Below are 56,143 nucleotides of genomic sequence, written 5' to 3'. Positions count from 1 at the left end.
CCGATGGAGTAGTCGGCGCCGGAGACGGTCTGGATGACGCCGGAGGTGCCCTGCGCGCCCTCGCCGCCGTACTCGGTCGGCCAGACCTCGATGGCGCCCGCGTCCCACACGTCCGGGGAGACGGCGGTGAGGTAGTCGGTGAAGTTCTCGGTGGTGCCCGACTCGTCGGAGCGGTGCACGGCGTTGATCCGCTCGGACGGCAGGTCGGCGTCCGGGTTGTCGGCGGCGATGGCCTCGTCGTCCCACTGGGTGATCTGGCCGGCCATGATGCCCGCGAGGGTGTCGGGCGAGAGGTTCAGCTCGTCCACGCCGGGGACGTTGAAGACGATCGCGATCGGCGAGACGTAGGAGGGCACCTCGATGGCGGTGCCGCCGCACTGCTCGTTGGCGGCGGAGAGCTCGCCCTCGTCGTCGGTGAGGTAGGCGTCCGAGCCGGCGAAGGGGTACGCGCCGGCGATGAAGGACTCGCGGCCACCGCCCGAGCCGACCGGGTCGTAGTTGACCGTCACGTCGGGGTAGGTCGCGTTGAAGCCCACGGCCCAGGCGCCCATGGCGGCCTGCTGGGTCGAGGCGCCGCCGCCGCTGAGGTCGCCGGAGAGGCTGGTGTCCGCGTCGGCGGACGCGCCGCCGGTCTCCTCGTTGCTGGCACCGCAGGCGGTGAGGGCGAGAGCGAGGGCGGCCACACCGGGAACGATGGCGCGACGGAGAGTGGTCTTCACTTCAGGTGCTCCTGAGAAGTCAGTGGGGTTGCTGCGTTGCGACGGCGACGCTAGGGACCGGAAGTGACGCGTCACGGGGCGCTGGGTGAACGAGCAGTGAACCGACGTGGGCGATCCGGCGACCTCGGTGCGAAGGTGTGCGGGCCGGCAGGTGAACACGCCCGGGTCGGCCTTGACGCTCGCGCCTACCGGGTCTAGGTGACCCGGCTCACAGGCGCGGGGAACGGCCTGCTCAGCCGTGCAGCCGGTGCAGCTCGACGTCGCGCACGTCGTCGCCGCGCAGGTGCGCGACGAGCATCTCGCCGGGATCGAGGCGGACCGACTCCAGACCCATCCCCTCCAGCACCCACGGCAGGACGGGGCGGTGCGAGCAGATCAGGGTGGGCCGCCGTCGTCCGGAGGCCTCCGAGGCGGCGTTGGCGGCGAGGTCGCGCACGCCCTGGGCGGTGCCGCCCTCCTCGCTCAGCTCCCCCGTGCGGGCCACCGCGAGGCCGAGGCCCTGGGCGTAGGGCGCGACCGTCTGCAGGCAGCGCGTCGACGTCGAGGACAGCACCCGCTCGATGCCGTAGGCGGCCAGCAGCGGGGCCAGGCCGCGGGCCTGCGTCAGTCCGACGTCGGAGAGGGGGCGCACGCGGTCGTCGCGGCGCCACTCGCTGCGGGCGGTGGCCACGCCGTGGCGCAGGACGACGACGGGCGTGGTGCGCTTGCGCGACGGGATCGCCGTGACCAGCAGCCGGCGGTCGCGCTCGTAGGTGAGCAGGCCGACCGCCTCGCGGCGCGGCACCCACCGCACCCGGTCGATCTCGTTGCCGCGGTGGTAGCCGGCCACGCCGGCGTCGCTGTCGTCCCCGGCGACCCGGGCGTGCCAGTAGTGGACCCGCTTGCGCCCTGCCGCCACCGGGTAGGTCTGGTCGGCGAGCCGGGCGCCGAGGTGGACGGTCAGCCCGGTCTCCTCCTCGACCTCCCGGACGGCGGTCGCCACGGGGTGCTCGCCGGGGTCGACCTTGCCCTTGGGGAACGACCAGTCGTCGTACTTGGGCCGGTGCACGAGCAGCACGTCGCCGCCCTTGCGGAGGACCACGCACCCGGCGGCGGTCGTCTCGGCGGTCGACGCCTGCGTCGCGGCCACCTCGGCACCGGAGAGCGGCGGGCTGAGCTCCATGCCCCGTAGTCTCACACCCCGACGACCACCCGCAAGGAGGCACCCTCGGTGAGCCAGCGACCCGATCCGGGCACGACCAGCACGAGCCCGGACGACGGCAGCGCCACCGAGCCGCAGCGCCGCCGCGGCCTGCGGTCGCTGCCGCCGCCGGTGCTGGCGCTGCTGGTGCTCGCGGTGCTGGTCCTCGTGCTGGTCGGGCTCACCCGCTTCGCCCCGCAGGCCACCTCGCTCCAGCAGGCCGTGGCCGCGACCCCCGCGGACACCCAGCGCTGGTCGTTCACCGACTGGGAGGCCGTCCGCGAGCGCCTGGGCGTGGTCGGCACCGACCCTGCCGACCTGGAGGCCCTGCTCGACGACGGCTACGACGCCGACCTCACCTCCCGCTCCGGCCTGGTCGAGGCCGCGACCCTGCTGGACGAGGTCTACGGCTGGTCGCCGCTCACCGCGGACTGGGAGGTGCTCGCGCAGGGCACGCAAGGCGCCGTCGAGGTGCTGCGAGTGCCCGCGGGCCCGGACGAGGACCTCTACCCCGGCTTCGCCGACGCGCTCTCCGCGGCGGGGTACACCGCCCCCTCCGACCCGACCTCGGGCGTGTGGGCCGGCGGCGACGACGTGGTGGCCGCGCTGGAGTCGAGCACCGGGCTGCAGGGTGCCCCGCAGCTGGCGCACGTGGCGCTGCTGGCCGACGACGACCTCGTGCTGCTCAGCGACAACCGGGCCTACCTCGAGGACGCGGTGGCGGGCATCGGCGAGGGCACCGACGACGCCGGCGTCACCGACGCCCTGGACGCGGTGGACGCGGCGGGCACACCGCTCTCGGTCGCGCTGCTGACCGGCTCCCAGGCGTGCACGGAGCTCTCGATGGCCGAGGCCGACCCGTCCGACGAGGAGGTCGGCGCCTCGCTCATCGCGCAGGCGGGCGACCTGGACCCGCTGGCCGGCTGGGCCATGGCCGCCCTCGACGGCGACGGGGCGGGCGACCCCGAGGCCGGCGCGGACGTGCTGGTCGCCATGGCCTTCGAGAACGAGGACCAGGCCACCGACAACGCCACCACCCGCGCCACCCTGGCCTCGGGCGAGGCCCCCGGCCAGGGCGGCACGTTCCCCGAGCGGTTCTCGGTGGAGGAGACCGCGGTGGACGGCGACGTCGCCACGCTGCGCCTGGACCCCGCCGACGGCCCGTTCCTCTCCGACCTCTCCGAGGGCCCGCTGCTCTTCGCGGCCTGCCGCTGACGCCGAGTCGGCGCTGGGTCAGCGGAAGCGACGCAGCCGCAGGCTGTTGGCCACGACGCAGACGCTCGAGGCGGCCATGGCCGCTCCGGCGATCATCGGGTTGAGCAGCCCCAGGGCGGCCAGCGGGAGCGCGGCCACGTTGTAGCCGAACGCCCAGAAGAGGTTCGCCCGGATCGTGCCGAGGGTGCGACGCGAGAGCCGCACCGCGTCCGCGACGACGGCCAGGTCGCCCCGCACCAGCACCAGGTCGCCGGCCTGCTTGGCCGCGTCCGTGCCGGTGCCCATGGCGATGCCGAGGTCGGCCGTGGCCAGGGCCGCGGCGTCGTTGACGCCGTCCCCGACCATGGCGACGCCGGTGCCGTCGGACTGGAGCCGGCGGACCGCGTCCACCTTCTCCTCGGGCACCACGCCGGCGACGACCTCGTCGATGCCGACCTGGGCGGCCACCCCGCGGGCGGCGGCCTCGTGGTCACCGGTGAGCAGGACGGGCCGCAGCCCGAGCCGCCGCAGCTCGGCGACCGCGTCGGCGGCGCCGTCGCGGACGGTGTCCGCGACCTCGAGCAGGCCGCGGGCCTCCCCGTCCCAGCCGACCAGGACCGCGGTGCGGCCCTGCTCCCGGGAGGCGTCGAGCGCGGTGTGCAGCACCGGCGAGATCGTGAGCCCCTCGCGCTCGAGCAGCTCCGGGCGGCCGACGACGGCGCGCAGGGCGGTGCCGTCGGGCGAGACCACCGTGCCGACGACGCCGTGACCGGGCCGGTCGGCGAAGTCCTCCACGCGGGCGCCGTCGACCGGCCGGTCCTCGGCGATCGCGCGGGCGACCGGGTGGTCGGAGGCCGACTCCAGCGCACCGGCGACCCGGTGCACCTCCACGGCCTCGGCGGAGGCGGCGACCACGCCCACCAGGCTCATGCGACCGGTGGTCAGGGTGCCGGTCTTGTCGAGGGCGACGACCGACACGGCGCGGGCGGCCTCGAGGGCCTCGGGCCCGCGGACGAGGATGCCCAGCTGTGCGCCGCGGCCGGTGCCCGCCACGAGGGCGGTGGGCGTGGCGAGGCCGAGCACGCACGGGCACGCCACGACGAGCACGGCGACGGCCGCGGTGACGGCGCTGCCGAGGTCACCGGTCAGCGCCACCCAGCCCACCAGGGTGGCCAGGGCGATCACCAGGACGACGGGGACGAAGACGCCGGAGATCCGGTCGGCGAGCCGCTGGGCGGCCGCCTTGCCGGTCTGGGCCTCCTCGACCATGCGGGCGAGCTGGGCCAGCCGGGTCTGCTCCCCCACCGCGGTGGCGCGGACGACGAGCCGCCCGCCCACGTTGAGGGTGCCGCCGACGACCTCGTCGCCGGGGCCGGCGTCCACCGGCACGGACTCGCCGGTGATCACCGAGGCGTCGATGGCCGACGCGCCCGACAGCACGACGCCGTCGGTGGGCAGCTGCTGCCCGGGGCGCACGAGCACGACGTCGTCCACGGCCAGCTCGGCCACGGGCACGGTGCGCTCGACGCCGTCCTCGCGGTGCTCCTGGCTCCAGCCCGGCAGGAGGGTCGCCTCGCGGGCGCCCGCCTCCAGCAGGGAGCGGAGCGCGGCGCCGGCCGAGCGACGCGCGCGGCGCTCGAGCCAGCGGCCGGCGAGCAGGAACGTGGTGATGACCGCGGCGGTCTCGAGGTAGAGGTGGCCGCTGTCGGGGCCACTGACCAGCACGGCCACCGACCAGACGGTCGAGGCGGTCACGCCCAGCGACACCAGGGTGTCCATCGTGGTGGCGCCGTGCCGGGCCCCGAGGACGGCGGCCCGGTGGAACGGCCAGGCGCCCCAGGTGACGACGGGCGCGGCCAGCACGAGGGCCACCCACGTCCAGCCGGGGAACTGCAGCGGCATCACCATCGACAGCACGACCAGCGGCACGGTGAGCACCGCGCTGACGACCAGGCGCCGCGCGTACCCGGCGAGCACGGGGTCGCCGTCCTCCGGCTCGGCGTCGGGCTCGGGCACGCTGGCGCCGTAGCCCGCCGCGGAGACGGTGTCGAGCAGCCGCTGGAGGTCGTAGCCGACCGGGGCCGTGACGTGCGCGGTCTCGGTGGCGTAGTTGACGCTGGCGGTGACGCCCTCGAGCTTCGTCAGCTTGCGCTCGATGCGGTGCGCGCACGACGCGCAGGTCATGCCGGTGATGGCGAGGTCGACGTCCTGGCCGGGCGCCTCCTCACCGGCACCCGGGGCGCCCGGGGACGAGGCCTGGGCGGGGGTCGGCGTCGTGGCGCTCATCAGGCGAGCTGGTAGCCGGCCTCGTCCACGGCGGCGCTGACGGCGGCGCGGTCGAGGGGCTGCTCGGAGGTGACGACCAGGCTGCCGTCGTCCAGCGTGACGGCGACGTCGGTGACACCGGGGATCTCGGAGACCTCCTCGGTGACCGAGGAGACGCAGTGCTGGCAGGTCATGCCGGTGACGGTGAAGGTGCTGGTGGTCATGGGTGGTGCCTCCTGCTGGTGTGGTGCTGGTGTGGTCACGGGCCGGGGGTCACGAGCGGACGAGACGCGCGATGGCGTCGACCGCCTCGGCGACCTTCTCCCGACCGGCCTGCTCGTCGGTGCGGGCGGCACCGATGACGCAGTGGTTGATGTGCTCCTCGAGGAGCTTCACCGAGACCGAGTGCAGGGCCTTCGTCATGGCGGAGACCTGCGTGAGGATGTCGATGCAGTACTTGTCCTCCTCGACCATCCGCTGGAGCCCTCGCGCCTGGCCCTCGATCCGGCGCAGCCGCTTGAGGTAGTCGTCCTTGGACTTCAGGTACCCGTGCTGGTGGTCCGGGTCGAGCTCGGGATCGAGCACAGGATCGAGCACCGCGTCGATCGCGGGGTCGCTCACGTCCACCTGCGGCGGGGTCTCGTTCTCGGTCATGCCCATAGGGTACCCCCCTACCCTATCCACGCAAGAGTGCGGGCCGCACGACCGTCAGCACCTCCGGACGCACGCGAGCCCCGGCCGGTGGCCGGGGCTCGTCGTCCGCGCTGGTCTCGGTGGGCCGCGCACGGCTCGTGCAGGCGGTGGGCGTCAGTCCCCGCTCAGCCCGAGCAGCTCGTCGATCACGTCCTGGGGCAGGTGCTCCTCCGACTCGGAGGCAGCAATGATGAGCGAGGTGGTCAGCTCCACCTCGCCGAGCAGGTCTGCGTCCTCGAGGGACACGTCGAACTGGTCCTGCACCCGTGCCTCACTAGCTCCGCTGGTCTCCATCACGCACCAGCCTGCCCCACGACGGCGGCGAGGAAACGTGTTCCCAGCACCCGACTAGTCCGGGGACCGAGGCACTGCCGGCGGGCACCAGGAAAAAGGGACGAGGCCCCGACCCCGCAGGGCCAGGACCTCGTCCTCGTCCGACCCAGGGCCGGACGGAAGTCACACGGGGCGGACGTTCTCCGCCTGCGGGCCCTTGGGGCCCTGGGTGACGTCGAACTCGACCTTCTGGTTCTCGTCCAGGCTCTTGTAGCCCTGGACCTGGATGGCCGAGTAGTGCACGAAGACGTCGTCGCCGCCGTTCTCCTGCGCGATGAAGCCGAAACCCTTCTCGGCGTTGAACCACTTCACGGTGCCCTGAGCCATGTTCGCTCACTTACTCCTGTTGTCGGGGCGTGGAACCGCCACTGCGACGGCCCCGCAACCGATGCGGTGACACGCCGCTCCGACTTGCTCGTCCGGCAGGACTCCGTGCAAGCAGAAACGCCGTTGGATCACAAACTCCGCGGGCGTCGACCTGCTGGAACTTGCACCTGTTGCTGTTTCCGACACTACCGCTCCGAGGTGGGTCGAGGGTGCCGAGATCTCAGTGATCGTGAGTCGCGCAAGTGAAAGGTGTGCAACGGCGTTGTGACATCGGACGCCGCAGGACCCGAGGGCTGCCCGACACGTGTCCATCCATCTGCCTCCGAGAGAACTCACAGGCTATTGATGTTGCAAGCAGATCGTCGACGCTGAAGACTCCGCCCCGAATCCCGCACCCCCGACCGGACGGAGACCGACGTGGAGCTCAGGCAGCTGCGGTACTTCCTCGCCGTCGCCGACCACCTCAGCTTCACCCGCGCCGCCCGGGAGCTGGGCGTGGCGCAGTCCGCCCTGTCCACCCAGGTGGCCCGCCTCGAACGGGAGGTCGGCGCCACCCTCCTGCTGCGCACCTCCCGCTCGGTGCGGCTGACGCAGGCCGGCGAGGCGCTGCGCCTGCGCGCTCGCAGCATCCTGGGACAGGTGGCGGACGCCCGCGAGGAGCTCGCGGAGATGGGCGGAGGACGACGCGGCGTGCTGCGTCTCGGCCTCACCCAGACCGCCTCGCGCACCACGGACGTGCTCGGGATGCTGGGCCGCTTCCACGCAGCCCACCCCGACGTCGAGATCCGCACGGTGGCCGACCCGAGCCCCGTCATGGCCGCCGCCGTGGCCGCCGGCGACCTCGACGCCGCGGTCGTCGGCGGAGGCGGCCCGGGCACGCTGCCAGCCGGGCTGGAGGCACGCGTGCTCCTGGACGAGGAGCAGGTGGCCGTGCTGCCGGCAGCCCACGTGCTGGCCGACGAGGATGCCGTGCCGCTCGCCGCCCTGCTGGCCGCCGGGCCGCTGGTGCGCTTCCACGACTCCTCCCGGGCGCGGGTCGAGGTGGACGCGGCGCTGGCCGCGCACGGCCTGGCGCCGGGCCGCGTGCTGGAGATGGCCCTGCTCGAGGACGTCGTGCGCTGCGTGGCGCACGGGCTGGGCGTGGCGATCGCCCCGCGCTCGACGGTGCGCGACCTCGGCGACGCGGCCGGGCCGGGCGCGGTCGCCACCCGCCCGCTGGCCGACGCGGACCCCCGGCACCGGGTCAGCCTCGTGGTGCACGCCGAGACCGTCACCCCGGTGACGCAGGCGTTCCTCGCCTCGGCGTTCGGGGCAGCGGCGCCCTGACCCCGCCCGGCCTCAGCCCTGCAGCCGCTCCCGCACCCGCGCCAGCAGGGGCTCGGCGGCCTCGTCGAGGAAGCGCTGCTGCGCCTCGTCCCCGATCTGGACGAGGGCGACGTCGGTGAACCCGGCGTCGGCGAAGGCGGTGATGGACGCCGCCAGCCTGTCGAGGTCCGGGCCGCAGGCGATGTTGGCGGCGACGTCGTCGGGGCTGATCAGCTGCGTGGCGCCGGCGAAGCCCTGGGTGGTGGGGAGGTCGGCGTTGACGCTCCAGCCGCCGGCGAACCAGCGGAACTGCTCGTGGGCGCGCTCGATCGCGACCTTCTCGTCGGGGTCCCACGAGATCGGCACCTGGCCGATGGCACGGGCGCCGGACCCGATCGCGGAGACCCCGTCGACGTCGTCCCAGGCCCGCACCAGGTCCGCGTTCGGCTCCGTGGCGATGAGGTCGTCGGCGAGCGGCGCGAACCGTCCGACCGCCTTCGGCCCGCCGGCCGCGACGCCGATGCGCAGCGGGTCCTCCGGGAGGTCCCAGACCCGCGCCGCGTCCACGGCGAAGTGGTCACCGCGGTACGTGAGCAGCTCGCCGTCGGTGAGGCGCCGGATGATGTGGATCGCCTCCTCCAGCATCTCCTGCCGCGTCTCGACCGCCGGCCAGCCCTCGCCGACGACGTGCTCGTTGAGGTTCTCCCCCGAGCCGAGGCCCAGGGTGAAGCGCCCCTGCGACAACAGGCTCATGGTCGCGGCCTTCTGCGCGACGACGGCGGGGTGGTACCGCATCGTCGGGCAGGTCACGTAGGTCATCAGCTCGACCCGCTCGGTCACCTGCGCGACCGCACCGAGGACGGACCAGGCGTAGGGCGCGTGGCCCTGCTCGGTCAGCCACGGGCTGTGGTGGTCGCTGGAGACCTCGAAGTCGAAGCCGGCGCGCTCGGCGTCGCGGGCGTAGCCGACGAGCTGCCGGGGGCCGGACTGCTCGGTCATGAGGGTGTAGCCGATGCGGGTCACGAGGGTCCTCTCGCTGGGGACGGGTCGATGGCTGGACGCCGTCGACGCTAGGTCGGGCCCACGCCGGGTCGTCCCACCCCGACGGCCTCGCCCGGACGGGCTCACCCGGAGGTGCGGCCGTGCGGCGCCGGTCACGGACACCCCGGACGCCCTCGCCCGAACGGGCGATGTCCGGGGATGTCCGAGGGTGCGGCAGGGGGTATCCGTCAGCAGTGGCGTCTTGACATGGTTCCGGCGACGCCCGACCCGACCACCTGACTCACGGAGAGCCATGCCCCCCCCCCTCGACCAGCAGCGCCGGCCCCGCCCGTCTCCACCTCGTGACCCTGGTGGTGGTGGGGGTCGTGCTCGCCGCGCTCCTGGTGCTCTGGCTGCTCTTCGCCTGACCCCGCGCGGGCGGCCCCGCGGCGCAGGCGGATGCGGGCGCGCGGGTGCCCGCTGGTTACCCTGACGCCGTCGGCCTGGCCGACCCCGGGCCCTTAGCTCAGTTGGTAGAGCATCGGACTTTTAATCCGCTGGTCGTCGGTTCGAGACCGACAGGGCCTACTCGGTGGACGCAGGTCCACCCGTCCCGGACGCGGCGGGCCCGGCGCCCCGCGTCCCCGGGCCGTCCGGCCCCCGCCTTCACCGTTCCTGCACCGTCCTTGGCCGGATCTTGTCCGTGCCCGCCTGCACCGGCACGCCCCGGGGCCGATCAACGCCCCGGAGGTGTTGATCCGTGCCCGTGCCGTTCCCGCCCCGCCTCGTGGCGGGGCTCGCCGCCGCCGCGCTCGCGGCGCCCCTCGGCGTGCTCGGCACCGGGCCCAGCAGCGCCGAGCCGGCGAGCGACCCGCTGGCCGCGGTCGCGGCCCGCGCGGGGCTGTCGGTCGCCGCGACCCACGAGGTGCTCGCCGAGGACGAGACCGCGACCGTGCGCGACGGGCGGCTCGTGTACACCGAGCCGGCCGCCCCCGTCGCGGCGCGGACGACCGCCGACGCCACGAGCGCCCGGGTGGCCCCGCTGGAGAGCACGTTCGCCCTGCACAGCAACCCCGGCGCCGCGCTCACGATCCTGCTCGACGTCGACGGCACCACCGCCGCGGAGCAGGTGATCGGCAGCGCGTGGAGCCTCACGGTGCAGGGCGCGCACCCGGCCTGGGACCCGGCCGGTGACGGCCCCGCCTTCTCCGACGCCGAGCTCGCGCGGGTGCAGGAGGTCTGGGCCCGGGTCGCGGAGGACTTCGCGGCCTTCGACGTGGACGTCACCACCGAGGACCCCGGCACCGACGCCCTGGTGCGCACGGACACGGCCGACACCCGCTACGGCACCCGGGTGCTCATCACCCCCAGCGTGGGCGCCTACGCCGAGCTGTGCACGCGCGGCTGCGGCGGCCTGGCCTTCGTCGGCACCTTCGCCGCCACGGGCGGGCGGCACCAGCCCGCCTGGGTCTTCCCGCAGGGCACCGGCGGCAGCGCGAAGTCGGTGGCCGAGGCCGCCTCGCACGAGGCCGGCCACAACCTCGGTCTCACCCACGACGGCGACACCACCTCGTCCTACTCGCGCGGCCAGGGGGTGTGGGCGCCGATCATGGGGGTCGGCTACTACCGCCCCCTCACCCAGTGGAGCCGCGGCGACTACCCCGGTGCGACCAACACCCAGGACGACCTCGCGATCCTCGTCGGCCGCCTCGGGCTGCGGGCGGACGAGGCGCCGTCGCTGCCCGCCGACGCGACGCCCGTCTTCAGCACGGGCGGCCTCACCACGGACGGCCTCACCACGGACGGCGGCGGGGCCGTCGTGGCCGCCGGCGTGATCGGCACCAGCGACGACGTGGACGCCTGGGCGCTCGGCACCTGCGCCGCGGGCGCGCAGGTGCGCGTGGCGGCGCCGAGCGACGGCACCGACCTCGACGTGCGCGCCCGGCTGGTGCGCAGCACCGACCCCGGCTCTCCCCTGGTCACCGCCGCCCCCACCGCCACGGCCGCGCGCGGCGTGGTCGAGGGCCTGGACGCCACCCTGTCCGTGCCCGAGGCCGGCGAGGCCTGGGTGCTGCTGGTCGACGGCGTCGGCGAGGGCTCCTGGAGCGACGGCGGCTACGACGACTACGCCAGCCTCGGCTCCTACGAGGTCTCGGTCACCGGCTGCGGCGACGCGCTGCGCCCGGCCCGACCCGGCCGACCGCGCGTCCGGGTGCGCGCGGACGGCTCCGTCGTGGTCGCCTGGCGCGGCGCGGGCGACACCGGGGCGCCGGTCCTCGCCTACCGCCTGGGCGGCACCGCCGAGCGGACCCGGGCCTCCCCCGACGTCCGCCGTGTCGTGCTCGCGGCCCCGGCGCCCGGCACGCACCGCGTCCGGGTGGTCGCGATCGGCGAGCACGGCACCACGGCCGGGCGGTGGCGTCGGTACCAGACCGGCTGAGCCGACACCCTCCCTCGCGTCGCCACCCGGGAGGCCGAGGAGGTCAGGAGGCGACCAGGGCGCTGCGCAGCGGGGCGCCGGTGGCCTCGCGCACCTGCTCCTCCGTCACGTCCGGTGCCAGCTCCACGAGCACGAGGCCGTCGTCGGTGACGTCGAGGACGGCGAGGTCGGTGATGATCCGCTGCACCACGCCGCGGCCGGTGTAGGGCAGCGAGCACTCGGTGACGATCTTGTGGCTGCCGTCGCGGGCGACGTGCTCCATCAGCACGATCACCTTCTTGGCGCCGTGCACGAGGTCCATCGCCCCGCCCATGCCCTTGACCATCTTGCCGGGGATCATCCAGTTGGCCAGGTCGCCGGTGGCCGAGACCTGCATGGCGCCGAGGATGGCGGCGTCGATCTTGCCGCCGCGGATCATGCCGAAGCTGAGCGCGGAGTCGAAGAAGGAAGCCCCGGGCCGCAGGGTGACGGTCTCCTTGCCGGCGTTGATGAGGTCGGGGTCCTCGGTGCCCTCGACGGGGTAGGCGCCCACGCCGAGGATGCCGTTCTCGCTCTGGAGGACGAGCTCCACGTCGTCGTCCACGAAGTTCGGGACGAGGGTGGGCAGGCCGATCCCGAGGTTCACGTACATGCCGTCGCTGAGCTCGGTGGCCGCGCGGGCGGCCATCTGGTCGCGGTTCCAGGGCATCTCAGGCACCTTCCGTCTCGGCGGTGGGGTGGGCGGGGCGGACCGTGCGCTTCTCGATCCGCTTCTCGGCCGCCTGCTCGGGGGTGAGCGGGAGGACGCGGTGCACGAACACGCCGGGCACGTGGACCTCGTCGGGGGCCAGCTCGCCGGGCTCGACGAGGTGCTCGACCTCCGCCACGGTGAAGCGGCCGCACATCGCCGCGAGCGGGTTGAAGTTGCGGGCCGCGGCGTGGAAGACGAGGTTGCCGTGCCGGTCGCCCTTCCAGGCGCGCACGAGGCCGACGTCGGCGACGACCGCCCGCTCGAGCACGAACTCCTTCTCGCCCTCGGGGGTGTCGAACCGCGCGGTGGGCTTCGGCGGGCTGGCGACGGCCACGTTGCCCTCGCTGTCGTAGCGCCAGGGCAGGCCGCCCTCGGCGACCTGGGTGCCCACGCCGGTGGCGGTGTAGAAGGCGGGGATGCCGGTGCCGCCGGCGCGCATCCGCTCGGCGAGCGTGCCCTGCGGGGTCAGCTCCACCTCCAGCTCGCCGGAGAGGTACTGCCGCGCGAACTCCTTGTTCTCGCCCACGTAGGAGGCCACGACGCGGCGCAGCCTGCCGGCGGCGAGCAGGAGCCCCAGGCCCCAGTCGTCCACGCCGGCGTTGTTGGAGACGACCTCGAGATCGTCGACGCCGGCCTCGAGCAGGGCGTTGATGAGCACCGAGGGGATGCCGCACAGACCGAACCCGCCGACCGCGAGGGTCGCGCCGGGCTCGACGCACGTCACGGCCTCGGCCGCGGAGGAGACCACCTTGTCCATGCGTCGAGTCCAGCCCCGTGACGGCGGTCACGTCAACGGCCGTCCGGCAGGCGGCCTCGGATTGGCCTGTGAGTGAGCAGCGCCAGCCGCTACCGTTCGGTGAGTGGACACCCCCGTGGACGGCGTCGGCCGCACCGCCGCCGTCCTGCGCGCCCTCGCGGGGGCGGAGCCGGACGGGGCGGGCACCTCCGCCCTCGCCCGCGCGGCGGGCCTGCCCCGCGCCACGACCCACCGCCTGCTGACCGCACTGGCCGAGACCGGGCTGGCCGACCGGGACCCCGGCACCGGCGACTGGCACGTGGGCCCCGAGCTGTACCTGCTCGGCGCGGCCGCCGCGCGCCGCTACGACGTGACCGCCCTGGCCCAGCCGTTCGTGCGCCGCCTGGCCGACGCCACCGGCGAGAGCGCCTTCTTCTCGGTGCGCCGCGGGGAGGAGACCGTCTGCCTGGTGCGCGAGGACGGCAGCTTCCCGCTGCGCAGCCACGTGCTGCACGAGGGCTCCCGCTTCCCGCTCGGCGTGGTCTCGGCCGGCATCGCGGTGCTCGCGCACCTGCCCGAGGACGAGATCGACGACTACCTCTCGCGCGTCGACCTGGTGGCCGAGCACGGCGAGCAGCACGCCCCGGCGCCGCTGCGCGCGCTGCTGGAGCGGACCCGGCGCGAGGGCTGGGCGACCAACCCCGGGCTCGTCGTGCGGGGCTCGTGGGGCATGGCCGCCGCCGTCTTCGACCTGCACGAGCGGCCCGTGGCCGCGCTCTCGCTCACCGGTGTCGAGCACCGTTTCGAGGACGCTCGCCGCCCCGAGCTGGGCAGGCTGCTGCTGCGCGAGGCGCACGCCCTCACGGAGCGCATGCGGCGGCGCGGCTGAGAAGTGGACTGATCCACTGATTAGAACGCCGGGAGGCGGGGTACCTGTCGAGAGATCCCAGCCTGGTCGGCGGGCCCCGAGTACGGTTCGGGGCCCGCCGAGGGCTGCGGCAGAGCCGCGTGGCCCTCCACCCGTTGTCCGGTGATGTCTCACCCGAGGCCGGTGGAATCGGTGGGCCGTGGCGCCACAGTAGCGGCGCCTCGTCCGCCGCGAAACTCACCCGCTCGGGTCTCGTCTGAACGAATGAGGCTCCGCGACAGGCGGGTCAGGAAAGCGGACTCACAGCGAGCCCGCCTGCTCGGCGACCGGCTCCTGGCCGAGCGCCTCCACCGCGTGCCGGCGGGCCTCGGCGACGGCCGTGGAGGCATTCGGGGACGCGTCGCCGGGCGCAGCCTCCGGCCCGCGGATCTCGGCCAGCGGGGCCAGCCCGTGCTCCATGCCCCAGGCCACGGCCTGAGCGCGACGGGTCACGTCGATCTTGCGGTAGGCCGCACGGATGTAGGTCTTGACCGAGTTGATGCTCAGGTAGAGCCGCGCCCCGATCTCGGAGTTGGTCAGCCCCTGGGTGACCAGCGAGAGGATCTCGGCCTCGCGCGGGGTCAGGTCGTGCGCGCCGTCGACCGTCTGGTCGATGACGGACAGCGGACCGGGGTCGGCCGGGATGCGCCGCAGCGAGGCGACCTCGCCGCCGTCGCGCAACGCCTCCACGGAGGCCACCAGGTCGGAGACCGGCATGGCCTTCGAGAGGTGGATGGCGAAGCTGCCGCGCACCGAGTCGCCGTCCGGGTCGCGCCACGAGTAGATCGCGGCCACGGCACCGGAGCCGCGCACCAGGTCACGGAGCATCGCCTGGGAGGTCGGCGTCTGCCGGGCCGGCTCGTAGAGCACGACGTCGACGGTCGTCGGCCTCTCCAGGGCCGCGCGAGGGTCGAGGAGCACCACGCGCGAGGTGTAGGAGGTCAGCATGGAACGCAGACCCACCGACGAAACCTCGAAGTTGTCGATGAGCGCGACGCGAACAGGTCGGTTGGCACTCACCACTAGAACGTAGCCCCCGAGAGGGGTCGCAGCACAGACGCCGAGGAGGGTTTCACCCGCGGAGGTGACCCCACAAATGTAAATATTCTGTATGTCGAACGCTTGTGCAAAGTTGCCCGGTCCACCGCGGACGACCTGCCGCACAGTCATACGTCATCGAGGCCCGCACGTCACGCGCCTCGCCCGGACGGGCGAGGGCGTCCTGCCCGGTGTCCGTGGGACCTCGGTCCCTGGTCCGGACCAGTGACTCACTGTTCGCGCAAGGCCTCCACCAGCTCGTCCTTGGTCATGGAGGAACGCCCCTCCACGTCCAGCTCCCGGGCCCGCTCGCGCAGCTGCTCGACCGTCCAGTCCTCGTAGCTGCCCGACCCACCACCGCGGGACCCGACCTCCTCGCGGCTCGAGGCCGCGGCCGCGTTGGCGATCCGGGCGGCCTTCTGCTTGGAAGCGCCGTCCTCCCGCAGCGACTCGTACAGCTCCGGGTCCTTGATGCTGCTGCTGTGCTCCTCGGGCACGGTCCGCCCCCTCCTGCGCCGCACGTGCACGGCGCCCGTCGTCCTGCCGCCCGCGGGACGCGGGGGCGTGCCGACGCTAGGCGCGCGTGTGCGCTACCGCCTCGCCCGTACGGTGGTCGAGCCCGGTTCTGGGTAGGTGCCTCGGCATATCTGGACGCAGGCGGAACTGAAACAAACCGCCCCGGGTCTTTACCTTCTGCCAGGATCAGCCGCATGAGCCAGGTCAGGTCGGTGGGGCGCCCGCGCGAAGTCGGGGCGGACGAGCGTATCATGCGTGCCGCGGTCGCGGAGTACGCCGCCTACGGTCGGGCCGGCTTCAGCCTCAACGGCGTGGCCCGCCGCGCCGGCGTGGGCAAGTCGTCGATCTACCTGCGCTGGCAGGACAAGGAGCGCCTGCTGGCCGACGCGGTGGCCTCCTCGGTGGTCGAGCCCGACCCGGAGGACACCGGCTCCTTCGCCGGCGACCTCAGCGCGCTGATGGTGGGGCTGCTCCAGTCGTGGTCGCAGCCGGCCACCCTCGTCCGGCACCGACTGGCGCTCGACGCGCTGCCCGCCGCCCCCGACGGCGGACCGGCCGAGGCCGCACCGCCGGTCGGCGCCACGGTCGACCCGGCCCCCGTGGAGGCCATCGACCTCATCCGTCGCCGGGCCCTGGAGCGCGGCGAGCCCGTCGGCCTCTCCACCGACCTGCTCGGCGACCTCGTGCACGGCTCGCTGATGCTCCTGGTCCTGCGGCGCGCCGTGCCGCAGGACGCCGACGAGGACGAGCTGGCCGCGCTGGTCGCCCCGTACCTCACCGCTGTCCTGGCCGCAGCCGCGGACTGACGAGGACGTCTCCCGCGGCCGGGCGCTCAGCCGAACGCCGGCGGCTCCTTGGCCAGGAACGCGCGCACGCCCTCCCGACCGTCCGGGCTCTCCACGAGGGCGCGGATGGCCAACGTCTCCTCGCGCATGAGCGCCTCGGGCACCACCCCCAGGCCCTCGCGCAGCAGGGCCTTCGTGCGGGCCGCGGCGCTCGCCGAGCCGGCCAGCAGGGAGGCGACCACCTCCTCGGACGCGGCGTCCAGGCCGTCGTCCTCGACGACGCGGGCGACGAGGCCGGCGTCGTGCGCCTCGGCGGCGGTGAGCCGGTCTCCCAGCAGCGCCAGCCGCAGCGTGCGGTGCAGGCCGAGGGTCTGGGTGAGCAGGGTGGTGCCGCCGTCGACGGAGAGACCGACGCGGCCGTAGCCGAGGCCGAAGGAGGCGGAGCGGGCCGCGAGGACGACGTCGGCCGCCGCGGCCAGCGGGAACCCGGCACCGGCCGCCGCGCCCTGCACGGCGGAGACGACGACGGCGGGGCTGCGGGTCAGCTCGGAGACCGTGCGGTGCAGCGTCTCGGCCAGGTCGTCGACGTAGCCGCCCACGTCGTCGGAGCCCGCGAAGGCGGCGAGGTCGCCACCCACGCAGAAGAAGCGCCCCTGGGCGCGCAGCAGGATCACCCGCGCGCCGTCGCGCCCGGCCTGCTGCACGGCGGCCAGCAGCGCACCGGCCGAGGCGGCGTCGAGGGCGTTGCCCCGGTCGGGGGCGCTGAGGGTCAAGCGGGCGCAGCCGGCCTGCAGGTCGTACTCGACGGGTCCGCTCACGGGTGCTCCTCGGTGGGGCCCGGCCGGCGCCGGGCGGTCGCCGGCTGCTCGCCGGTCAGGGCGTGGTGATGGTGAACGTGGTGCTGCCGGCCTCGCCGCCCAGCGACGCCGCCTGGAGCTCGTACTCCCCCGGCTCGGCCCAGTCGGTGCTGACCGTGCAGCCCTCGTCGGACTCCCGGCCGCTCCAGGCGAGGGACACCGGCGTCGTGGAGTCGCGTCGCACCGCCAGGCGGCTGACCGAGAGGTCGGTCAGGGCGCGGCGGCACTCACGGGTCGACCACACCTCCCCGTCGTCGTCGCTGACCTTCACCACGACCGTGCGCGGGGAGACGTCGAACCAGCAGGCGGCCACCTTGCGGGTGCTCAGCTCGAGGGTGAACGTGGCGCCGGCGCCCGCGTAGACGGTGCCGACGGTCGGGGTCACGACCACCTGGCTGTCCTCGCAGGTGCCCTCGGGCTCCGCGGGGGTCGGCGTGGGCGTGGCGGTGGCCGTGCGCTTCTTCTTGCGCTGGCCCGTGCTCTGGCCCGCGCTCGCGGTGGCGTCGGCGGTGGCGTCGGCGGAGGGGTCGGCGCTGGGATCGGCGCTCGCGGACGTGCCCGCCTCCGTGCCCGCCGAGACCTGCTGGGCCTGCTCGGTGGTGCCGGGCCCGGCGACGAGCCGGACCGCGCCCACGACGACGGCGACGAGCAGCGCGACGGCGCCGAGCACGACGACGCGTCGGACCCAGTACACGCGGGCGGGCAGGCGACCGCGGCTCACGAGGCCCTCCGGGCGGCACGGGGACGACGGCGGGGCATGGCGAGCACGCTAGTCAGCCGTGCCCCCTGGCGGTCGGAGGCACACCGACGGGCAGAATGTCGGGCCGTGCCCGACTCGACCCTCCACGAGCCCGTCCTCGACTGGTACGACGAGCACGCCCGCGACCTGCCCTGGCGGCGGCCGGAGGCGAGCCCCTGGTCGGTGCTGGTCTCCGAGCTGATGCTCCAGCAGACGCCCGTCGTCCGGGTGCTGCCCGTGCACGCCGCCTGGCTCGAGCGCTGGCCCACCCCGGCCGCCCTGGCCGCCGAGCCGGTGGGCGAGGCCGTGCGGGCCTGGGGGCGCCTGGGCTACCCCCGCCGGGCCCTGCGGCTGCACGCGGCCGCGGTGGCGATCACCGAGCGGCACGACGGCCTCGTCCCGGACGACCACGGGGCTCTCCTGGCCCTGCCCGGTGTCGGTGACTACACCGCGGCGGCCGTGGCGTCCTTCGCCTTCGGCCGGCGGCACGTCGTGCTCGACACCAACGTGCGGCGGGTGCTGGGCCGGGTCGTCGGCGGCGCGGAGCACCCCCGCCCCTCGGTGACGAAGGCCGAGCGCGAGGAGGCTGCACTGCTGGTGCCCGACGACGACGCGACCGCCGCCACCTGGGCGGTGGCCGTGATGGAGCTCGGCGCCCTGGTCTGCACGGCGGCGGGGCCGCGGTGCGAGGAGTGCCCCGTGGCCGACCAGTGCGCCTGGCGCGCGGCCGGCTACCCCGCCTACGACGGACCCGCCCGCCGCGCCCAGGCCTGGGACGGCACCGACCGGCAGTGCCGCGGGCGCCTCATGGCGGTGCTGCGCGACGCCGACGGACCCGTCCGCCGCTCCGCCCTGGACGCGGCGTGGGGCCCGGAGGCCCAGCGGCTGCGGTGCCTGGCCGCGCTGGTCGCCGACGGCCTCCTCGTGCACGTCGCCGAGGACGTCTACGCCCTGCCCTGACGCCGCATGGTCCCTGGCTCCGGACGCACGACGGCCCCGGGATCTCGCGGTCCCGGGGCCGTCGGCTGCTGGTCAGCCGGTGGCGGGCTCAGCCCTGGGCGGTCGCGCCGCCCTCACCGCTGGACGGGCTGCCGCCCGACTTGGGCACGTCGGCCGCGCCGCCGCCGGACTCGCTCGCGCTGGCGGTCTCCAGCGGGGGCAGGTCGGGCAGCTCGGCGACCTTCTGGCCCTGGAAGGTGAAGGTGCGGGCAGCACCCTCGCCCTCGACGTCCACGAGCACGATCTGGCCGGGGCCGACCTCGCCGTAGAGCATCTTCTCGGCCAGGACGTCCTCCACCTCGCGCTGCACCGTGCGGCGCAGCGGACGGGCACCGAGCACCGGGTCGAAGCCGCGCTCGGCGAGCAGGTCCTTGGCCGCCTGGGTCAGCTCGATCGCCATGTCGCGGTCGCGGAGGCGGACCTCCACGGCGGCGATCATGTTGTCGACCATCGAGATGATCTGCTCCTGGCTCAGCGGCGGGAAGACGATGACCTCGTCGACACGGTTCAGGAACTCGGGGCGGAAGTGGATCTTCAGCTCCTCCGACACCTTCGACTTCATCCGCTCGTACGAGCCGGCGGCGTCACCGGCCTGGTTGAAGCCGAGGTTCACGGACTGCGCCATGTCCCGGCTACCCAGGTTGGTGGTCATGATGATGACGGTGTTCTTGAAGTCGACGACACGACCCTGCGAGTCGGTCAGTCGCCCCTCCTCCAGGATCTGCAGGAGGCTGTTGAAGATGTCCGGGTGGGCCTTCTCGACCTCGTCGAAGAGGACCACGGAGAACGGCTTGCGGCGCACCTTCTCGGTGAGCTGGCCGCCCTCCTCGTAACCGACGTATCCCGGCGGGGAGCCGAACAGCCGCGAGACGGTGTGCTTCTCGCTGAACTCGGACATGTCGAGCTGGATGAGCGCGTCCTCGTCACCGAAGAGGAACTCGGCCAGCGTCTTCGACAGCCACGTCTTGCCGACACCGGAGGGGCCGGCGAAGATGAACGAACCGCCGGGGCGCTTCGGGTCCTTCAGGCCGGCACGGGTGCGGCGGATGGCGCGGGAGAGGGCCTTGACGGCCTCGTCCTGGCCGATGACGCGCTTGTGGAGCTCGTCCTCCATCTTGAGCAGTCGCGTGGACTCCTCCTCGGAGAGCTTGACGATCGGGATGCCGGTCGCCACGGCGAGCACCTCGGCGATCAGCTCTTCGTCGACCTCCGCCACCTCGTCCATGTCGCCCGAGCGCCACTGCTTCTCGCGCTCGGACTTCTTGAGGATGAGCTGCTTCTCCTCGTCGCGCAGGCGCGCGGCGGCCTCGAAGTCCTGACCGTCGATCGCCGCCTCCTTGCGCTGGCGGACCTCGCCGATCTCGGTGTCGAACTCGCGCAGGTCGGCCGGGGCCGTCATGCGACGGATGCGCAGGCGCGAGCCCGCCTCGTCGATGAGGTCGATCGCCTTGTCGGGCAGGAAGCGGTCGGAGATGTAGCGGTCGGCCAGCGTCGCGGCCGAGACCAGCGCCTCGTCCGTGATCGTGACGCGGTGGTGCGCCTCGTACCGGTCGCGGATGCCCTTGAGCATCTCGATCGTGTCGGCGATCGAGGGCTCGGGCACCTGGATGGGCTGGAAGCGGCGCTCGAGCGCGGCGTCCTTCTCCAGGTACTTGCGGTACTCGTCGAGGGTCGTCGCGCCGATGGTCTGCAGCTCGCCGCGGGCCAGCATCGGCTTGAGGATGCTGGCGGCGTCGATCGCGCCCTCGGCGGCACCCGCACCCACCAGGGTGTGGATCTCGTCGATGAACAGGACGATGTCGCCGCGGGTGCGGATCTCCTTGAGCACCTTCTTCAGGCGCTCCTCGAAGTCACCGCGGTAGCGGGAGCCCGCCACCAGGGCGCCGAGGTCGAGCGTGTAGATCTGCTTGTCCTTCAGCGTCTCCGGCACGTTGCCCTTGACGATGTCCTGCGCCAGGCCCTCGACGATCGACGTCTTGCCGACGCCGGGCTCGCCGATGAGGACCGGGTTGTTCTTGGTGCGGCGGGACAGCACCTGCATCACGCGCTCGATCTGCACAGCACGACCGATGATCGGGTCGAGCTTGCCGTCGCGCGCGTCCTGGGTGAGGTTGCGCCCGAACTGGTCGAGCACCAGGGAGGAGGAGGGGGACTCGCCCCCGCCGGTCGTCGCGGCCTGCGCCGACTGGCTGGACTCCTTGCCCTGGAAGCCGGAGAGCAGCTGGATGACCTGCTGGCGGACGCGGTTGAGGTCCGCGCCCAGCTTCTGCAGGACCTGGGCGGCGACGCCCTCGCCCTCGCGGATGAGGCCGAGCAGGATGTGCTCGGTCCCGATGTAGGAGTGGCCGAGCTGCAGCGCCTCGCGCAGGGACAGCTCGAGCACCTTCTTGGCGCGCGGGGTGAACGGGATGTGGCCACTCGGCGCCTGCTGACCCTGACCGATGATCTCCTCGACCTGCGCACGCACAGCCTCGAGCGAGATGTCCAGGGACTCCAGAGCCTTCGCGGCGACACCCTCACCCTCGTGGATGAGGCCGAGCAGGATGTGCTCGGTCCCGATGTAGTTGTGGGAGAGCATGCGGGCCTCTTCCTGGGCCAGCACGACCACCCGGCGGGCACGGTCCGTGAACCGCTCGAACATGGGCATCGCTCCTCGTACTGGGGGAACCCACCGCCAGGGACGGTGGGGCTCTGGTCCTTCCAACCCTTCGCCCACCCTACGCGTTCCCGGAACGGGTCAGGAGGGCATCCGCTGTCAGCGAACACGATCCCCCGAGCTCAGGCCCGCCCGGCTCTCCACGCGGGGTCGCCGGGGGCGACCAGGCCGTGCTCGTAGGCCCACACGACGGCCTGGACACGGTCGCGCACCGCGAGCTTGCGCAGCACCTCGGCCACGTGGCTCTTCACCGTCTCCACCCCGACCACCAGCGACGCCGCGATCTCCGCGTTGGAGCCGCCTCGGGCGACCAGGCCGAGGACCTCGGTCTCCCGCGGGGTCAGCCCGGCGCGGGCCGCGACCTCGTGGGGCGCCCAGGACCCCGTGGTGCCCGGGGCATCCGGCGCAGCCGGGGAGGGCTCGGACGGCAGCGCGGCGAAGTCCTCCACCAGGCGACGCGTCACGCCCGGCCCCAGCAGCATCGACCCGTCCGCCACGAGCCGGACGGCCTCGACCAGCCGGTCGGCCGAGACGTCCTTGAGCAGGAACCCGCTGGCGCCGGCCCGCACGGCCGAGAAGACGTACTCGTCGAGGTCGAAGGTCGTCAGCACCAGCACCCGGGTGCGCCCCAGGTCCGCCACCTGGGCGGTCGCCGCGATCCCGTCCAGGACCGGCATCCGCACGTCGACGAGCGCCACGTCGGGCGCGGTCTCGGCGACGAGGTGGACCAGGGCCCGTCCGTCCCCGGCGGTGCCGACCACCTCGATCCCCTCGGCCGCGGCCAGGACGGCGGCGAAGCCCTCTCGCACGACCGGTTGGTCGTCGGCGAGCACCACGCGCAGCGGCTGCGCGACGGAGGTGCTCACGCGGGCCCGCCCGGCATGTCGGCCTCCAGGCTCAGGACGGCGCCGTGCGTCCGCAGCCCGAAGGTGCCGCCCAGCGCCTCGACCCGCTCGCGTGCGCCCGTGAGACCCCGCCCGGGCGTGGGCGGGGAGGTGGCAGCGCCGACGTCGGTGGACACCGAGAGCACGACTCGCCCGCCTCCGAGCGCGAGGCGCACGACCACCGGGCGACCGGGCGCGTGTCGGCGAGCGTTCGTCAGCCCCTCCTGCAGCAGGCGGTAGACGACCAGCCCGGTGGCCGGTTCGACGGCTGCCAGCGCACCGGCGCTGGGAGCGTGGGGCTCCCAGGTGACGTTCTCCCCGGCGATCCTTGCCCGCTCGACCAGCGCGTGGGCGTCGAGAGCGGTCGGCTGAGGGGAGAGTGCCGGCTCGGAGGCGCTGCGGCCGATGACGCCGAGCACCTGGCGCAGCTCGTCGAGGGCCCGACGGGCGTCGTCTGCGACCCCGGACAGGACGCGGCGACCTGCGTCGCCCAGGCCTGGCTCGGAGTAGGGCGCCGTCTCGGCCCGCACGGCGATGAGGGAGACGTGGTGGGCGACGACGTCGTGCAGGTCGCGCGCCAAGCGCGCTCGCTCGTCCAGGACGGCGGCCTCCCGCTCGACCTCGCCGGCCCGCGCCTCCAACGCGGCGGCTCGGGCCGCGGTCGTCGAGGCCCGGCGGCCGAGCTCGGCCACCAGCAACGGGGCGGCGAACCCGAGGGCATAGAAGGGGAGCGTCAGCAGGTCACCGGTGTCCAGGCGGTTGAAGTCCACCTGGATCGTGCCGAACACGATGATGCCTCCGCGTCCGGTGACGACCACGAGGGCGACCAGGCCCCAGGCGATGAACGCGAGAACGCCTGCGGCCCGACGCGACCGGCCCCAGGTGACGCTCGCGGCGGCGACCAGCGCGACCGGCAGGGTGAGGGGCAGCCGAGTTCCGCCGATCCAGACCAGCATCAGCGGCGCCGAGGCCAGGACGCCCGCGAGCCACGGACTGCGCAGCGCCACGGACGGGACGAGGCCCCAGGTCACGGCCGACACGGTGGTGAGGACCGTCCCCAGCAGCAGGAAGTCCTCCGAGGCGGTCATCCGGAACGGTGCCCACGCCAGTGACAGCGTCCACCCCGCGAGGAGCAGACCCAGCGCTACGGCGGCCACCGCGCGCCCGGACGGCAGTGGGAATCGCTGTGACGACGCGCGCCCAAGTCCTACGGAGCGCGCGTCCCGCCGCTCGATGGTCTCGGGCAGGGTCGGTGTCGAGCTCGTCATGACGCCGATCCTCCTCGGCGGCCACGACGCACGACACCCTCGCGCGAGGGAACTGGCCCCCTCGCGCGAGGGTGTCGACGAGCCGATGAGCTGCGGTGGCGTCAGTGCGCGGCGTCGTAGGCCTCGCGCACCTCGGCGGAGACGCGGCCGCGGTCGGGCACGTCGTGACCGTTCTCGCGGGCCCAGTCACGGATCTCCTTGGCGGAGGGGCCGGAGCCGGTCGCGGCGGCGGCCTTCTTGGCCCCGCCCGAGGAACGACGGCCGGCGACCTTGCGGCCGTTGCCCACGTAGAGGGCCAGCGCCTCGCGGAGCTCACCGGCGTGCTCGTCGGAGAGGTCGATCTCGTAGGAGACGCCGTCGAGCCCGAACTGCACCGTCTCGGTGGCCTCGGAACCGTCGAGGTCGTCCTCGAGAATGATCTGCACCTTCTGCGCCATGAACATTTTCCTTTCGTCGGTGAGACTCCCGCAGAATTCGGCGGCAATGCCACCCTGACAATGCCGGGCCGCGAGAAGACTCTGAATCAATTCGCCGCCGACGCTAGCAGTAATTACGCCTTTCCGCGCAAACTCGCGCACGCCCTTGTGGAATTGAATTCGCGAAACGACGCCCGTCGCACAGGACCTTTGCCCGGGCCGGGGTCGCGCCAGCACGAATACGCGAAGACTGCTCCACCACCGGGAATCGGCATGAATTCCTGGACAGGCCTGGAGGAGAGCAGGGCCGCCGGAAAACGGGATCAGCGACGGTCCGGGTCCGGGGAGAAGTCCGCCATGGCGTGCAGCACGCCGCGCACGCGGGAGATCTCGTGGGTGCGCAGCACGCCGGTGCGGCCGAGCGAGGCGAGCACCGCGAAGAACCCCTCGGCGGTGGTGACCTCCTCGCGGAAGTGGTTCATCGCCGCCGGCAGCGCGTGGCACACGGGCACCCCGAGGCGGCGCAGCCGGAACGTCTGCAGCAGGACGGCGGCCTGGTACCGCGCCCGGTCGACGTAGTCGGGGTTCCAGGCGAACCCGAAGCCGACGCCGGGGTCGACGGCGATCGAGCGCACCCCCAGCGAGCGGGCGTGCTCGATCCGGGCGGCGAACCGGTCCAGCGCCGCACCCATCGGGTCGTCGGCGGGGCCGGCGGCCGCCTCGAGCTCGCGCGGGTTCTCGCCGCCGACGTCGCACATCACCACGGACGCGCCGTGCCGACCGGCGAGGTCGAACATCGCCTCGTCCTCGCCGGAGCCGGTCAGGTTGAGCACGCTCGCGCCCGCCTTCAGGCAGGCCTCCACCACGGAGGGGTGGTAGCTCTCGACCGAGACCGGCACCCCGGCGGCGACGAGGTCGGTGACCACGGGCACCAGCTGGTCGGCCTGCCGCTGCTCGGCGACCCGGGCGGCGTGCGCCTGCACGGACTCCGCGCCGACGTCCACCACGTGGGCGCCCTGGGCGGCCAGGATGCGGCCCAGGCGCAGCGCGGCGGGCGCGTCCGGCACGACCGACTCCCGGTACCAGGAGTCCTGCGACAGGTTCACCACGCCCATCAGCACCGGGTCGGTGTCGGTGTCGTGCTCGGTGCCGTCGATCGCGAACGGGGCCACCGGCAGGTCGAGGTCGTCGCCGTAGCGGTCGAGCAGGGCGGCGAGGGAGCGGAGGTCGATCATGCGAGGTCCTCCCGGACGTAGCGGCCCATGAGGAACCCGTCCTCGGTGAGCACGTGGCGCAGGGCGAACCGGGCGGGGTCGCTGAGCACCTCGGTGGTGGGGGTGGTGGAGGTGCCGGCGAGCACCGGCGAGAAGGTCAGGTCGGCCTCGTCGAGCAGGCCGGCGGCGGTCACCTGCCGCAGCAGGGTCGGCCCACCCTCGCACACCACGCGCCACAGGCCACGGGCCGCGAGGTCGGCCAGGACGGCGGCGACGTCGACGCGCTCGCCGGGCAGCACGACCAGCTCGCACCGGTCGGCCAGGGCCGCGCGGGCGTCGGCCGGGGACTGCTCGGTCGTGTAGACGAGCGGCGGCAGGTCGGAGGCGAGGAAGCCGTCCTCGCCCAGCGGGAGGCGCAGCGAGCCGGAGACCACCGCGAGCCTCGAGGCCGGGGCCTGCCCCTGCGCGGCGCGGCGGGCCGCGTCGTCCGGGTTCGCCCGCATGGGCCCGTACTCCTCGGCGGCCAGCGTGCCGCCGCCCACGAGGACCACGTCGGCGAACCGGCGCACGGCGGTGAAGACCGCCCGGTCGGCGGTGCCGGAGACCGAGAGGCTGAGGCCGTCGGCGCCGGCGGCGGCGCCGTCCAGCGTGGAGACCATCATCGCCCGCACCCAGGGGCGACGGTCCTCGGCGGGCCCGCGCTCGGGCCACGGGTAGTGGTCGGCGACGTCGTCGGCCTCGACCGGTCCGACGGCCGGCCCCAGGATCATCTGCACGAGAGCAGACGGTAGCCAGCCCGGGCGCACCAGCGGGGTGGGGCGGTCCTGGGCCGGTCCTGGGCCGGCGGGGCTCCGTGGCGGTGGTGGTCTCGACGCGCGCTCGTCGCCTCACCGGAGATCGAGGTGCGACGAGCCCCGGCGAGGAGCCACGAGATCCCCGCACCCGGCCGGGGCGCGCACCGGAGAGGCGTCGGTGGTCTCGAGACAGGACTTCGTCCTTCCTCGACCGCCGGCTAGCGGTGGTTGCGCGCGAAGACCAGGCCCAGACCGAGGAGCGTGAGGTGCGGCTCGACGTCGGTGAAGCAGCCCGCCTCGTCCGCGACGAGGCCGGCGTAGGCGCCGGTGGCGACGACGCGGGTGGTCGCGGGGTCGAGGTCCTGCTCGGCCAGCGCCCGGCGGACGAGTCCCTCGACCATCGCGGCGGTGCCGTGGACGAGGCCGGACTGCACGGCCTCCACGGTGTTGCGGGCGACCACCGAGCGCGGGCGGACCAGCTCGACCTGCCGCAGCTGCGCGGCCCGTCGTCCGAGACCCTCGAGCCCGACCTCCACGCCGGGCGCGATCGCGCCGCCCACGTACTGCCCGGCGGCGTTGACCACCTCGAGGGTGACGGCGGTGCCGCCGACGTCGACCACGACGGCCGGCCCGCCCCAGCGCGTGAGCGCGGCGAGCGCGTTGGCGACGCGGTCGGCACCCACCTCGCGCGGGTTGTCGGTGAGCACGGGGATGCCGGTGCGCACGCCGGCGCCCACCACCACGACCGGCAGGTCGGGCAGGTGCCGCTCGAGCATCTCGCGCCACCGGCCGAGCACCCACGGCACCGTGGCGGCCACGGCGACGCCCTCCACCTCGTCCAGGTGGGGCCCGACCAGGCCGCGCACCAGCACGGCCCACTCGTCGGCGGTGCGGCGCTCGTCGGAGGAGAGGGTCCAGTGCCGCACCACCTCGCCGCCCCGCTCGCCGGGGGCGACGACGCCCAGGGCGGTGCTGGCGTTGCCGAGGACGACGCTCAGCAGCCGCCCGGCGGGCTGCGGTGCAGCGGGGGCCACGGGCTCAGTCCTCCCGGAAGTCCAGGCCGAGGTCGAGCACCGTCACCGAGTGCGTGAGCGCGCCGGAGGAGACGAAGTCGACCCCGGTCTCCCCGACCGCCCGGGCGCGCTCGATGGTCAGCCCGCCGGAGGCCTCCAGGGTGGCCTCGCCACCGGTCAGCTCGGCGTTGATCGCGACCGCCTGGCGCAGCAGGTCGGGACCCATGTTGTCGAGCAGCACCTCCGTGCAGCCCGCCTCGAGCACGGCGCGCAGCTCGTCGAGGTCCTGGACCTCCACCTCCACCCGGATCACGCCGTCGCGCTCGCGGACGGCCCGGTAGGCCTCCACGACCCCGCCCGCGGCCACCACGTGGTTGTCCTTCACCATCGCCCGGTCGACCAGGGAGAACCGGTGGTTGACGCCGCCACCGCAGCGCACGGCGTACTTCTGCAGGTCGCGCCACCCGGGCAGCGTCTTGCGAGTGTCCAGCACCCGGCAGCCGGTGCCCTCCAGCGCGTCGACCCACCGGGCGGTCGCCGTGGCGACGCCCGAGAGGTGGGAGGCGAAGTTGAGGGCGGTCCGCTCCGCGGTGAGGACGCCGGCCACCGGACCGCGCACCGTCATCACGACGTCGCCGGGGACGACCCGGGTGCCGTCGGGCACGCGAGCCAGCACCTCGACGGCCGGGCCGAGCGCGTAGCGGAAGGCCAGCTCGGCGATCGCGAGGCCGGCGACGACGCCCTCCTGGCGGCTGGCCAGGTCGGCGGTCGCCGTGCCCATGGGCGGCATCGCGGCCGAGGTCGCGTCCTCGGCGCCGCCCGGCAGGTCCTCGGAGAAGGCGAGCGCCACGTGCGCGTGCACCGCCTCCGGCGAGAGGCCGGCGTCGGCGATCTCCGCGACCAGCGCGGGGTCCATGCCGGCCAGCGGCGTCTGTCGGATCGCGCTCACGCGGCGCCCTCCCCGTCGGTGTCAGCGGTGGTGTCGGTGGTGGTGTCGGCGGTGGCGTCCACGTCCTGGTCCGTGGCCCCGGCCGGGGAGAACGTCCAGCTCATCTCGCCGTCGAGGAGTCGGACGTCGACGTGGCCGGCCCACGCGGCGTCGTCGCGGTCGGGGTGGTCCTCGCGCCAGTGCGAGCCGCGGGTCTCCTGGCGCAGCGTCGCGGCGCCGGTGAGCGCCGTGGACAGGGTGGCGAGGTTCGTGACCTCCCACGAGTCCAGGTACGGCTCCTCGTCGGTGGCTCCGTGCATCTGCGCGAGCACCTGGTCGGCGATCGCGAGGCCCGCGGCGTGGCGCAGGACGCCGACCTGGTCGGTCATGACCTCCTGCAGCCCGTGCCGGGCCTCGGCAGCGACGAGCCCGGCGGTCCGGGCGTCCTCGACGGGCTCGGCCCACCCGCGCAGCTCACCGGGCAGGACGTCGGCGATCCGGCGCGAGAAGACGAGTCCCTCGAGCAGGGAGTTGGAGGCCAGCCGGTTGGCCCCGTGCACGCCGGAGCAGGCCACCTCGCCGGTGGCGTAGAGGCCGGGCACGTCGGTGCGTCCCCACGTGTCGGTGGCGACGCCGCCGGAGGCGTAGTGGCAGGCGGGGGCGACGGGGATGAGGTCGGTGACCGGGTCGACGCCGTGGCTGCGGCACGTGGCGAGGATGGTCGGGAACCGGCGCTGCCAGAACGCCTCCGGGTCCTCGCCGCGGTCGGTGCCCAGGTGACGGGCGTCGAGCCACATGTGCGGCATGCCGGTCTCGATCATCCGGCGGCGGATGGCCTTGGCGACGACGTCGCGCGGGGCCAGGTCGGCCAGCTCGTGGACGCCGGTCATGAACCGCGTCCCGCCCTCGCTCTCGAGGCCGTCGACGAGGAACGCACCCTCGCCGCGCACGGCCTCCGAGATCAGCGGCTGCTGACCGGCGGCCAGGGGGCCGAGGTACATGACGGTGGGGTGGAACTGCACGAACTCGAGGTCGCGCAGCGTCGCACCGGCGCGCAGCGCGATCGCCATGCCGTCGCCGGTGGAGACCGACGGGTTCGTGGTCTGGCTGAAGACCTGGCCGAGCCCGCCCGAGGCGAGCACGACCGCGGGGGCACGGACGAGGCCGACGCCGTCGTGCTGGCCCTGGCCCATCTCGTGCAGGGTCAGGCCGGCCACGCCGCCGTCCTCGGCCAGCGCGAGGTCGAGGACGTGGGCGCGCTTGACGATGCGGATCTGCGGGTTGCGGCCCACCGCCGCGACGAGGGCGCGCTGGATCTCTGCACCGGTGGCGTCGCCCCCGGCGTGGATGATCCGGTCGCGGTGGTGCCCGCCCTCGCGGGTCAGGGAGAGCTCGCCCTCGGGGTCGAGGTCGAACTGGGCGCCGAGGCCGATGAGCTCGCGGACGGCCTCCGGACCCTCCTCGACCAGCACCCTGACCGCCTCGGCGTCGCACGCGCCGTCGCCCGCGACGAGGGTGTCGACCTCGTGCTCGTGCGGGGTGTCGCCCGGGCCGAGCGCGGCGGCCACGCCGCCCTGCGCCCACCGGGTGGACCCGACGGAGATCCGGTCCTTGGTGACCACGACGACGTCCGCGTCGGGGCCGAGCGCCTCGACCAGCCGCAGCGCGGCGGTCAGGCCGGCGACGCCGGAGCCGACCACGACCACGTCGGCCCGCTCGGTCCAGCCGGGCTCGGGGGCCGCGAGACGGCCGGGGACGGTGCGGCTCGGGAGCCGTGCGGCAGGCGTGGACATCCTGGTCAGGCTAGCGCCCGACGCCGACGGCCCCGACGGCGTCACCCCGGGTGAGACCGGTGCGGGGGTCGCTGACGCGCCCGTCGCCCGTGCCCACGGACGCCGGGTCGCCGCCCGTCTCCAGCACCCGGTTGCGCTCGTCGACGAAGACGACGTGCGGCACGTGCGTGCGGGCCTCGGCGGTGTCCATCTGGCCGTAGGCGATGAGGATGACCAGGTCGCCCGGGTGCACCAGGTGCGCGGCGGCGCCGTTGATGCCGAGCACGCCGGAGCCGCGCGGCCCGGCGATCGTGTAGGTCTCCAGCCGGGCGCCGTTGGTGATGTCGACGATGTGCACCAGCTCGCCGGGCAGCAGGTCGGCGGCGTCGAGCAGGTCCTCGTCGACCGTCACCGAGCCGACGTAGTGCAGGTCGGCCTGGGTCACGGTGGCGCGGTGGATCTTCGAGGTCATCATCGTGCGGAGCACGGGTCCTCCAGGGGTGGGGGTCGTCGACGGGCCGGCGTCAGCCGAGCGAGACGGGCACGTTGTCGATGAGGCGGGTCGTGCCGACCTTGGCGGCCACGAGGAGCCGCGCGGCGGTGCCGGGCTCGGGTGCCTGCGGCAGGTCGCCGAGGGCTGGGTCGGTGAGGGCCAGGTAGTCCGGCTCGAGACCGGGCTCGGCGGCCAGCACGGCACCGGCGGCCTCGAGGACGGCGGCCGCACCGTCCACCCCAGCGGCCTGCCCCGCCAGCAACGCACGGGAGAGCGCGAGGGAGACGCGGCGCTGCTCCTCGTCCAGGTACCGGTTGCGGCTGGAGAGGGCGAGGCCGTCGCTCTCGCGCCGGGTGGCGCCGCCGACGACCTCGACCGGCAGGCACAGGTCGGCCGCCATCTGCTTGATGAGCACGAGCTGCTGATAGTCCTTCTCGCCGAAGATCGCGAGGTCGGGGCGGACCAGCCCGAAGAGCTTGGCCACGACGGTGAGGACGCCGCGGTAGTGGCCGGGCCGGGTGGCCCCCTCGAGCACCTCGCCCAGCGGGCCGGGCTCGACGGTGACCTGCGGCTGCGCCGGCCACGTCGGGTACATCTCGGCGACCGTCGGGGCGAAGACGACGTCGACCCCGGCCTCGGCGCAGACCTCGAGGTCGGCGTCCAGGGTGCGGGGGTAGCGGTCGAGGTCCTCGCCCGCGCCGAACTGCAACGGGTTCACGAAGACCGAGACGACCAGCGGGCCGTCGCCGACCTGCTCGCGGGCCGCGCGCATGAGGCTCGCGTGGCCGTCGTGCAGGGCGCCCATGGTGGGCACCAGGCCCACGCGCCCCGGCCGCCCGAGCACGACCTGGCGCTCGGCGATCGCCGCCGCCAGCTCCTCACGGGTGCGGACGAGGACCGGGCGCCGGGTGGCGGTCGCAGTGGTGGTCGCGGTCATCGGACGTCCCCCTGGTAGCCACGCATGGTCGCGCCGAGGGTCTGCCCGGACGTCGCCCGCGGAGCGCTGCGGGAGAGCAGCCGCTCCTCGGCGTCGGCCAGGACGGTGCGGACGGCGGCGGCGCGCAGCGCGGTGAGGCGACCGTCGAGCACCGCCCGGGAGACCGTGGCCTGCGCGAGCGCCAGGTAGGAGCCGAGCGTCTGCGGTGCCTGGGCGAGCAGGTCGCTCACGTGCGCGCGGACCGTGCCGACGTCCCCGCGGACGATGGGGCCGGTGAGCGCCGCGTCCCCGGACTCCAGCGCGTTGGCGAGCGCCGCCTCGAGCAGCGGGCGCAGCGTGCCACTGGTGTCGTCGACGCCGGCGGAGGCCAGCACCTCCTTGGCCTCGGCCACGAGCGTGACCAGGTGGTTCGCGCCGTGCGCCAGGCCCGCGTGGTAGAGCGTGCGGCGGCTCTCGGGCACCCAGGTGGGGCGGCCGCCGAGGTCGGCGACGAGCCCGTCGAGCAGGTCGTGCTCGGCCTCGTCGGCGGTCAGCCCGAACACGCAGCCGGCGAGCCGGTCGAGGTCGACGGCGGTGCCGGTGAAGGTGAGCGCGGGGTGCAGGGCGCCGGTGCGGGCGCCGACCGCGCGGGCCGGCTCGAGCACGGCGAGGCCGTGTCGGCCGGAGGTGTGCAGCACGACCTGTCCGGGGCGCAGCGCGCCCGCGTCGGCCAGGGTCGTGGCGACGTTGCGCAGCATGTCGTCGGGGACGGTGAGCAGCAGCAGGTCGGCGGCGCGGGCGACGTCGGTCGGCTTGCGCACTCCGACGCCCGGCAGCAGGTCGGCCAGGCGCCGACGGCTCGCGTCGGACTCGCCCGAGGCGGCGACGACCTCGTGGCCGGCGGCGCGCAGGCGGGCCGCCAGGACGGCTCCCACGCGGCCGGCGCCGATGACGCCGATCCTCAGGCGGGCGCGCTCGGGCTGGGTGGGTGCCACGTCGGTGTGGGCAGGGTGCATCCTCAGGACCTCTCCGTTCCCGTCCCGGCCGTCCACCTGCCCCTGGTCTCAGGGACGGGCCGGCTCCGGGTACAAGACGTCTGGTGTTCCGGTGACCACGGTACGACCGGGCGGCCGGGTTCCGAACATCTCCTGGGAGTGGCGCAGGTCACATGCGGACGCCCGTCGTCCTCCCGAGCACCCGGCTGACTACGGTGACCGCCATGACGCCGCTGACCGGGCTCCTGCGCCGCACCCCTCCCCTGCTGAGCGTGGTGGTCACCGTCCGCGACGACGAGGACCGGCTCGCCGCCTGCCTCGACTCGGTGCTCGGCCAGGAGCACGGCCCGCTCGAGGTGGTCGTGGTGGACGACGGCTCGACCGACTCCTCCGCGGACGTGGCCGACTCCTACGCGCAGGCGCACCCCGACCGCGTCCGCGTGCTGCGACGCGAGCGCGTGGGCACCGGCGCCGCCCGCAACGCCGGCGTGCAGGTGGCCACCGGGGCCCTGCTCGCGTTCGTCGACGGCAGCAGCGTCGTGCCTCCCGGCGCCTACGCCGCCCTGTGGAAGCAGATGCGCCGCAGCGGCGCCGACGTGGTCACGGGCTCCTACGCCCGCTGGGAGGACGACCGCCTGCTCGAGCCCGCCCGCATGCGGCACACGCACGCGCGCCGGGCGTGCCTGCTCGAGCAGTACCCGCGGGTCCTCGGTGACTCGATGGCCGGCAACAAGATGTTCAAGCGGAGCTTCTACGACGTCGCCGGCCTGGCCTGGCCGCTCGGCGAGCTGGCCGGGGACCCGGCGGGCGACGCGCCCACCACCACGCTGGCCTACCTGCAGGCCCGGTTGATCGGGATCGTGCCCGAGGTCGTCCTCCACTGGCGCCCGGCCGACGACGACGGCGCCGGCTCCTCGCCCGAGGACCTGGAGGCGCTCTGGCGGGCCAAGCGGGCCACGCTGGGGGCGGTGGAGGAGTACGGCTCGGAGAAGGTGTCCGAGACGTTCCGCGGCTCCGTGCTGGCCGCCGACCTGCCGCGCCACCTGGCCGAGGTGCCGGGGTGCAGCGACGCCTGGTGGAGCGCCCTCCAGCGCGGCGTCGTCTCCCTGTGGGGGCCGCACGGCTCGCTCGTCGACGCCGCCCTGGCCCCCGAGCACCGGCTGGTCGGCTGGCTGGTCGAGCAGGACCGCCGGGCCGAGGCCGAGCACGTCGCGACGCTGGTCCGCGAGCACGACGGGTCGCTGCCCCGCAGGGTCGAGCCGCAGGGCCGCGTCATCGACGTGCCGGACCTGGACCGCGCCACCGTGCCCCGGGCCGCCATCGAGCTGCGGCCGAACGAGAAGTAGCCGGCGCCGCGACCTTCCCGGCCCCTCCCGCCCGGCCCCGCTGTCCCGGCCCCTCTCCCGGCCCCTCCAGCACGACGACGCCCCCGGACGCGGGCTGCGTCCGGGGGCGTCGGGAGACGGGCTGCGTCAGAGCAGGCCGGCGTCGGTGAGGAACTCCTGCGCCACGTCGGCGGGCTTGGCCCGGTCGACGCTGATCCGGCCGTTGAGCTCGGCGAGGGTGTCGGTGTCGAGCGCCGCCATCAGCGGGTCCAGCACGTCGGCCACGTCGGGGTGGGCGTCCAGGAACTCGGTGGAGATGGCCGGCACCAGGTTCTGGGCGGGCTGGATGCCCTGGTCGTCGTCCAGGACGACGAGGCCCTGGGACTCCAGCGTGCCGTCGGTGGTGGAGGTCTGGCCGAGGTCGGACTCGCCGTCGATCACCGAGGAGTAGGTCTGCTCGGAGGCGTAGCCCAGCGGCAGCAGCTTGGTGATGTCGATGCCGTAGACGTCCTCGAGCCCGGCCTCGCAGTCGGCGCGACCCTCGCAGTCGGGGGCCGCCGCGAGGACGACCTTCTGGCCCTCGAGGTCGGAGAGCGCGGTGACGCCGTTGGCGTCGGAGTAGTCCTGGGTGACGAAGTAGGCGTTGGCGTCCGCGGCCTCGGAGACGTCGAGCAGGGTGATGCCCGCGGCGTCGAGCAGGTCCGCACCGGCGTCCGCCATGTCCTGGCCGTCGGCCTCGGTGAAGGCCTCGGCGTTCGCGCCGTTCTCGCGGGTGTTGAGGAAGTTGACGATGCCGCCCACGTACTCGGGCACGACGTCGACGTCGCCGGGGAAGTCGGCCATGTAGGCGTCGCGGGCGTCGACGAGCTGGAGGGTGACGTCGTAGCCGGCGTCCTCCAGCAGCAGCTGGTACATGTTCGAGACCAGCTCGGCCTCGGCGAAGCTCTGGCTGGCGATGGTGAGCGGGCCGCCGGCCGACGCCGAGGACCCCTCGGAGCTGCCGCTGTCGGAGGCCAGGTCGTCGCCGGCGCAGGCGGTGAGGGCGACGGAGAGCGCCAGCGTGCCGGCGAGGGCGCCGAGGGCACGGCGCAACGGGGTCTGCTTCATGGCGGGGTCCAACCTTCTGTGTCCCGCGGCCCACCCGGCAGGGTGCGGACCGCGCGTGTCCGGTCAGCGGGAGGGCCCCGCTGCCTCGTCCTCCCGTGCTGCGGCCGCCGAGCGCGGCCAACGGAGGGACGACGGTCGAGCCTAGGCGCGGCCGCCGACATTCCTGGCTCACCCGGGTGAGGGGTCCCGTGGCGGGGCGCCCCGCGGTGCCGGCGGCCTCAGGCCCGCAGGTGCGCGGGCGCCACCAGGCGCTGGGCGAGGGCCGCGAGCAGCTCCAGGACGAGCGCCACCAGCGCGACCACGAGCGCACCGGCGATGCCCTGGCCGTAGAGGGTCCGGTAGAAGCCGTCCGTGATCACCCGGCCCAGGCCCGGGCCGGCGACGAGGGCCGCGATCGTGGCCGTCGCCCAGATCTGCACCAGGGCGAGCCGGACGCCGGTGGCGATCAGCGGCATCGCCAGCGGCAGCTCGGTGCGCCAGAACAGCTGGCTCCCGCTCATCCCGAGGCCGGTGGCCGACTCACGGACGTCGGCCGGCACCTCGCGCACGGCCGTGTAGGCGTTGGTGATGATCGGCGGCAGCGCGAACAGTGCCAGCGCCACGAGCGTCGAGACCCCGGCCCGGCCGAACGGGCCCGCGTAGGCGGTGCCGGGGAAGAGCCCGCCTGTCACGTCCCAGGGGTCGGCGGCGACCAGGAGGGCGAGCAGCGCGAAGGTCGGGATGGCCCGGCCGACGTTCGAGACGTTGACGGCGAGGAAGCCGCCGCGGCCGAGGTGCCCGAGCCACAGCGCGACCGGCAGCCCGACCAGGAGCGCCAGCAGCAGCGCCACCAGCGTGATCAGCAGCTGCTGGCCGAGCAGCTGGAGCATGCCGCCGGAGCCGGTCCAGCTAGCCGGGTCCGTGAGGAACGCCCAGGCGTCGGAGAGGACGGTCATGCGCCCGCCCCCGTCCGGGTCCACGGCGTCAACAGCCGCTGCACCAGCACCAGCACCACGTCGAGCGCCACCGCGATGACGACGCAGAGCACGGCGGCGGTGAGCAGCTCGGCACGGAAGTCGCTGGTGACACCGCTGGCGATGAGGTTGCCCAGCCCGCCGTGGGCGACCAGCGAGCCCACCGTCGTCAGTGCCACCGTGGAGACGGTGGCGACCCGCAGCCCGGCCATCACGACGGGGATCGCCAGCGGCAGCTCCACCCGGAGCAGCAGCCTGCCTCGTCCGTAGCCCAGGCCGGTGGCGGACTCCCGCACCTCCTCGGGCACCGAGCGCAGGCCGTCGAGGAAGGCGCGGACGAGGACCGTCAGCGCGTACAGCGCGAGCCCGATCACCACGGTGGTGGCGCTGAGGCCGGTGAAGGGCACCAGGAGCGGCAGCAGCGCGATGGAGGGCACCGTGTAGAGCCCCGTGGCCAGCCCGAGGATCGGCGACTCGAGCCGGGCGTAGCGCCGGGCCAGCAGCGCCAGCGGGAAGGACAGGGCCAGCGCCACGACCACGGAGACGAGCGTGATCTGCAGGTGCTGCACGGTCGCGTCGGTGATCTCGGTGCGGTAGTCGGAGACGTACTGCCAGCACAGCCAGTCGTTGGTCAGCCGTGAGTAGCAGGTGGTCCCCGCGTCGGCGCTCGCCAGTAGGGTCACGCGCATGGACGCTACCGGTGACGGCACCGCCTCCTCGACCACCCCGATGATCAGGCTGCGTGGCCTGGGCAAGCGCTACGACGACGGCACGGTGGCGGTGCACGACCTCGACCTGGACGTCCCGCGCGGCTCCCTGACCGTGCTGGTCGGCCCCTCGGGCTGCGGCAAGTCGACGACGCTGAAGATGATCAACCGACTGATCGAGCCCACCCACGGCACGATCGAGATCGACGGCCGCGACGTCACCGGCCTCGACGCCACCGAGCTGCGCCGCGGCATCGGCTACGTGATCCAGGCCGTCGGGCTGTTCCCGCACCAGCGGATCACCGAGAACGTCATGACCGTGCCGCTGCTGCTCGGGGAGTCCAAGAAGGTGGCCCGCGAGCGCGCCGAGCACCTGCTCGAGCTCGTCGGGCTCGACCCGGCCGCGCAGGGGCGCCGGTTCCCCCACCAGCTCTCCGGCGGTCAGCGCCAGCGCGTGGGCGTGGCCCGGGCGCTCGCCGCCGACCCGCCCGTGCTGCTGATGGACGAGCCGTTCGGCGCCGTCGACCCGGTCGTGCGGGTGCGGCTGCAGGAGGAGTTCGGCCGCCTCCAGCGCGAGCTGGGCAAGACCGTCGTGCTGGTCACCCACGACATCGACGAGGCCATCGCCATGGGTGACCGGGTCGCCGTCTTCGCCGAGGGCGGCCGCCTGGCCCAGCACGGGTCGCCGGCCGAGGTGCTCGCCCACCCGGCCGACGCGTTCGTGGCCGACTTCGTGGGCGCCGAGCGCGGGCTGCGCCGGCTCTCGGTGATCGAGCTGACCCGCGAGCACCTCGAGCCGCTCGACGGGGTCTCCGGCGGCGACGTCGAGGCCGTGGTCGACCTCGGCTGCACCCTGGAGGAGGCCCTGGCCACCATGCTGCGCCACGACCAGCCCCGGGTCGCGGTGCGCGACGGGCGCGTCGGCTTCGCCGGCGTCCTCACCCCCGGTGGGCTGCACCGCGCACTGCGCGCGTCCCTGGCCGACTCCGCCTGACCCCACTGCCCGACCCCTGCGCCGAGGTCAGCGGGCGGGCGACCAGCCGAGGAACGGGCCGAGACGCGTGGCGTAGTCGGTCAGGATCTGGACGAGGTCGGCCTCGCCGAAGGTGAACGGCAGCGCGAACGCGACCTCCTCGACCTCCGCGAAGGCCGCGTGCGCGGCCAGCCGCTCGGCCAGCTCCTCGCTCGGGCCGACGAGGTCGGGGGCGAACAGCAGGCCGCCCGGCCCCTGCGGGCTGCGGGTGCGCTCGAGGCGGGACGCGGCGTACTCGGCGTAGCGGCGCGCCTGCTCGGGGCTCGCGGAGTCGGTGGGGATCACCACCAGGCCCTGGGAGACGCGGGCCGCCTCGCCGGCCGGGTGCGCCGCCCGGAAGGCCCGGACCTGCTCGGCCTGGAGCGTCGCGAAGTCGGGCTCCTCCCCCGGCTCGGCCCGCACCCCCGTCAGCACGGACGAGGTGAGCAGGTTCAGCCCCTGCGCGGCCGCGAACGCCACCGACCGCAGCGACCCGGCGCCGTACCAGACCCGCTCGGCCAGGCCGGCCGCCTGCGGCTGCACCTGGCGCGAGAAGGTCTCGATGCCCACCGTCCCCTCGAACGGGCTGGCCGGCTCGCCGCGCAGGTGCCCCAGCAGCCGCTCGACGCGGGCGTAGGTGAGGTCCTCGACGTCGGCGGTGTCGGGGTAGAGCGCGCCCTTCACGTCGTCCCAGCGCATCGGCGGGCCCACGGAGACTCCCGGGTTCAGCCGGCCGCCGGAGAGGACGTCGACCGTCGCCCAGTCCTCGGCCAGGCGCAGCGGGTTCTCCCAGCCCAGCGGCGTCACCGCCGTCCCGAGGTCGATGCGCGAGGTGCGCTGGGTGGCCGCCGCCAGCACCGCGACCGGCGAGGAGATGCCGTGCTGGAGGTGCCGGTGCCGCAGCCACGCGGAGTCCAGGCCGAGGCGCTCGCCGTGCTCGATCAGCCGCAGCGTGGACTCGTGCCCCTCCCGCGGCGAGGCCGGGTCGAAGAGACCGATGGTGAGGAAGCCGAGGCGCTTCAGGGGGCGGTTCACTCCCCCAGCCTAGGACGCGGTGGTTGAGGCTTCATCCACCACCGCTCGACACATAGTGCGCGACGAAAGGCACCTCGTCGGCGGCGATTCCGGTGCTTTTCGTCGCGCACTATTGGCGGCTCAGCCCACCGGGACGTCGAAGTGCCAGGACTGGGTGACGTACTTGGTCCGCCAGCCGAGGCCGGAGTAGAGGCGCTGGGCACCGGTGGAGGAGTCCGCGTCGACCTCCAGGCCCACGGAGCCGCGGCCACGACGGGCGGCGTCGGCGATGATCGTGCGCAGCAGGCCGGTGGCGACGCCGCGGCCGCGGGCGGCCTCGAGCACGCCGATGTAGGAGACGTAGGACGAGCCGGGGCCGGTGGAGGACTCCGAGGCCTCGCCCACCAGCGCACCGACGGGCTCGGGGTCGCCCTCGCCGTCGACGATCTCGGCGATCCACCAGTGGCTCCACCGGTGCCCGGGCTCCTCGCGCGTGCGGCGCAGGAACTCGGTGAAGGTCTCCTCGAAGGAGTTGAAGTGGTCCTTGAACGCCTGCTCGAGCACGTCGTGGACGGCGCGCAGGTCCTCCTCGGCCGGCAGGTCGCTGCCCTCGCGGTCGACGAGCCGGAACCGGATGCCCTTGCGCTCCCAGTCGGTGGGGTCGGGCACGAGGTCGGCGTCGCCCTCCTCGCCGGGGCGGCTCATCTGCCACCAGGTGCGGACGTGCCGGAAGCCGGCGCCGGTGAGCCAGCGGGCCTGGCGCTCGTCGTCCTCGAAGGCGCCGGTGTCGATCTGCTGGGTCGGCAGGCCGCGGGCGGCGCCGATGGCGCGGGCCTGGCCGCGGGCCCACTCGAACAGCGCGTCGGAGCAGGCGTCGGCCTCGGCGCCGTGCAGCTCGCGGGAGACGACGTGCACGAACAGCATCCGCCCGCCCGCGCGGTCGTGCACGCTGCCCCAGGCCTGGATGGTGCCGGCGGCGTCGCGGACGACGACGTTCTCCCGCGTCAGCAGGCCCTGCTCGGAGACCTCCAGCAGGACGTCGTCGACGCCGGCGCCCGCCCAGCCGCGGCCGTGCCGCTCGTGGGCCCGCAGCAGGTGCGTCAACCGGGCCACCTGGAACCGGTCGCCGGCGTCGGGGCTGTCGACGTGCCACCCGACGGGCAGCTCGGTGCGCTCCACGAGCTCGTCGGGGTCGTCCTCGAACCGGCTCACGAGGTCGGTCTTGATCTCAGGCAGCGGGTCAGTCACGGCACGACATCATGCCGCACCGGCCTCACCCGGCAGGAGCCAGCACCGGTGCCCGACACCCGTGCGCGCGGGTCCGGACGCGACGACGTCGCCCGGCCGGACGAGGAAGGGGGTGGTGTCCGGCCGCGCGACGTCGCTGGCCCACCGCCTGAGTGAGGGATGCGGCGGGCGTCCTGGGGGCGGTGCTCAGGCGTGGCGGCGCGAGGCGGCCTCGGCGCGGTGCCACGCGGCGGTGACCTGCTGGAGCTCGGCGCGGAGGGTCTCGACCTCGCCCTCGAGCTCGGCGAGGCTCACGATGGCCTCGGCGGCGCGGTTCTCCGCCTCGTCCCGGCCGACCTCGGTGCGGCGCTGGAGGCGCTGGAGCTCCTCGTAGCGGCGCTTCTCCACGCCCAGGGCGCGGACGCCCTCGGCGACGTGCTTCTGGGCGCCGCCCAGCTCGGTGCCGAGCTCCTCGAGCGCCTTCTCGCGCTCGGCGATCTGCTCGTTCAGGGTGGCGACGCGGGCGGCGTGCTCCTCGGCCCGGGCCTCGGCGAGCCGACGGTAGGCCTGGGCCTGCTCGGCGCGGTCGCGCTGGTGCTCGCGGCGGGACTCGCGCAGCTCGGCGTAGGTGATCCGGCTGGCCGCGAGGCCGAGGACGACGGAGGCCACCGCGGCCGCGCTGACCAGCAGCCACGACCCGGTGGGCACGGCGCCGACGACCAGCAGCGCCGAGAGCGCGACCAGGCCGGTGGCGACGGTCAGCCGGGTGGAGCGCTGGAGCCGGCGCGAGGAGGAACGACCGGGCGTGCCGGCGTCCTGCGCCTCCCCGCCCTGGTCAGCTGTGACTGATGTGGCGGAGGGGGCAGAAGTGGTGCTCATGGACGCAGGCTAGGCGTCGGAGTCGTCTTCGGGGACGCGACACGCGCGTTCCAGCAGGATCCCGCCCGCCACGACGACCACCGCGGCCAGCGCGGCGAGGCCGGACAGGACGAGTCGCTGGGTGGCCGCCTCGGAGGGCACACCGAGCCAGCTGATCGCGTAGCCCAGGTACCCGCCGCCGACCAGGGCGCCCACGTAGGTGGCCGCGCGACCGAGCGCCAGGCGGTTGACGGCACGGTGCGCCTCGAGCCGCTGCCGGCGCACGTGCACCTGCCGGTGAGTGGCCCGAGCGGTGACGAGCAGGCTCACGCCGACCAGCGCCAGGACGGCCGGCGGTGCCCACGTCACCAGGGGCGCGGTGCCGAAGAGGGCGACCGCGACGCGGTGGTAGGTCCAGCCGATGACGATGCCGAGCACGACGAGCGCCGTCATGGCGCCCGCCGAGGCGGGCTGGATGGTGCCCTGGGTGGGCTCGTCCTGACCGTCGTCGGGGTCGGGAGGAGGGTCGAGCGGCGGGGTCACCCCCGCGTCACTCGATCTCGAGCGTGATGTCCTCGCGCAGCGTCACGCCGTCGGTGCCGAGGTCGGCCAGCAGGTCGGCGACCGGGCCGGCGTCGGGGAGGACCGCGTCGGGCTCGAGGTCGTACCAGGGCTTGAGGACGAACGCGCGCTCCTTGGCCCGCGGGTGCGGCAGGCGCAGGTTCTCGTCGTCGCTGCGACGGTCGCCCACCACGATCAGGTCGACGTCGAGGGTGCGGGGCGCGTTGGCCTCCCCGCGCTCCCGGTCGAAGGCGTCCTCGACCGTGAGGCAGCGCTCGAGCAGCCGGTGGGCGGCGAGCGTGGTGTCGCACAGCAGCACGATGTTGAGGAAGTCGTCGGAGCCCGGCGGGCAGTTCACCGGTGCGGTCTCGTAGACGGCGGACACGGAGGTGACCCACACGTCGGGGGTGTCGGCGATCGCGTTCACGGCGCCCTGGAGCGTGGTCACCCGGTCGCCGAGGTTGGACCCCAGCGACAGCACGGCGCGACGGATGGGGCGCATCTCCCCGGTCAGCGTGTCGGCGTCGATGATGTGGGGGTTCGGGGTCTCAGTCACGTGAGGTCCTTGCGTGTCCGGGTGATCGTGAGCGTGACGTCGGTGAACGTCGCGTCGATGGGTGCGTCCGGCTTGTGGACCGTGACCCTCGCCCATTCAACACCGTCCTGCAAGAGGCAGGTACCGGCGATCCGGGTCGCGAGGGTCTCGATCAGGTCGACCGGGTCGCGCTCGACGGCCGCCTTCACGGCCGCCGTGAGGCTGCCGTAGTCAACCGTGTCGCGCAAGTCGTCCGAGGCCGCGGCCCGACGCGTGTCGACGCCCAGCACGAGGTCGATGACGAACGTCTGACCGGTGCGCTTCTCGTGCTCGAAGACGCCGTGGTGGGCGAAGCACTCGATGCCGGTGACGCTCAGCTCGTCCAGCCCGGTCACGGGCCCGTCCACCGGCCCCGTGGCCGACCCTGCGGAGCCGCTCATGCGTCCTCCTCGCTCACGGCGAGGCCCAGCGCCGTCGCCGCTGCGAGGGTGTCACGGGCCGCCCGGACGTCGTGCACCCGGACCCCCCACACGCCTCGGCGCGCGCAGTCGAGGACGACGGCCTGGTGGGCGTGCTCGCGTCCCTCGACCGGCCTCGGGGAGCCGTCGGGCCCCGGCAGGAGCGCCCCCAGGAAGGACTTGCGGCTGGCGCCCACCAGCAGCGGACGACCGAGCCCCTCGAGGGCGTCGAGGCCGCGCAGCAGCTCCCAGTTCTGCTCCCCGCGCTTGGCGAAGCCCAGCCCGGGGTCGAGCACGACCCGCTCGGGTGGGAGGCCGGCCGCGGCGAGGGCGTCCAGGCGGGCCCGCAGCTCGCCCACGACGGCGCCGACGACCCCGCCGGGGCCGTCGTAGGAGGCCAGGTCGTACATGGCGTCGGAGTGGCTGCGCCAGTGCATGGCCACGAAGAGCGCGTCGGTGCCGGCGACCGCGCCGGCCATCGCCTCGTCCGCGAGGCCGCCGGAGACGTCGTTGACGACGACGGCGCCGGCCCGGACGGCCGCGAGGGCCACCTCGGCGCGCATGGTGTCCACCGAGACGGCGGCGCCGGCCGCGGCGAGGCGCTCGATGACGGGCACCACCCGGTCCAGCTCCTCGGTGACCAGCGGACGGGTCGCACCGGGGCGCGTGGACTCCCCGCCGATGTCGAGGACGTCGGCCCCCTCGGCCAGCAGCGCGAGACCGTGCTCGACGGCCGCGTCGCGGTCGAGGAAGCGTCCGCCGTCGGAGAAGGAGTCGGGGGTGACGTTGACGACCCCCATGACGCGCGGGCGGCCCAGCGGCGCCAGCAGCGCCGCGGCCTCCTGCGAGACAGCCATCCTCAGCGCGTCCCGCCCCGGATCAGCGCCATCGCCTCGGAGCGGGTGGCGGCGTTGTGCATGATGCCGCGCACGGCGGAGGTGATGGTCCGGGCGCCGGCCTTGCGGACGCCACGCATCGTCATGCACAGGTGCTCGGCCTCGATCACCACGATCGCGCCGCGGGCCTCGAGGATGTCCATGAGGGCGTCGGCCACCTGGGTGGTGAGCCGCTCCTGCACCTGCGGGCGCTTGCTGTAGACGTCGACCAGCCGGGCCAGCTTGGACAGGCCGGTGATCTTGCCGGAGGCCGCCGGGATGTAGCCGACGTGCGCGACGCCGGTGAAGGGCACCAGGTGGTGCTCGCACATCGACCACAGCTCGATGTCGCGCACCAGCACCATCTCGTCGTGGCCGAGGTCGAAGGTGGTGGTGAGCACCTCCTCCGGCTCCTGCCGCAGGCCCTGGGTCAGCTCGGCGTAGGCCCGGGCGACGCGCGCGGGGGTCTCGTGCAGGCCCTCGCGGTCGGGGTCCTCGCCCATGGCCGCGAGCAGCTCGCGGACGGCGGCCTCGGCACGGGCGTGGTCGAACTCGGGGACGTCGGCGCGCGAGCGCTCGGGGAGGGTGACGGGGTCCGTCATGCGGGGGGTCTCCTGCGTGGGGGCGACGCGCTCAGAGCGCGCCGTCGGAGGGGCCGGACGGCGGGGTGGGGCCGCCCGGGAGGCTGCCGGGGCCACCGGGGCCGCCGTGCACGTCGCCGCCCTCGCCCGGGGGCGTGACGACCGCGCCGGCACCCTGCTCGACCTTGCCGTTGCTGTTCGCGCGGTCGCGGATCTCCTGCGGGATCTCCACGGGCGCGATGTCGGAGGGACGGCGGGTCGCCGAGCCGGTCCAGGCCGGGCGCGGCTGACGGCGGCGCAGCGGCTCGAAGACGCGGGCGATCTGCTCCTTGTCCAGCGTCTCCTTGTCGAGCAGCTCGAGGACGAGAGCGTCCAGGACGTCCCGGTTCTCCTCGAGGATGTCGAAGGCCTCCTGGTGGGCGGACGCCAGCAGCTGGGTGGTCTCCGCGTCGACGGCGGCGGCCACCTCCTCGGAGTAGTTCCGGCTGCTGCCCATGTCGCGGCCCAGGAAGGGCTCGGAGTTGGACTCGCCCAGCTTGATCGCGCCGAGGCGCTCGGTCATGCCGTACTGGGTGACCATCGCGCGGGCCACGCTGGTGGCCTTCTCGATGTCGTTGCCCGCGCCCGTGGTCGGGTCGTGGAAGATCAGCTCCTCGGCAGCGCGGCCGCCGAGCATGTAGGCGAGCTGGTCGAGCATCTGGCTGCGCGGCTGGGAGTACCTGTCCGAGTCGGGCAGCACCATCGTGTAGCCGAGCGCGCGGCCGCGCGGCAGGATCGTGATCTTGTGGACCGGGTCGTTGCCCGGCAGCGCCGCCGCGACGAGGGCGTGGCCGCCCTCGTGGTAGGCGGTGATCAGCTTCTCCTTGTCGTTCATCAGCCGGGTCCGGCGCTGCGGGCCCGCGATGACGCGGTCGATCGCCTCGTCCATGGACTCGTTGGTGATGAGCTTGGCGTTGCTGCGCGCGGTCAGCAGGGCCGCCTCGTTCAGCACGTTGGCCAGGTCGGCACCGGTGAAGCCGGGCGTGCGGCGGGCGACGGCCATGAGGTCGACGTCCTCGGCCACGGGCTTCCCGCGGGAGTGGACCTTGAGGATCATGTGGCGGCCGGCGAGGTCGGGGGCGTCGACCTGGATCTGCCGGTCGAAGCGGCCCGGACGCAGCAGCGCGGGGTCGAGCACGTCGGGGCGGTTCGTCGCGGCGATGAGGATGACGCCGCCGCGGACGTCGAAGCCGTCCATCTCGACCAGGAGCTGGTTGAGGGTCTGCTCGCGCTCGTCGTGGCCGCCGCCCATGCCGGCGCCGCGGTGGCGGCCGACGGCGTCGATCTCGTCGATGAAGACGATCGCGGGGGCGTTCTCCTTGGCCTGCTCGAACAGGTCGCGCACGCGGGAGGCACCGACGCCGACGAACATCTCGACGAAGTCGGAGCCGGAGATGGAGTAGAAGGGGACGCCGGCCTCGCCGGCGACCGCGCGGGCCAGCAGCGTCTTGCCGGTGCCCGGAGGGCCGTAGAGCAGCACGCCCTTGGGGATCTTGGCGCCCACGGCCTGGAACTTGGCGGGCTCCTGGAGGAACTCCTTGATCTCGCCGAGCTCCTCGATGGCCTCCTCGGCGCCGGCGACGTCGGAGAACGTCGACTTCGGCATGTCCTTGGAGATCAGCTTCGCCTTGGACTTGGCGAACTGCATGACGCCACGGCCGCCGCCGCCCTGCATGTTGTTGAGCAGCCAGAGGAAGACGAGCAGCAGGATGACGAAGGGCAGGAACGAGACGAGCAGCGAGGTCAGCAGGCTGGGCTCGCTGATCTCGGTGTTGACCTCGTCGATCGTGCCGGCCTCGAACTGCTTGATGGCCTGCTGGTAGATGCGCGACTGGGTGCCGGTGATCCAGTACGTCATCACGTCCGCGCCCTCGGAGCGCACGCCGTCGTCGAGGGTCGCCCGGATCTCCTGGTCGCCGCCGACGAAGGTGATCTCCTTGACGTCACCGTCGGTGATGTAGGAGGTCATCTCCGAGGAGGAGATCTCGTCGCCGCCGCTGCTGGGGGCGAGGAACTGGAGCGCCACGAAGACGCCGATCACCGCGACGACGATCCACAGCCAGGGGCCCTTGAATATGCGCTTCACGTGCTTCTCTCGTTGTGCAGACGTTCCGGATCGACGACGGTACACGCCGACGCTGGGCCCAGTGTCTCAGGCGAGTGGTAGCGGACGAGCGCCCGGACGGGGGAGGAACCCCGCGGTGGGTACGCCGGGGGCTGCCCGGCCGTCCGTCAGGAGTAGACGTGCGGCGCCAGGGTGCCGATGTCGCGCAGGTTGCGGTACTTCTCGTTGAAGTCCAGGCCGTAGCCGACGACGAACTCGTTGGGGATGTCCCAGCCGACGTACTTGACGTTGACGGGCATCTGCAGGGCCTCCGGCTTGCGCAGCAGGGTGCAGATCTCCACCGAGGCAGGGTTGCGGCTCGACAGGTTCGAGGTGAGCCACGACAGCGTGAGGCCGGTGTCGATGATCTCGTCCACGATGACGACGTGGCGCCCGGAGATGTCGGTGTCGAGGTCCTTGAGGATGCGGACGACGCCGCTGGACTGGGTGCCCGAGCCGTAGGAGGAGACGGCCATCCAGTCCATCTCGACGTGCCGGTCGAACGAGCGGGCGAGGTCGGCCATCACCATCACGGCGCCGCGCAGGATGCCGACGACGAGCAGCTCCTCGCCCTCGTAGTCCCGCTCGATCTCGTCGGCCAGCTCGCCCAGCCGCTGCTGGATCTGGGCCTCGGTGAAGAGCACGTTGACGAGGTCGTTCTCCACGTGGGCAGAGTCCATGGGCGGCAGCCTACGGCCCCCGGGTCGGAGCACAGAACCGGGGACGCCTCGGCCCCGCCCACCGGCACGCGAGGTGCCGGCGGACGGGGCCGGAGGTCGGTCCCGACGGACCAGGCTCAGCGGGTCGGGCTCAGCGGGTCGGGCTCAGCGGGTCGGGCTCGGCGGGTCGGACTCAGCGGGTCAGGACGAGGCGGGCGCTCGAGCCCTGGAGGACGAGCCCGGGCTTCGTGCTGCCGCCGTAGACGGCCTTCACCACGACGCGGTCGAGGTCCCGCGGCTTGGGCAGCGTCAGGGTGGCGGCACCGCGCCGCAGCACCACGACCTCGTCGACGTCGAGCGCCGGGGCGACGACGCGCACCTTGCCGGTCGGGGTCGCGCCCTTGGCGGCGACGTCGATGTCCAGCTCGATCTGCTTGCGGGGGCGCAGGCGACCGGGGCCCTCGAGGGAGGTGCGGGTCGGCAGGGTGGTCGTGAGCAGCACGTCCTGGGTGGCGGGGCGACCACCGACGGCCAGCGTGCCGCGCTCGGCCGGGTAGCCGCGCTTGGTGACCTTCCAGGTGTACTTGCCGGCGGCGAGGTCGGCGGACCAGCTGCCGTTGCGCTTGCTCGTGGCGGTGACCTCGGGCGTGGGCGAGTCGTCCGCGCGCGCGGTGAGGACGACGCTCGCGCCGGCGACCTCGCCGAGGCCGTCGCTGACGACGCCGGAGACGCTGCTGCGGCGGTGGACGGTGTAGTCGCCGGGCACGCCGGAGCTGGCCTCGGTGACCTGCACGCCGGTGTCGACGCGCGGGTAGTAGCCGTCGCCGGCGTCCACGACGACCTTGTAGCGGCCGGCGGGCACCTCGAGGTTGAAGAACCCGTCGACGTCGTCGCCGTCGGTGTAGGTCAGCTGGCTGGCGACGGTCTGGCCGCCGGTGACGGCGACGACCGAGGCGTCGAGGAGCGGGTTGCCGACGTCGTCGGTGACGTAGCCGGCGAGGTAGCGGGCGCGGTTGAGGAAGATCGTGACGCCGGTCTTGTTGCCGGTCGTGGTGTCGAAGGTGCGGGTGACGTCGATGTAGTCGGGGTCCTTGACCTCGACCTTGGTGACGCCGGCCGGCACCCACAGCTCGAACCCGTCGGCGCCGTAGCTCAGCGCGGTGGCGACGATCTCGCCGCCCTGCTTGGCGACGATGAAGACGTCGTCGAGGTACTCGAGGGTCTGCGGGTCGACGAGGTAGCCGGAGATCTTGGTGTCCGCGGCGGCGACCTCCGCCTGCGCGGAGGTGACGGAGCCGCCGGCAGCGGTGGCGGAGTGGGTGGTGAACGCGAAGCCACCGACAGCGGTCACCGACACGGCGGTGACGGCGGCCAGGGCACGACGAAGGCGGGTCATGGTTGTCCTCGAGGTCTGGCGCGTACCCAGCATCGGGTAATCGGGGTGCGATCCGGCGCGCGGAATGGTCCGCTCGGAGTATCGGGCGCGCGAGGGGCGCGACTGAGTGAGTTCGTGTTCTTTTACGGCTGTCCCCGGCCAGATGGCCCGTGCGGGTCACCCGGGGTGGCCCGGACGGGCCAGACAGGTGGGTCGGGCGCGGTGGGTCGGGCGCGGTGGGTCAGGAGTCCGCGGGCACCACGCGCAGCACGCCGTCGGCGCGCACGGCGCGCAGGTGCCCGGGCAGGTCGATCCAGCGCTGGCCGGACCAGGCGGTGACGAGGCGCTCGACGGCGAGGACGTGCTCGTGGAACAGCTCCGAGGCCGGCGACCCGGCCGCCAGCGCGAGCCGGCGCAGCACCCGTCGGCGCAGGGCGGGGTGCAGGTCGGCGAGGGCGCCGGCGTCCAGGCCGCCACCGGGGTCCGCGGGGCGCAGCCGCTCCCAGGCCGCGTCGGCCAGGTCGTCGAGGAGGTCGGCGTCGGTGCGCAGCTGGTCGGCGGTGCGGGCGAGCGCGGCGGCGACGCCGGGCCCGAGGTCCTCCTCGAGCAGGGGCAGGACGCGGCGGCGCACCCGCACCCGGGTGTAGCCGGGATCGCTGTTGTGGGGGTCGTCCCAGGCCTCCAGCCCGAGCACCTGGCAGGCCGTGACCGTGTCGTCGCGGGTCACGTCGAGCAGCGGGCGACGGTAGACGTCGAACGCCCGCCGCATCCCCGCCAGCGAGCGTCCGCCGGAGCCGCGGGCCAGGCCCATCAGCACCGTCTCGGCCTGGTCGTCACGCGTGTGCCCCAGGAGGACGGCGGCGGCGCCGGTGTGCTCGGCGACCTGGTCGAGCACGGCGTACCGGGCGCGTCGGGCCGCCGCCTCGGGGCCCAGGCCACCGGGGTCGACGGTGACCCGTGCGGTGAGCGTCTCGTCCGCGCCCAGCGCCGCCAGCTGCTCGACGACGCGGGCGGCCTGGGCGGCCGAGCCCTCCTGGAGGCCGTGGTCGACGGTCGCGCCGACGACCCGGCGGCCGCGCTTCTCCGCGACGGCGGCCGCGGCGAGGGCGAGCGAGTCGGGCCCGCCGGAGCAGGCGACGACGAGGGTGGCGTCCGCGGGCAGGTCGGCGACGCCCTCGCGGACCGCCCGGCGCACCGCCGCGACGCTGGGGTGCAGGCCCACCTCAGCCGTGGACGCGTGCGACCCAGAGGGCCGGGTCGGCGATCTCGTCCCGCGTGGGCAGCGAGGCCGGGCCGGACCAGACGGCGTTGAAGCCGTCCATGCCGACGGTGTCGACCACGTGCCGCACGAAGACGGCGCCGTCGCGGTACTGCGCCATCTTCGCGTCGAGGCCGAGGAAGCGGCGCAGCGCCCGGTCGAGCACGCCGGCGCCCTTGCGGCGCTCGTTGAAGCGGGCGCGGATCGTGTCGACGGTGGGCACGACCTCGGGGCCGACGCCGTCCATCACCACGTCCGCGTGCCCCTCGAGCAGCGACATCACGGCGGTGACGTCGTCCATCACGGCCTTCTGCTCCGGGGTGGCCAGCAGCGACAGCGCGCCGCCGGGGCCGGGCTGGTCGCCGCCACCGCGCTGCTTGAGCGCGGAGGTGACGCGCTTGAGGCCGTCCTCGATGGCCGAGGTGTCCTCGAGGCTGGCGGAGAGCCGCTCGACCAGGCCGAAGAGGTGGTCGCGCATCCACGGGACCGCGGTGAACTGCACGCGGTGGGTCTCCTCGTGCAGGCAGACCCAGAGGCGGAAGTCGCGGGGCGCCACGTCGAGCTCGCGCTCGGTGTGCACGATGTTGGGCGCGACCAGCAGCAGCCGGCCGTGCGGCTCGTGGAAGGGGTCGAACTGGCCGAGCACCTTGCCGGCCAGGAAGCCGAGCAGGCCGCCCACCTCGGTGCCGGTGATCTTCGAGCCCACCGCCAGGCTGAGCCGGCCCGGGGGCTTGCGCTGGGCCAGGCGGCCGGCGACCGGGCCCAGCACGTGCCGGAAGGCGTCGGCGTTGGCCTGCACCCAGCCGGGCCGGTCCACGACCAGCACGGGCGCGGTGTCGCGGCCGCCGTCGAGCCCGGTGTAGGCGCGGACGAGGTCGGTGGCGCGCTCGGCGCCGTTGCGCAGGTCCCCCACGGCCCGGCGGGCCTGGGCGGGGGTGACCGTGGGGCCGTCGCCGGCGAGGCGACCGCCCAGGGAGACCGCGAGGTCCCAGTCGATCATCTCGGGTGACGAGGCCGTGGAGGTCATGGACAGACCCTAGTCAGCGGGCGGTGACGCACCATCCCCCGCAGCGGGGAACGCGCTGTGCACCGCACCGGCGCGCCGGCCACGGCCCACCCCGCGCTCGCCGAGCGCTCAGCCCCCGCAGGCGCAGGCACCCAGCGCGGCGGCGGCACGGTCGAGCGCGTCGCGCGCGGAGAGCTCGTCGACGTCGGCGACGCGGTCGGCCAGGAGCGCGAAGACCAGCGGCGTGCCGTCCGCGTCCAGCGCGACGCCGGCCAGCGAGGTCACGTTGCTGAGGGTGCCGGTCTTGGCGCGGACGTGGCCCACCGCCGCGGCGGGGGCGTCGGCGAACCGGTAGGTGAGCGAGCCGGTGGAGCCCGCGGCGGGCAGCCCGGGGAAGAGCCCGCGCAGCGGGTCGTCCTCGTCGCTGTCGGCCGCGGCAGCGAGCAGGCCCACGAAGGTGCGGGGATCGATGCGGTTGCGCCGCGAGAGCCCCGAGCCGTCCAGCTGGCGGAGCGGCAGCGGCACGTCCAGCGAGGTCAGCACCCGGCGGACCCCGGCCAGCCCGGCCGCGATGGAGCCGGTGCCGCGCGCGGCCAGGCCCACGTGGCGCAGGAGCACCTCGGTCACCTGGTTGTCGCTGACCTGGAGCAGCCGCTCCACCAGCTGGCCCACGGGGGCGCTCTCGACCGAGGCCAGCGTGGCGGCGGCTTGCGTGGAGGTCACCGGCGACGCCGAGCCCACCAGGCGCACCCGCACCTGCCCCGTCCGCGCCTGGGCGGCCAGGGCGTCCCGCAGCGCCGCGGTGAAGACGGTGGCAGCGTCGGTCGCGGGGTCCGTGGAGTAGCCCGAGCCGGTCAGCGACGACCCCTCGTCCACCCACAGGGCCGAGGTCGGGGGCGCCACCTCGCCGCGGTAGCCCAGCGGCCAGGTGGGATTGAAGCCGGGGCCGGAGAAGAGCGTGTCGTCGTACCCGACGCGCAGGGTGCGGCGCGCCGCCGGGGCGTCGGCGAGGTCGCGCACCAGCGTCGCGGCCGTGCGCCGGGCCAGCGTCACCACGTCGGCGCGGGCCGGCCAGGTGTCGTCGTCGACGGGCGACGAGGCCAGCAGCGGGTCACCGCCGCCGACGAGCACGACGCGCCGCCCCTGGAGCACCGTCGTGGTGGAGAACGTGGTGCCGGCGCCGACCAGGCGCAGCGCGGAGGCCGAGGTGAGCAGCTTGGTGGTGGAGGCGGGGATCGCCGCTCCCCCGCGGCTCAGGGCCAGGTCGCCGTCCAGGTCGGCGACGGCCACGGAGACGTGCGGCCCCAGCACGTCGGCGGCCAGCGGCCCGCGCAGGGCCCGGCGGACGGCGGCGGCGTCGACGGGCTGGTCGGTGACCGCCTCGGCGGGCACGGCGGCGGGGGTCGGGGTGGTCAGGCCCAGGGCCGCGGGGGCGGCCACCGCGAGCGGGTCGGTCGGGTCCTCGTCCTGCGAGGCGCCGGGCAGGGAGCCGGTGACGGAGTCGCTCACGGAGTCGAAGGCGTCCTCCGCGGCCCGCCGCAGCGGCTCGGCCACGGGGGCCACGACGGGGTCCGCGACCCCGCTCACGACGACGCCGGTGGCGACCAGGACGAGGGCGAGCGCGGTGAGCCCGACACGGCGCGGCCAGCGGCGGCGCGCACGGGCGTCACGACGGGCGGCACGCGCGGCCCGACGAGCGGTGCGTCGACCGCCGCCCGACGTGTGGCGTGCGTCACTCCGTGGCACCGGGTGCCCCCTCTCTCGCGTGGAGCGGCCATTGTGCGGGACACTGGACCCGGGCCCCGATCCTGGGGCCCGTCGTCTTGTTGACTTGCCGCGGCTGGTCGACTCGAATCTGACCGCAACGACACCCGGGCACCGAGGCTCGGGATCAACGGAGGAGTAGCGCGCGTGCTGGAGTTCGACGTCCTGGTGGAGATCCCCAAGGGGGAGCGCAACAAGTACGAGGTCGACCACGAGAGCGGGCGCCTGCGGCTGGACCGCACGCTGTTCACCTCGACCCAGTACCCCGCCGACTACGGCTACATCGAGGAGACCCTCGGTCAGGACGGCGACCCGCTGGACGCGCTGGTCATCCTCCAGCAGCCGACCTTCCCCGGCTGCCTGATCAAGTGCCGCGCGATCGGCATGTTCCGCATGACCGACGAGGCCGGCGGCGACGACAAGGTGCTGTGCGTGCCGTCCTCGGACCCGCGCCTGGCCCACCTCCAGGACATCGGCGACGTCTCCGACTTCGACCGCCTGGAGATCCAGCACTTCTTCGAGGTCTACAAGGACCTCGAGCCCGGCAAGTCCGTCGAGGGCGCCGACTGGGTCGACCGTGCCGCCGCCGAGGCCGAGATCCACGCCTCCTTCGACCGGCACAAGGCCGAGGGTCACTGACCGCTCGCCCCACCCGTGCACGACGGCCCCGGACCAGCAGGTCCGGGGCCGTCGTCCGTCCCGAGGGCGCTCCTCCGGCCGGGGGTCCGCGTGGGGCTCAGCCGAGCAGCGCCTCGGCGCGCAGCACCTCGCGCGGCACCGCGAAGGCGTCGACGAGGTCGACGGCGACGGGCCGCAGGCGGGCGCACAGCGTCTCGACCTCGCGGGTGATCGCCTTGGAGCGGGCGACGGTGAGCCGGCCGTGCTCGAGGAACCAGGCGCGGTCGGACTCGATGCCCGCGAGCGCGTGCAGGTCGCACAGCGCGGCCAGGGCGTCGCGGACGGGGCCGGCCGGCTGCGCCCGCACCTTCGCCACGAACGCCTCGAGCACGAGCCGCTCCACGTGGGCGCGGGCCGCCGCGATGACGTGGGCCTGGACGCGGGAGAACACCGCACCCGCCTTCTCGCCCCGGTCGATGCCCCGCTTGAGTCGGCGCGCCACGCCGCTGACCAGGTGCTCCTCACGGAAGCGGTACATGGCCAGGTGGTACTCGGGGTCGGCGATCCGGGCCTCGCTGGACCAGTCGTCGCCACCGGGCAGCAGGTCACGCACCCGCTCCAGCAGCGCGTGCGCGCCGGTCTTCTCCACGACCGTCTCGACCGCCAGGCCGGTGACCATGCGCACGAGCCCGAACTGGTCCAGGTCCTCGAAGGACGAGGCGTAGTCGGTGAGCAGGCCCTTGGCCACGAGCTGCAGCAGCACGTGGTTGTCGCCCTCGAAGGTGGTGAACACGTCCGTGTCGGCCTTGAGCGCGGCGAACCGGTTCTCGGCGAGGTAGCCGGCTCCGCCGCAGGCCTCCCGGCACTCCTGGATGACGTCGGTGGCCAGCCAGGTGGCGAGCGCCTTGGTGCCGGCGGCCCGGGACTCCAGCTCGCGCTGGGCGTGGTCGTCCACCTCGGTGCCGGAGCCGCCGTTGCGGGCGGTGGAGACCTCGTGCAGCCGCTCGACCAGCACCTCCTGGGCCGCCGAGAGCGCGTAGGTGCGGGCGACCCGCGGGAGCAGGCGGCGCTGGTGCATCCCGTAGTCGAGCAGCACCTGCTCCTCGCCGTCCCCGGTGTCGAACTGGCGCCGGTGGTCGCCGTAGCGCACGGCGATGGTGAGGGCGGCCTTCGCGGCGCTCACGCCCGCCCCGCCGACCGAGACGCGGCCCTGGACGAGCGTGCCGAGCATCGTGAAGAAGCGGCGGTTCGGGTTGGCGATGGTGCTGGTGTAGCGGCCCTCGTCGGTGATCTCGGCGAACCGGTCGAGCAGGTTGCCGCGGGGCACGCGCACCTGGTCGAAGGCGATGCGGCCGTTGTCGACGCCGTTGAGGCCCAGCTTGGGGCCGTCGTCGGTGAGCGTGACGCCCGGCGCCGGCTCGCCGTCCACCCGGATCGGCACCAGCACCGCGTGCACGCCGTGCTCCTCGCCGTCCACGACGAGCTGGGCGAAGACAGCCGCCATCGTGCCGTGGGCCGCGGCGTTGCCGATGTAGTCCTTGGTGGCCGAGGCCTCAGGGGTGTGCACGACGATCTCGTCGGTGGCCGGGTCGTAGGTGGCGGTGGTGCCGAGCGCCTGGACGTTGGAGCCGTGACCGGTCTCGGTCATCGCGAAGCAGCCCAGCAGCCGACCCTCGACGATGTCGCGCAGGTAGGCGTCGTGGTGGGCCTTCGTGCCGAGCTGGAGCACCGCGCCGCCGAAGAGGCCGAACTGCACGCCGGCCTTGACCATGAGCGACAGGTCGCCCATCGCCAGCGTCTCGAAGGCCGCGATCGAGGCGCCGACGTCCCCGCCCCCGCCGTGGGAGGTCGGGAAGCCGAGCCCGGTCTGGCCGGTCGCGGCCAGCTCGAGGAGCACGTCCTTGACGCGCTCGCGGTACTCGGCGCGGGTGAGGTCGTCCGCGGAGGCGATCAGCTCCGCCTCCAGGGGCAGCTGGGCGCGCACGTCGCGGCGCACCTGGGCCCAGCGGCCGTCGAGCGCCGCGGTCATCTCCGCGACGTCGAAGGGGGCGACCCCGGCCGGCGCAGGGGCGGGGGCGCCCTCGTCGGGGCGCGAGGCGGACGGGGCGGGAGTCTCCACGTGCGTGGCCATGTGAGCCAGGCTACTCCCGAGTAGCAAAGGGCGGAACCACCCGGTGGACGGGTGTGCTCACCGTCCCGCGGGCCTCCCCGGACGGGGACGGCCCAGCCGGGACGGGTCAGGGACGGCCGGGTCAGGGACGGCCGGCGAAGTTCGGGAGGGTCCACTCGTACATGGAGACCTCCTTGACGACGTCGCCGGTGCGCGGGGCGTGGATCATCATCCCGTTCCCCGAGTAGATCGCCACGTGGTAGATCGACGACGGGTCGGAGCTGGTGCCCCAGAACAGCAGGTCGCCCGGCTCCAGCGCGCTCATGCTGACCGGCGTGGTGGCCTCGTACTGCGCCACCGAGTAGTGCGGCAGCGAGACGCCCGCCTGGGCCCAGGCCATCATCGTCAGGCCGGAGCAGTCCCAGGAGTCCGGCCCGGCCGCAGCCCACACGTAGGGCTCGCCGAACTGCGCGCGGGCGTAGGCCAGGACGGCGGAGACGCCGCCGGCCGACGGCACGGTGCTGCTGCCACCGCTCGAGCCCGAGGACCCCGACGACCCCGACGACCCCGAGGAGCCGGAGGAGCCCGACGAGCTCGACCCCCCGGAGGACGACGAGGACGAGGAAGAAGAGGACGAGGAGGATGAGGACGAGGCCGCGGCCTGCTGCCGCGCCTCGCGACGGGCCTCGCGACGGGCCTCGCGACGCGCCTCCCGGCGGGCCTGGGCCCGCGCGGCGGCCTCGGCCTGCGCAGCGGCCTCCGCGGCAGCCTGGCGTGCGGCGCGGCGGGCCTCGGCGCGGGCGGCGGCCTCGAGGGCCTCCTGGCGCTGGCGGGCCATCCGGACGCTGGTCTCCTGGAGCACCGCGAGCTGGGCGATGAGCGCGTCGCGGCGCTGGGCGACGGAGGCGGTCTCGGCGGCCGCGGCGTCCTGGGCAGCCTGCGCCTCGACCTTGGCCTCGCGGGCCTTCGCCTCGAGCCGCTCGGCCTTCTCGGCGGCCTCCTCGGCCTGGTCGGAGGCGACGTCGGCGAGGGTGGAGGTGGCGGTGATCTGCTGGACGCGGCGGTCCATCGCGTCCTGCGCCTCCTGCACGGTGGCCATGGCGGCCAGGAGCCCGTCCAGCCCCGCGGTGGCCGCGGAGCCGTCGGTCTCGGCGCTGCTGTCCGCCGCCGCGTCCGCGCCGGCGATGGCGCCGAGGGCGGAGAGCTGCGGGCCCATCTGGTAGCTGGCGACCACGACGTCGGCGTAGGCCGAGCGGCGGTCCTCGAGCGTGGCGGCCGCGTCGTCGGCGTGCTGCTGGGCGGCGCGGGCGGCCTTGCGGGCCTGCTGCGCCTCGTAGCGGGCCCCGTTGTAGGCCTCGGCCGCCTGCGCCGCGGCGACCTGCGCCTGCTCCAGTCGCTGGGCGGCCACGGCCAGCTCGGCGCGCACGGAGGCGACGTCGGCCTCGCCCTGCTGCACGGCCTGGCGGGCACGCTGCACGTCGGTGCGGCTGGGGTAGTCGTCGCTGTCCCGGGCCGACGCGGGGGCCGCGCCGGCACCCAGCACGGCGGCGAGCGCCAGGGAGCCCGTGAGGGCGGCGGCGGTGGTGCGGGCGGACAGCGTCCGCCCGGCCACGCCTCGGCGGGCGGCACGTGCGGCCGAGGGGCGCACGGGTCGCCGTCCGAGGCGGGCGGGGCGGCTCTGGGGGCTGATCACGTCCGTCACGGTAGGGAACTTTCGTCACATCCGAAACATCTGACGCAATCTTTTTGCGAAACGTCGGCGTGTCGGCTTGACGACTACACCGATGTAATTCACTCGGGACCACCGTGAGGTGTCCGGAATGCAGGACCGGGGGGCCCCCCCAGGGGGGGGGGGGGGCGCCCATGCAGGGGGGGGGGGGGGGGAGGGGCGGGCGGGCCGGGGG

General features: G+C 74.4%; 54 protein-coding genes and 1 tRNA gene (1 of these 55 cut by a window edge). 10 read left to right on the top strand and 45 right to left on the bottom strand.

The genetic code is table 11. The features are described 5' to 3' along the window. Positions 1-719, bottom strand: the 5' portion of a protein-coding gene (gene pstS, locus M8330_RS14815; protein ID WP_250055038.1) for a phosphate ABC transporter substrate-binding protein PstS. Its footprint begins 382 nt before the window's first position; 719 of the gene's 1,101 nt are visible here — the first part of the coding sequence; it begins with the start codon at positions 717-719; its stop codon lies beyond the left edge, outside the window. Between the two features lie 232 nt (positions 720-951). Next, positions 952-1,881: an NUDIX hydrolase gene (locus M8330_RS14810; RefSeq protein ID WP_250827961.1), complete on the bottom strand. Its 930-nt coding sequence runs from the start codon at positions 1,879-1,881 to the stop codon at positions 952-954. A 48-nt stretch (positions 1,882-1,929) separates the two neighbouring features. Between M8330_RS14810 and M8330_RS14805 the strand changes: the two genes are divergently transcribed. After that, positions 1,930-3,114, top strand: a complete 1,185-nt coding sequence (locus M8330_RS14805) for a hypothetical protein (RefSeq protein ID WP_250827960.1) — start codon at positions 1,930-1,932, stop codon at positions 3,112-3,114. An 18-nt stretch (positions 3,115-3,132) separates the two neighbouring features. Here M8330_RS14805 and M8330_RS14800 read toward each other — a convergent pair whose 3' ends face one another. The 5 genes from M8330_RS14800 to M8330_RS14780 form a co-directional block, all read right to left on the bottom strand. Next, positions 3,133-5,379 (bottom strand): heavy metal translocating P-type ATPase, encoded by a 2,247-nt coding sequence (locus M8330_RS14800; protein ID WP_284704753.1) that lies wholly within the window; start codon positions 5,377-5,379, stop codon positions 3,133-3,135. After that, positions 5,379-5,582: a heavy-metal-associated domain-containing protein gene (locus tag M8330_RS14795; protein WP_250055030.1), complete on the bottom strand. Its 204-nt coding sequence runs from the start codon at positions 5,580-5,582 to the stop codon at positions 5,379-5,381. Before M8330_RS14795 ends, M8330_RS14800 begins: the two co-directional genes overlap by 1 nt. 49 nt (positions 5,583-5,631) lie before the next feature. Next, positions 5,632-5,979 carry a metal-sensitive transcriptional regulator gene (locus M8330_RS14790; protein WP_372490226.1) on the bottom strand — a complete coding sequence of 116 codons (348 nt, stop codon included), beginning with the start codon at positions 5,977-5,979 and terminating at the stop codon, positions 5,632-5,634. 186 nt (positions 5,980-6,165) lie between these two features. Then, positions 6,166-6,345 (bottom strand): hypothetical protein, encoded by a 180-nt coding sequence (locus tag M8330_RS14785; RefSeq protein WP_250055127.1) that lies wholly within the window; start codon positions 6,343-6,345, stop codon positions 6,166-6,168. Between the two features lie 162 nt (positions 6,346-6,507). Beyond that, positions 6,508-6,711, bottom strand: coding sequence for a cold-shock protein (locus M8330_RS14780; protein WP_250055028.1), 204 nt, complete (start codon positions 6,709-6,711; stop codon positions 6,508-6,510). 417 nt (positions 6,712-7,128) lie between these two features. On the opposite strand from M8330_RS14780, the gene M8330_RS14775 reads away from it, so the two are divergent. Further along, entirely contained in the window at positions 7,129-8,037 is a 909-nt protein-coding gene (locus M8330_RS14775) for a LysR family transcriptional regulator (RefSeq protein ID WP_250827959.1), read from the top strand. 12 nt (positions 8,038-8,049) lie between these two features. Here M8330_RS14775 and M8330_RS14770 read toward each other — a convergent pair whose 3' ends face one another. Continuing rightward, positions 8,050-9,039 carry a TIGR03557 family F420-dependent LLM class oxidoreductase gene (locus tag M8330_RS14770; protein ID WP_250827958.1) on the bottom strand — a complete coding sequence of 330 codons (990 nt, stop codon included), beginning with the start codon at positions 9,037-9,039 and terminating at the stop codon, positions 8,050-8,052. Positions 9,040-9,512: 473 nt separating this feature from the next. On the opposite strand from M8330_RS14770, the gene M8330_RS14765 reads away from it, so the two are divergent. After that, positions 9,513-9,585: transfer RNA gene (locus M8330_RS14765), tRNA-Lys, on the top strand. 172 nt (positions 9,586-9,757) lie between these two features. Further along, positions 9,758-11,437 (top strand): zinc-dependent metalloprotease family protein, encoded by a 1,680-nt coding sequence (locus tag M8330_RS22525; RefSeq protein ID WP_250827957.1) that lies wholly within the window; start codon positions 9,758-9,760, stop codon positions 11,435-11,437. Positions 11,438-11,480: 43 nt separating this feature from the next. Here M8330_RS22525 and M8330_RS14755 read toward each other — a convergent pair whose 3' ends face one another. Together M8330_RS14755 and M8330_RS14750 are read right to left on the bottom strand one after the other, a co-directional pair. Then, entirely contained in the window at positions 11,481-12,125 is a 645-nt protein-coding gene (locus M8330_RS14755) for a CoA transferase subunit B (RefSeq protein ID WP_250055021.1), read from the bottom strand. A gap of 1 nt (position 12,126) precedes the next feature. Continuing rightward, complete coding sequence (locus M8330_RS14750; RefSeq protein WP_250055019.1) at positions 12,127-12,924, bottom strand: CoA transferase subunit A; 798 nt, start codon at positions 12,922-12,924, stop codon at positions 12,127-12,129. A gap of 103 nt (positions 12,925-13,027) precedes the next feature. Here M8330_RS14750 and M8330_RS22520 point away from each other — a divergent pair, with 103 nt between their 5' ends. Beyond that, a complete protein-coding gene (locus tag M8330_RS22520; protein WP_250055017.1) occupies positions 13,028-13,792 on the top strand; it encodes an IclR family transcriptional regulator in 765 nt (254 codons plus the stop codon). 279 nt (positions 13,793-14,071) lie between these two features. Here M8330_RS22520 and M8330_RS14740 read toward each other — a convergent pair whose 3' ends face one another. Further along, positions 14,072-14,773 carry a helix-turn-helix transcriptional regulator gene (locus tag M8330_RS14740; RefSeq protein ID WP_250827956.1) on the bottom strand — a complete coding sequence of 234 codons (702 nt, stop codon included), beginning with the start codon at positions 14,771-14,773 and terminating at the stop codon, positions 14,072-14,074. A 305-nt stretch (positions 14,774-15,078) separates the two neighbouring features. Further along, on the bottom strand, positions 15,079-15,345 hold the full coding sequence (locus M8330_RS14735) for a DUF7218 family protein (protein WP_250055013.1): 267 nt from the start codon (positions 15,343-15,345) through the stop codon (positions 15,079-15,081). 270 nt (positions 15,346-15,615) lie between these two features. Here M8330_RS14735 and M8330_RS14730 point away from each other — a divergent pair, with 270 nt between their 5' ends. Then, positions 15,616-16,170: a TetR/AcrR family transcriptional regulator gene (locus tag M8330_RS14730; protein ID WP_250827955.1), complete on the top strand. Its 555-nt coding sequence runs from the start codon at positions 15,616-15,618 to the stop codon at positions 16,168-16,170. Positions 16,171-16,196: 26 nt separating this feature from the next. On the opposite strand, the gene M8330_RS14725 is transcribed toward M8330_RS14730, so the two are convergent. Both M8330_RS14725 and M8330_RS14720 read right to left on the bottom strand, forming a co-directional pair. Further along, on the bottom strand, positions 16,197-16,967 hold the full coding sequence (locus M8330_RS14725) for an enoyl-CoA hydratase/isomerase family protein (RefSeq protein WP_250827954.1): 771 nt from the start codon (positions 16,965-16,967) through the stop codon (positions 16,197-16,199). A gap of 55 nt (positions 16,968-17,022) precedes the next feature. Next, entirely contained in the window at positions 17,023-17,727 is a 705-nt protein-coding gene (locus tag M8330_RS14720; RefSeq protein ID WP_250827953.1) for a hypothetical protein, read from the bottom strand. A 105-nt stretch (positions 17,728-17,832) separates the two neighbouring features. Here M8330_RS14720 and M8330_RS14715 point away from each other — a divergent pair, with 105 nt between their 5' ends. Further along, positions 17,833-18,705, top strand: coding sequence for an HhH-GPD family protein (locus tag M8330_RS14715; protein ID WP_250827952.1), 873 nt, complete (start codon positions 17,833-17,835; stop codon positions 18,703-18,705). Positions 18,706-18,793: 88 nt separating this feature from the next. Here M8330_RS14715 and M8330_RS14710 read toward each other — a convergent pair whose 3' ends face one another. The 12 genes from M8330_RS14710 to M8330_RS14655 all read right to left on the bottom strand — a co-directional run bounded on the left by M8330_RS14710 (position 18,794) and on the right by M8330_RS14655 (position 32,114). Next, complete coding sequence (locus tag M8330_RS14710; RefSeq protein ID WP_250055007.1) at positions 18,794-21,385, bottom strand: ATP-dependent Clp protease ATP-binding subunit; 2,592 nt, start codon at positions 21,383-21,385, stop codon at positions 18,794-18,796. A 137-nt stretch (positions 21,386-21,522) separates the two neighbouring features. Next, a complete protein-coding gene (locus tag M8330_RS14705; RefSeq protein WP_250827951.1) occupies positions 21,523-22,266 on the bottom strand; it encodes a response regulator in 744 nt (247 codons plus the stop codon). Beyond that, complete coding sequence (locus M8330_RS14700) at positions 22,263-23,372, bottom strand: sensor histidine kinase (protein ID WP_250827950.1); 1,110 nt, start codon at positions 23,370-23,372, stop codon at positions 22,263-22,265. Before M8330_RS14700 ends, M8330_RS14705 begins: the two co-directional genes overlap by 4 nt. 281 nt (positions 23,373-23,653) lie before the next feature. Then, positions 23,654-23,989: a histone-like nucleoid-structuring protein Lsr2 gene (locus tag M8330_RS14695; protein WP_250055006.1), complete on the bottom strand. Its 336-nt coding sequence runs from the start codon at positions 23,987-23,989 to the stop codon at positions 23,654-23,656. A 302-nt stretch (positions 23,990-24,291) separates the two neighbouring features. Continuing rightward, the gene (locus M8330_RS14690) at positions 24,292-25,203 is read right to left on the bottom strand and encodes a dihydropteroate synthase (protein WP_250827949.1); all 912 of its coding nucleotides are present in this window, start codon (positions 25,201-25,203) and stop codon (positions 24,292-24,294) included. Next, entirely contained in the window at positions 25,200-25,952 is a 753-nt protein-coding gene (locus tag M8330_RS14685) for a dihydrofolate reductase family protein (RefSeq protein WP_250827965.1), read from the bottom strand. Before M8330_RS14685 ends, M8330_RS14690 begins: the two co-directional genes overlap by 4 nt. A gap of 242 nt (positions 25,953-26,194) precedes the next feature. Continuing rightward, positions 26,195-27,010 carry a type III pantothenate kinase gene (locus tag M8330_RS14680; protein WP_250827948.1) on the bottom strand — a complete coding sequence of 272 codons (816 nt, stop codon included), beginning with the start codon at positions 27,008-27,010 and terminating at the stop codon, positions 26,195-26,197. Positions 27,011-27,014: 4 nt separating this feature from the next. Continuing rightward, the gene (gene nadC / locus M8330_RS14675; RefSeq protein WP_308196012.1) at positions 27,015-27,938 is read right to left on the bottom strand and encodes a carboxylating nicotinate-nucleotide diphosphorylase; all 924 of its coding nucleotides are present in this window, start codon (positions 27,936-27,938) and stop codon (positions 27,015-27,017) included. After that, positions 27,935-29,710 carry an L-aspartate oxidase gene (locus M8330_RS14670; RefSeq protein ID WP_250827947.1) on the bottom strand — a complete coding sequence of 592 codons (1,776 nt, stop codon included), beginning with the start codon at positions 29,708-29,710 and terminating at the stop codon, positions 27,935-27,937. The genes nadC and M8330_RS14670 overlap by 4 nt, the downstream gene beginning before the upstream one ends. Before the next feature lie 10 nt (positions 29,711-29,720). Further along, a complete protein-coding gene (gene panD / locus M8330_RS14665; protein WP_250827946.1) occupies positions 29,721-30,176 on the bottom strand; it encodes an aspartate 1-decarboxylase in 456 nt (151 codons plus the stop codon). A gap of 37 nt (positions 30,177-30,213) precedes the next feature. Continuing rightward, complete coding sequence (gene panC / locus M8330_RS14660) at positions 30,214-31,119, bottom strand: pantoate--beta-alanine ligase (RefSeq protein ID WP_250827945.1); 906 nt, start codon at positions 31,117-31,119, stop codon at positions 30,214-30,216. Continuing rightward, positions 31,116-32,114 (bottom strand): Rossmann-like and DUF2520 domain-containing protein, encoded by a 999-nt coding sequence (locus M8330_RS14655; protein WP_250827944.1) that lies wholly within the window; start codon positions 32,112-32,114, stop codon positions 31,116-31,118. The genes panC and M8330_RS14655 overlap by 4 nt, the downstream gene beginning before the upstream one ends. A 203-nt stretch (positions 32,115-32,317) precedes the next feature. Between M8330_RS14655 and M8330_RS14650 the strand changes: the two genes are divergently transcribed. Continuing rightward, the gene (locus M8330_RS14650) at positions 32,318-33,439 is read left to right on the top strand and encodes a glycosyltransferase family 2 protein (RefSeq protein WP_250827943.1); all 1,122 of its coding nucleotides are present in this window, start codon (positions 32,318-32,320) and stop codon (positions 33,437-33,439) included. A 126-nt stretch (positions 33,440-33,565) separates the two neighbouring features. Here the strand turns inward: M8330_RS14650 and M8330_RS14645 are convergent, their stop codons facing one another. The 3 genes from M8330_RS14645 to M8330_RS14635 form a co-directional block, all read right to left on the bottom strand. Beyond that, positions 33,566-34,525 carry an ABC transporter substrate-binding protein gene (locus M8330_RS14645; RefSeq protein WP_250827942.1) on the bottom strand — a complete coding sequence of 320 codons (960 nt, stop codon included), beginning with the start codon at positions 34,523-34,525 and terminating at the stop codon, positions 33,566-33,568. A gap of 218 nt (positions 34,526-34,743) precedes the next feature. Beyond that, positions 34,744-35,460 carry an ABC transporter permease gene (locus M8330_RS14640; RefSeq protein ID WP_250054992.1) on the bottom strand — a complete coding sequence of 239 codons (717 nt, stop codon included), beginning with the start codon at positions 35,458-35,460 and terminating at the stop codon, positions 34,744-34,746. Then, positions 35,457-36,161 (bottom strand): ABC transporter permease, encoded by a 705-nt coding sequence (locus tag M8330_RS14635; RefSeq protein ID WP_250054991.1) that lies wholly within the window; start codon positions 36,159-36,161, stop codon positions 35,457-35,459. The genes M8330_RS14640 and M8330_RS14635 overlap by 4 nt, the downstream gene beginning before the upstream one ends. Positions 36,162-36,165: 4 nt before the next feature. Here M8330_RS14635 and M8330_RS14630 point away from each other — a divergent pair, with 4 nt between their 5' ends. Then, positions 36,166-37,179 (top strand): ABC transporter ATP-binding protein, encoded by a 1,014-nt coding sequence (locus M8330_RS14630; RefSeq protein WP_284704751.1) that lies wholly within the window; start codon positions 36,166-36,168, stop codon positions 37,177-37,179. 27 nt (positions 37,180-37,206) lie between these two features. Here M8330_RS14630 and M8330_RS14625 read toward each other — a convergent pair whose 3' ends face one another. From M8330_RS14625 to dacB, 14 genes are all read right to left on the bottom strand, one after another. After that, entirely contained in the window at positions 37,207-38,232 is a 1,026-nt protein-coding gene (locus M8330_RS14625) for an LLM class flavin-dependent oxidoreductase (RefSeq protein WP_250827941.1), read from the bottom strand. 120 nt (positions 38,233-38,352) lie between these two features. Continuing rightward, positions 38,353-39,459, bottom strand: a complete 1,107-nt coding sequence (locus tag M8330_RS22515; protein ID WP_250054989.1) for a GNAT family N-acetyltransferase — start codon at positions 39,457-39,459, stop codon at positions 38,353-38,355. A gap of 186 nt (positions 39,460-39,645) precedes the next feature. Further along, the gene (locus M8330_RS14615) at positions 39,646-40,317 is read right to left on the bottom strand and encodes a hypothetical protein (RefSeq protein ID WP_250827940.1); all 672 of its coding nucleotides are present in this window, start codon (positions 40,315-40,317) and stop codon (positions 39,646-39,648) included. A gap of 9 nt (positions 40,318-40,326) precedes the next feature. Continuing rightward, on the bottom strand, positions 40,327-40,839 hold the full coding sequence (locus M8330_RS14610) for a DUF3180 domain-containing protein (protein WP_250827939.1): 513 nt from the start codon (positions 40,837-40,839) through the stop codon (positions 40,327-40,329). 7 nt (positions 40,840-40,846) lie between these two features. Next, on the bottom strand, positions 40,847-41,413 hold the full coding sequence (folK, locus tag M8330_RS14605) for a 2-amino-4-hydroxy-6-hydroxymethyldihydropteridine diphosphokinase (RefSeq protein ID WP_250054985.1): 567 nt from the start codon (positions 41,411-41,413) through the stop codon (positions 40,847-40,849). After that, positions 41,410-41,832, bottom strand: a complete 423-nt coding sequence (folB, locus tag M8330_RS14600) for a dihydroneopterin aldolase (protein WP_250827938.1) — start codon at positions 41,830-41,832, stop codon at positions 41,410-41,412. Before folB ends, folK begins: the two co-directional genes overlap by 4 nt. Continuing rightward, the gene (folP, locus tag M8330_RS14595) at positions 41,829-42,707 is read right to left on the bottom strand and encodes a dihydropteroate synthase (protein WP_250827937.1); all 879 of its coding nucleotides are present in this window, start codon (positions 42,705-42,707) and stop codon (positions 41,829-41,831) included. Before folP ends, folB begins: the two co-directional genes overlap by 4 nt. A gap of 2 nt (positions 42,708-42,709) precedes the next feature. Then, a complete protein-coding gene (folE, locus tag M8330_RS14590) occupies positions 42,710-43,327 on the bottom strand; it encodes a GTP cyclohydrolase I FolE (protein ID WP_272495168.1) in 618 nt (205 codons plus the stop codon). A gap of 31 nt (positions 43,328-43,358) precedes the next feature. Continuing rightward, on the bottom strand, positions 43,359-45,431 hold the full coding sequence (ftsH, locus tag M8330_RS14585; protein ID WP_250827936.1) for an ATP-dependent zinc metalloprotease FtsH: 2,073 nt from the start codon (positions 45,429-45,431) through the stop codon (positions 43,359-43,361). A 146-nt stretch (positions 45,432-45,577) separates the two neighbouring features. Then, positions 45,578-46,129 (bottom strand): hypoxanthine phosphoribosyltransferase, encoded by a 552-nt coding sequence (hpt, locus tag M8330_RS14580; protein ID WP_250054976.1) that lies wholly within the window; start codon positions 46,127-46,129, stop codon positions 45,578-45,580. A 172-nt stretch (positions 46,130-46,301) separates the two neighbouring features. Continuing rightward, positions 46,302-47,504, bottom strand: a complete 1,203-nt coding sequence (locus tag M8330_RS14575) for a carboxypeptidase regulatory-like domain-containing protein (RefSeq protein WP_250827935.1) — start codon at positions 47,502-47,504, stop codon at positions 46,302-46,304. A 220-nt stretch (positions 47,505-47,724) separates the two neighbouring features. Beyond that, positions 47,725-48,705, bottom strand: coding sequence for a tRNA lysidine(34) synthetase TilS (gene tilS, locus M8330_RS14570; protein WP_250827934.1), 981 nt, complete (start codon positions 48,703-48,705; stop codon positions 47,725-47,727). A gap of 1 nt (position 48,706) precedes the next feature. Next, the gene (locus M8330_RS14565; RefSeq protein WP_250827933.1) at positions 48,707-49,768 is read right to left on the bottom strand and encodes an Rv3626c family coenzyme F420 biosynthesis-associated protein; all 1,062 of its coding nucleotides are present in this window, start codon (positions 49,766-49,768) and stop codon (positions 48,707-48,709) included. A 108-nt stretch (positions 49,769-49,876) separates the two neighbouring features. Then, a complete protein-coding gene (dacB, locus tag M8330_RS14560; RefSeq protein ID WP_250827932.1) occupies positions 49,877-51,493 on the bottom strand; it encodes a D-alanyl-D-alanine carboxypeptidase/D-alanyl-D-alanine endopeptidase in 1,617 nt (538 codons plus the stop codon). A 168-nt stretch (positions 51,494-51,661) separates the two neighbouring features. Here dacB and M8330_RS14555 point away from each other — a divergent pair, with 168 nt between their 5' ends. Beyond that, positions 51,662-52,150, top strand: a complete 489-nt coding sequence (locus M8330_RS14555; RefSeq protein ID WP_250055119.1) for an inorganic diphosphatase — start codon at positions 51,662-51,664, stop codon at positions 52,148-52,150. A gap of 97 nt (positions 52,151-52,247) precedes the next feature. Here M8330_RS14555 and M8330_RS14550 read toward each other — a convergent pair whose 3' ends face one another. Next, a complete protein-coding gene (locus tag M8330_RS14550; protein WP_250827931.1) occupies positions 52,248-54,260 on the bottom strand; it encodes an acyl-CoA dehydrogenase family protein in 2,013 nt (670 codons plus the stop codon). Between the two features lie 121 nt (positions 54,261-54,381). Further along, on the bottom strand, positions 54,382-55,932 hold the full coding sequence (locus M8330_RS22510) for a C40 family peptidase (protein ID WP_250827930.1): 1,551 nt from the start codon (positions 55,930-55,932) through the stop codon (positions 54,382-54,384). Between the last annotated feature and the right edge of the window lie 211 nt (positions 55,933-56,143).

Source organism: Nocardioides bruguierae, from assembly GCF_023656415.1.
Taxonomy (GTDB): domain Bacteria; phylum Actinomycetota; class Actinomycetes; order Propionibacteriales; family Nocardioidaceae; genus Nocardioides; species Nocardioides bruguierae.
Note: the sequence above shows the minus strand (reverse complement) of the source record. Positions and strands in the feature narration are given on the sequence as shown.

What these genes read in the sequence shown, in the direction of transcription:
- M8330_RS14810 (WP_250827961.1), bottom strand. Translation starts at nt 1,881, where the DNA reads ATGGAGCTCAGCCCGCCGCTCTCCGGTGCCGAGGTGGCCGCGACGCAG.
- M8330_RS14800 (WP_284704753.1), bottom strand. Translation starts at nt 5,379, where the DNA reads ATGAGCGCCACGACGCCGACCCCCGCCCAGGCCTCGTCCCCGGGCGCC.
- M8330_RS14795 (WP_250055030.1), bottom strand. Translation starts at nt 5,582, where the DNA reads ATGACCACCAGCACCTTCACCGTCACCGGCATGACCTGCCAGCACTGC.
- M8330_RS14785 (WP_250055127.1), bottom strand. Translation starts at nt 6,345, where the DNA reads ATGGAGACCAGCGGAGCTAGTGAGGCACGGGTGCAGGACCAGTTCGAC.
- M8330_RS14780 (WP_250055028.1), bottom strand. Translation starts at nt 6,711, where the DNA reads ATGGCTCAGGGCACCGTGAAGTGGTTCAACGCCGAGAAGGGTTTCGGC.
- M8330_RS14755 (WP_250055021.1), bottom strand. Translation starts at nt 12,125, where the DNA reads ATGCCCTGGAACCGCGACCAGATGGCCGCCCGCGCGGCCACCGAGCTC.
- M8330_RS14750 (WP_250055019.1), bottom strand. Translation starts at nt 12,924, where the DNA reads ATGGACAAGGTGGTCTCCTCCGCGGCCGAGGCCGTGACGTGCGTCGAG.
- M8330_RS14730 (WP_250827955.1), top strand. Translation starts at nt 15,616, where the DNA reads ATGCGTGCCGCGGTCGCGGAGTACGCCGCCTACGGTCGGGCCGGCTTC.
- M8330_RS14710 (WP_250055007.1), bottom strand. Translation starts at nt 21,385, where the DNA reads ATGTTCGAGCGGTTCACGGACCGTGCCCGCCGGGTGGTCGTGCTGGCC.
- M8330_RS14700 (WP_250827950.1), bottom strand. Translation starts at nt 23,372, where the DNA reads ATGACCGCCTCGGAGGACTTCCTGCTGCTGGGGACGGTCCTCACCACC.
- M8330_RS14695 (WP_250055006.1), bottom strand. Translation starts at nt 23,989, where the DNA reads ATGGCGCAGAAGGTGCAGATCATTCTCGAGGACGACCTCGACGGTTCC.
- M8330_RS14690 (WP_250827949.1), bottom strand. Translation starts at nt 25,203, where the DNA reads ATGATCGACCTCCGCTCCCTCGCCGCCCTGCTCGACCGCTACGGCGAC.
- M8330_RS14685 (WP_250827965.1), bottom strand. Translation starts at nt 25,952, where the DNA reads ATGATCCTGGGGCCGGCCGTCGGACCGGTCGAGGCCGACGACGTCGCC.
- M8330_RS14670 (WP_250827947.1), bottom strand. Translation starts at nt 29,710, where the DNA reads ATGTCCACGCCTGCCGCACGGCTCCCGAGCCGCACCGTCCCCGGCCGT.
- panC (WP_250827945.1), bottom strand. Translation starts at nt 31,119, where the DNA reads ATGACCGCGACCACCACTGCGACCGCCACCCGGCGCCCGGTCCTCGTC.
- M8330_RS14655 (WP_250827944.1), bottom strand. Translation starts at nt 32,114, where the DNA reads ATGCACCCTGCCCACACCGACGTGGCACCCACCCAGCCCGAGCGCGCC.
- M8330_RS14650 (WP_250827943.1), top strand. Translation starts at nt 32,318, where the DNA reads ATGACGCCGCTGACCGGGCTCCTGCGCCGCACCCCTCCCCTGCTGAGC.
- M8330_RS14645 (WP_250827942.1), bottom strand. Translation starts at nt 34,525, where the DNA reads ATGAAGCAGACCCCGTTGCGCCGTGCCCTCGGCGCCCTCGCCGGCACG.
- M8330_RS14640 (WP_250054992.1), bottom strand. Translation starts at nt 35,460, where the DNA reads ATGACCGTCCTCTCCGACGCCTGGGCGTTCCTCACGGACCCGGCTAGC.
- M8330_RS14630 (WP_284704751.1), top strand. Translation starts at nt 36,166, where the DNA reads ATGGACGCTACCGGTGACGGCACCGCCTCCTCGACCACCCCGATGATC.
- M8330_RS14615 (WP_250827940.1), bottom strand. Translation starts at nt 40,317, where the DNA reads ATGAGCACCACTTCTGCCCCCTCCGCCACATCAGTCACAGCTGACCAG.
- folB (WP_250827938.1), bottom strand. Translation starts at nt 41,832, where the DNA reads ATGAGCGGCTCCGCAGGGTCGGCCACGGGGCCGGTGGACGGGCCCGTG.
- folP (WP_250827937.1), bottom strand. Translation starts at nt 42,707, where the DNA reads ATGGCTGTCTCGCAGGAGGCCGCGGCGCTGCTGGCGCCGCTGGGCCGC.
- folE (WP_272495168.1), bottom strand. Translation starts at nt 43,327, where the DNA reads ATGACGGACCCCGTCACCCTCCCCGAGCGCTCGCGCGCCGACGTCCCC.
- hpt (WP_250054976.1), bottom strand. Translation starts at nt 46,129, where the DNA reads ATGGACTCTGCCCACGTGGAGAACGACCTCGTCAACGTGCTCTTCACC.
- M8330_RS14575 (WP_250827935.1), bottom strand. Translation starts at nt 47,504, where the DNA reads ATGACCCGCCTTCGTCGTGCCCTGGCCGCCGTCACCGCCGTGTCGGTG.
- M8330_RS14565 (WP_250827933.1), bottom strand. Translation starts at nt 49,768, where the DNA reads ATGACCTCCACGGCCTCGTCACCCGAGATGATCGACTGGGACCTCGCG.
- M8330_RS14550 (WP_250827931.1), bottom strand. Translation starts at nt 54,260, where the DNA reads ATGGCCACGCACGTGGAGACTCCCGCCCCGTCCGCCTCGCGCCCCGAC.